At 73.7% G+C, this 57086-nt stretch carries 52 protein-coding genes, 1 tRNA gene and 1 rRNA gene (1 of these 54 running past the window's edge); 30 read left to right on the top strand and 24 right to left on the bottom strand.

Features of this window, described 5'->3' with window-relative positions; all coding sequences use genetic code 11:
* The 4 genes from VM95_RS04955 to VM95_RS04940 all read right to left on the bottom strand — a co-directional run.
* Nucleotides 1-153 carry the 5' end (the start) of a hypothetical protein gene (locus tag VM95_RS04955; protein ID WP_244178634.1) on the bottom strand. It extends 486 nt beyond the left edge of the window, so 153 of the gene's 639 nt are visible here — the first part of the coding sequence; the start codon lies at nucleotides 151-153; its stop codon lies beyond the left edge, outside the window.
* A 216-nt stretch (nucleotides 154-369) separates the two neighbouring features.
* Nucleotides 370-699, bottom strand: coding sequence for a hypothetical protein (locus tag VM95_RS04950; protein WP_045692849.1), 330 nt, complete (start codon nucleotides 697-699; stop codon nucleotides 370-372).
* A gap of 79 nt (nucleotides 700-778) precedes the next feature.
* Nucleotides 779-1153 (bottom strand): Mpo1-like protein, encoded by a 375-nt coding sequence (locus VM95_RS04945; RefSeq protein ID WP_045692848.1) that lies wholly within the window; start codon nucleotides 1151-1153, stop codon nucleotides 779-781.
* A gap of 89 nt (nucleotides 1154-1242) precedes the next feature.
* Nucleotides 1243-2028 carry a maleylpyruvate isomerase family mycothiol-dependent enzyme gene (locus VM95_RS04940; RefSeq protein ID WP_045692785.1) on the bottom strand — a complete coding sequence of 262 codons (786 nt, stop codon included), beginning with the start codon at nucleotides 2026-2028 and terminating at the stop codon, nucleotides 1243-1245.
* Nucleotides 2029-2191: 163 nt separating this feature from the next.
* Here VM95_RS04940 and VM95_RS04935 point away from each other — a divergent pair, with 163 nt between their 5' ends.
* The 5 genes from VM95_RS04935 (at nucleotide 2192) to VM95_RS04915 (ending at nucleotide 5822) form a co-directional block, all read left to right on the top strand.
* Nucleotides 2192-2710: a hypothetical protein gene (locus tag VM95_RS04935; RefSeq protein ID WP_045692784.1), complete on the top strand. Its 519-nt coding sequence runs from the start codon at nucleotides 2192-2194 to the stop codon at nucleotides 2708-2710.
* A 307-nt stretch (nucleotides 2711-3017) separates the two neighbouring features.
* Nucleotides 3018-3353, top strand: a complete 336-nt coding sequence (locus VM95_RS04930; RefSeq protein WP_045692783.1) for a hypothetical protein — start codon at nucleotides 3018-3020, stop codon at nucleotides 3351-3353.
* Nucleotides 3354-3431: 78 nt separating this feature from the next.
* Nucleotides 3432-4994: a hypothetical protein gene (locus tag VM95_RS04925; RefSeq protein ID WP_045692782.1), complete on the top strand. Its 1563-nt coding sequence runs from the start codon at nucleotides 3432-3434 to the stop codon at nucleotides 4992-4994.
* Between the two features lie 7 nt (nucleotides 4995-5001).
* Nucleotides 5002-5427: a protease inhibitor I42 family protein gene (locus VM95_RS04920; protein WP_078859613.1), complete on the top strand. Its 426-nt coding sequence runs from the start codon at nucleotides 5002-5004 to the stop codon at nucleotides 5425-5427.
* Nucleotides 5424-5822 (top strand): hypothetical protein, encoded by a 399-nt coding sequence (locus VM95_RS04915; protein ID WP_045692781.1) that lies wholly within the window; start codon nucleotides 5424-5426, stop codon nucleotides 5820-5822. The genes VM95_RS04920 and VM95_RS04915 overlap by 4 nt, the downstream gene beginning before the upstream one ends.
* A 12-nt stretch (nucleotides 5823-5834) precedes the next feature.
* Here VM95_RS04915 and VM95_RS04910 read toward each other — a convergent pair whose 3' ends face one another.
* From VM95_RS04910 to VM95_RS04895, 4 genes are all read right to left on the bottom strand, one after another.
* Nucleotides 5835-6092, bottom strand: a complete 258-nt coding sequence (locus VM95_RS04910) for a hypothetical protein (protein ID WP_045692780.1) — start codon at nucleotides 6090-6092, stop codon at nucleotides 5835-5837.
* A 36-nt stretch (nucleotides 6093-6128) separates the two neighbouring features.
* Nucleotides 6129-6653 carry a hypothetical protein gene (locus VM95_RS04905; protein WP_045692779.1) on the bottom strand — a complete coding sequence of 175 codons (525 nt, stop codon included), beginning with the start codon at nucleotides 6651-6653 and terminating at the stop codon, nucleotides 6129-6131.
* A 21-nt stretch (nucleotides 6654-6674) separates the two neighbouring features.
* Nucleotides 6675-8057, bottom strand: coding sequence for an SMI1/KNR4 family protein (locus tag VM95_RS04900; protein WP_045692778.1), 1383 nt, complete (start codon nucleotides 8055-8057; stop codon nucleotides 6675-6677).
* A 117-nt stretch (nucleotides 8058-8174) separates the two neighbouring features.
* Nucleotides 8175-8975, bottom strand: a complete 801-nt coding sequence (locus tag VM95_RS04895) for an SDR family oxidoreductase (protein WP_045692777.1) — start codon at nucleotides 8973-8975, stop codon at nucleotides 8175-8177.
* Between the two features lie 133 nt (nucleotides 8976-9108).
* Between VM95_RS04895 and sigJ the strand changes: the two genes are divergently transcribed.
* Nucleotides 9109-10023 carry an RNA polymerase sigma factor SigJ gene (gene sigJ / locus VM95_RS04890; protein ID WP_045692776.1) on the top strand — a complete coding sequence of 305 codons (915 nt, stop codon included), beginning with the start codon at nucleotides 9109-9111 and terminating at the stop codon, nucleotides 10021-10023.
* Nucleotides 10024-10170: 147 nt separating this feature from the next.
* Here the strand turns inward: sigJ and VM95_RS04885 are convergent, their stop codons facing one another.
* Nucleotides 10171-10746, bottom strand: coding sequence for a nucleosidase (locus VM95_RS04885; RefSeq protein WP_045692775.1), 576 nt, complete (start codon nucleotides 10744-10746; stop codon nucleotides 10171-10173).
* 310 nt (nucleotides 10747-11056) lie between these two features.
* Between VM95_RS04885 and VM95_RS04880 the strand changes: the two genes are divergently transcribed.
* The 10 genes from VM95_RS04880 to VM95_RS04835 all read left to right on the top strand — a co-directional run bounded on the left by VM95_RS04880 (nucleotide 11057) and on the right by VM95_RS04835 (nucleotide 24469).
* Entirely contained in the window at nucleotides 11057-12535 is a 1479-nt protein-coding gene (locus tag VM95_RS04880; RefSeq protein WP_052707146.1) for a hypothetical protein, read from the top strand.
* Nucleotides 12536-12551: 16 nt separating this feature from the next.
* On the top strand, nucleotides 12552-13556 hold the full coding sequence (locus VM95_RS04875; RefSeq protein ID WP_157881993.1) for a glutamate ABC transporter substrate-binding protein: 1005 nt from the start codon (nucleotides 12552-12554) through the stop codon (nucleotides 13554-13556).
* Between the two features lie 216 nt (nucleotides 13557-13772).
* Nucleotides 13773-15140, top strand: a complete 1368-nt coding sequence (locus tag VM95_RS04870; protein WP_063773453.1) for a hypothetical protein — start codon at nucleotides 13773-13775, stop codon at nucleotides 15138-15140.
* A gap of 5 nt (nucleotides 15141-15145) precedes the next feature.
* Nucleotides 15146-17704, top strand: a complete 2559-nt coding sequence (locus VM95_RS04865) for a serine/threonine-protein kinase (protein ID WP_045692773.1) — start codon at nucleotides 15146-15148, stop codon at nucleotides 17702-17704.
* A gap of 3 nt (nucleotides 17705-17707) precedes the next feature.
* Entirely contained in the window at nucleotides 17708-19006 is a 1299-nt protein-coding gene (locus tag VM95_RS45425; RefSeq protein WP_063773452.1) for a protein phosphatase 2C domain-containing protein, read from the top strand.
* 130 nt (nucleotides 19007-19136) lie between these two features.
* Complete coding sequence (locus VM95_RS04855; RefSeq protein WP_045692844.1) at nucleotides 19137-20492, top strand: vWA domain-containing protein; 1356 nt, start codon at nucleotides 19137-19139, stop codon at nucleotides 20490-20492.
* An 82-nt stretch (nucleotides 20493-20574) separates the two neighbouring features.
* A complete protein-coding gene (locus VM95_RS04850) occupies nucleotides 20575-21762 on the top strand; it encodes an FHA domain-containing protein (protein ID WP_045692772.1) in 1188 nt (395 codons plus the stop codon).
* Between the two features lie 158 nt (nucleotides 21763-21920).
* Complete coding sequence (locus VM95_RS04845) at nucleotides 21921-22838, top strand: ABC transporter ATP-binding protein (protein WP_045692771.1); 918 nt, start codon at nucleotides 21921-21923, stop codon at nucleotides 22836-22838.
* On the top strand, nucleotides 22835-23977 hold the full coding sequence (locus VM95_RS04840; protein WP_078859611.1) for an ABC transporter permease: 1143 nt from the start codon (nucleotides 22835-22837) through the stop codon (nucleotides 23975-23977). The genes VM95_RS04845 and VM95_RS04840 overlap by 4 nt, the downstream gene beginning before the upstream one ends.
* Nucleotides 23978-24064: 87 nt before the next feature.
* Nucleotides 24065-24469, top strand: a complete 405-nt coding sequence (locus VM95_RS04835) for a globin (protein ID WP_045692842.1) — start codon at nucleotides 24065-24067, stop codon at nucleotides 24467-24469.
* Nucleotides 24470-24520: 51 nt separating this feature from the next.
* On the opposite strand, the gene VM95_RS04830 is transcribed toward VM95_RS04835, so the two are convergent.
* From VM95_RS04830 to VM95_RS44060, 5 genes are all read right to left on the bottom strand, one after another.
* Nucleotides 24521-25222 carry a DUF8010 domain-containing protein gene (locus tag VM95_RS04830; protein WP_045692770.1) on the bottom strand — a complete coding sequence of 234 codons (702 nt, stop codon included), beginning with the start codon at nucleotides 25220-25222 and terminating at the stop codon, nucleotides 24521-24523.
* A gap of 56 nt (nucleotides 25223-25278) precedes the next feature.
* Nucleotides 25279-25722: an acyl-CoA thioesterase gene (locus tag VM95_RS04825; protein WP_045692769.1), complete on the bottom strand. Its 444-nt coding sequence runs from the start codon at nucleotides 25720-25722 to the stop codon at nucleotides 25279-25281.
* A 109-nt stretch (nucleotides 25723-25831) separates the two neighbouring features.
* Complete coding sequence (gene ettA / locus VM95_RS04820) at nucleotides 25832-27496, bottom strand: energy-dependent translational throttle protein EttA (protein WP_045692768.1); 1665 nt, start codon at nucleotides 27494-27496, stop codon at nucleotides 25832-25834.
* A 268-nt stretch (nucleotides 27497-27764) separates the two neighbouring features.
* Nucleotides 27765-29177 carry a Cys-Gln thioester bond-forming surface protein gene (locus VM95_RS04815; RefSeq protein ID WP_052707145.1) on the bottom strand — a complete coding sequence of 471 codons (1413 nt, stop codon included), beginning with the start codon at nucleotides 29175-29177 and terminating at the stop codon, nucleotides 27765-27767.
* Nucleotides 29178-29532: 355 nt separating this feature from the next.
* Nucleotides 29533-30207 carry a single-stranded DNA-binding protein gene (locus tag VM95_RS44060; protein ID WP_052707144.1) on the bottom strand — a complete coding sequence of 225 codons (675 nt, stop codon included), beginning with the start codon at nucleotides 30205-30207 and terminating at the stop codon, nucleotides 29533-29535.
* A 659-nt stretch (nucleotides 30208-30866) separates the two neighbouring features.
* Between VM95_RS44060 and VM95_RS04805 the strand changes: the two genes are divergently transcribed.
* Nucleotides 30867-30942, top strand: a tRNA-Arg gene (locus tag VM95_RS04805).
* A gap of 193 nt (nucleotides 30943-31135) precedes the next feature.
* Here VM95_RS04805 and VM95_RS04800 read toward each other — a convergent pair.
* Nucleotides 31136-31747: a TetR/AcrR family transcriptional regulator gene (locus VM95_RS04800; RefSeq protein WP_045692766.1), complete on the bottom strand. Its 612-nt coding sequence runs from the start codon at nucleotides 31745-31747 to the stop codon at nucleotides 31136-31138.
* Between the two features lie 112 nt (nucleotides 31748-31859).
* On the opposite strand from VM95_RS04800, the gene VM95_RS04795 reads away from it, so the two are divergent.
* On the top strand, nucleotides 31860-32417 hold the full coding sequence (locus tag VM95_RS04795; RefSeq protein ID WP_045692765.1) for a GNAT family N-acetyltransferase: 558 nt from the start codon (nucleotides 31860-31862) through the stop codon (nucleotides 32415-32417).
* 82 nt (nucleotides 32418-32499) lie between these two features.
* On the opposite strand, the gene VM95_RS04790 is transcribed toward VM95_RS04795, so the two are convergent.
* Nucleotides 32500-34068 (bottom strand): MFS transporter, encoded by a 1569-nt coding sequence (locus tag VM95_RS04790; RefSeq protein ID WP_425265283.1) that lies wholly within the window; start codon nucleotides 34066-34068, stop codon nucleotides 32500-32502.
* Between the two features lie 168 nt (nucleotides 34069-34236).
* Between VM95_RS04790 and VM95_RS04785 the strand changes: the two genes are divergently transcribed.
* From VM95_RS04785 to VM95_RS04775, 3 genes are all read left to right on the top strand, one after another.
* Nucleotides 34237-34962 (top strand): TetR/AcrR family transcriptional regulator, encoded by a 726-nt coding sequence (locus tag VM95_RS04785; RefSeq protein ID WP_045692764.1) that lies wholly within the window; start codon nucleotides 34237-34239, stop codon nucleotides 34960-34962.
* Nucleotides 34963-34997: 35 nt separating this feature from the next.
* Nucleotides 34998-35816 (top strand): enoyl-CoA hydratase/isomerase family protein, encoded by an 819-nt coding sequence (locus VM95_RS04780; protein WP_078859607.1) that lies wholly within the window; start codon nucleotides 34998-35000, stop codon nucleotides 35814-35816.
* Between the two features lie 157 nt (nucleotides 35817-35973).
* Entirely contained in the window at nucleotides 35974-36591 is a 618-nt protein-coding gene (locus VM95_RS04775; RefSeq protein ID WP_045692763.1) for a phosphatase PAP2 family protein, read from the top strand.
* A 15-nt stretch (nucleotides 36592-36606) separates the two neighbouring features.
* Here the strand turns inward: VM95_RS04775 and VM95_RS04770 are convergent, their stop codons facing one another.
* A complete protein-coding gene (locus tag VM95_RS04770; RefSeq protein WP_045692762.1) occupies nucleotides 36607-37830 on the bottom strand; it encodes an acyl-CoA dehydrogenase family protein in 1224 nt (407 codons plus the stop codon).
* A 144-nt stretch (nucleotides 37831-37974) separates the two neighbouring features.
* Here VM95_RS04770 and VM95_RS04765 point away from each other — a divergent pair, with 144 nt between their 5' ends.
* Both VM95_RS04765 and VM95_RS04760 read left to right on the top strand, forming a co-directional pair.
* Complete coding sequence (locus VM95_RS04765; RefSeq protein WP_045692761.1) at nucleotides 37975-38613, top strand: TetR/AcrR family transcriptional regulator; 639 nt, start codon at nucleotides 37975-37977, stop codon at nucleotides 38611-38613.
* A 139-nt stretch (nucleotides 38614-38752) separates the two neighbouring features.
* On the top strand, nucleotides 38753-40204 hold the full coding sequence (locus VM95_RS04760; RefSeq protein ID WP_045692760.1) for a cellulase family glycosylhydrolase: 1452 nt from the start codon (nucleotides 38753-38755) through the stop codon (nucleotides 40202-40204).
* A 3-nt stretch (nucleotides 40205-40207) separates the two neighbouring features.
* On the opposite strand, the gene VM95_RS04755 is transcribed toward VM95_RS04760, so the two are convergent.
* Entirely contained in the window at nucleotides 40208-42232 is a 2025-nt protein-coding gene (locus tag VM95_RS04755; protein WP_078859618.1) for a M3 family metallopeptidase, read from the bottom strand.
* A gap of 237 nt (nucleotides 42233-42469) precedes the next feature.
* On the opposite strand from VM95_RS04755, the gene VM95_RS04750 reads away from it, so the two are divergent.
* On the top strand, nucleotides 42470-44182 hold the full coding sequence (locus tag VM95_RS04750; RefSeq protein WP_045692758.1) for a bifunctional 3'-5' exonuclease/DNA polymerase: 1713 nt from the start codon (nucleotides 42470-42472) through the stop codon (nucleotides 44180-44182).
* Here VM95_RS04750 and dhaM read toward each other — a convergent pair whose 3' ends face one another.
* Entirely contained in the window at nucleotides 44183-44578 is a 396-nt protein-coding gene (gene dhaM / locus VM95_RS04745; RefSeq protein ID WP_045692757.1) for a dihydroxyacetone kinase phosphoryl donor subunit DhaM, read from the bottom strand.
* A gap of 132 nt (nucleotides 44579-44710) precedes the next feature.
* Here dhaM and dhaK point away from each other — a divergent pair, with 132 nt between their 5' ends.
* The gene (gene dhaK, locus VM95_RS04740) at nucleotides 44711-45706 is read left to right on the top strand and encodes a dihydroxyacetone kinase subunit DhaK (protein ID WP_045692756.1); all 996 of its coding nucleotides are present in this window, start codon (nucleotides 44711-44713) and stop codon (nucleotides 45704-45706) included.
* Nucleotides 45707-45718: 12 nt separating this feature from the next.
* Entirely contained in the window at nucleotides 45719-46360 is a 642-nt protein-coding gene (dhaL, locus tag VM95_RS04735; RefSeq protein ID WP_045692755.1) for a dihydroxyacetone kinase subunit DhaL, read from the top strand.
* A 104-nt stretch (nucleotides 46361-46464) separates the two neighbouring features.
* On the opposite strand, the gene VM95_RS04730 is transcribed toward dhaL, so the two are convergent.
* A complete protein-coding gene (locus tag VM95_RS04730) occupies nucleotides 46465-47634 on the bottom strand; it encodes a PP2C family protein-serine/threonine phosphatase (RefSeq protein WP_244178633.1) in 1170 nt (389 codons plus the stop codon).
* 137 nt (nucleotides 47635-47771) lie between these two features.
* Between VM95_RS04730 and VM95_RS04725 the strand changes: the two genes are divergently transcribed.
* Both VM95_RS04725 and VM95_RS04720 read left to right on the top strand, forming a co-directional pair.
* Entirely contained in the window at nucleotides 47772-47990 is a 219-nt protein-coding gene (locus tag VM95_RS04725) for a heavy-metal-associated domain-containing protein (RefSeq protein ID WP_045692754.1), read from the top strand.
* Nucleotides 47991-48062: 72 nt separating this feature from the next.
* Entirely contained in the window at nucleotides 48063-50327 is a 2265-nt protein-coding gene (locus tag VM95_RS04720) for a heavy metal translocating P-type ATPase (protein WP_045692753.1), read from the top strand.
* Nucleotides 50328-50408: 81 nt separating this feature from the next.
* Here the strand turns inward: VM95_RS04720 and VM95_RS04715 are convergent, their stop codons facing one another.
* The 3 genes from VM95_RS04715 to recD2 form a co-directional block, all read right to left on the bottom strand.
* A complete protein-coding gene (locus VM95_RS04715; protein ID WP_045692752.1) occupies nucleotides 50409-51128 on the bottom strand; it encodes an SDR family NAD(P)-dependent oxidoreductase in 720 nt (239 codons plus the stop codon).
* Between the two features lie 533 nt (nucleotides 51129-51661).
* A complete protein-coding gene (locus tag VM95_RS04710) occupies nucleotides 51662-52951 on the bottom strand; it encodes a citrate synthase (RefSeq protein ID WP_045692751.1) in 1290 nt (429 codons plus the stop codon).
* A gap of 225 nt (nucleotides 52952-53176) precedes the next feature.
* Entirely contained in the window at nucleotides 53177-55411 is a 2235-nt protein-coding gene (gene recD2 / locus VM95_RS04705) for an SF1B family DNA helicase RecD2 (protein WP_045692750.1), read from the bottom strand.
* Nucleotides 55412-55603: 192 nt separating this feature from the next.
* On the opposite strand from recD2, the gene VM95_RS04700 reads away from it, so the two are divergent.
* Entirely contained in the window at nucleotides 55604-56398 is a 795-nt protein-coding gene (locus VM95_RS04700) for a VOC family protein (protein ID WP_045692749.1), read from the top strand.
* Nucleotides 56399-56474: 76 nt separating this feature from the next.
* The gene (locus VM95_RS04695) at nucleotides 56475-56927 is read left to right on the top strand and encodes a GNAT family N-acetyltransferase (protein WP_045692748.1); all 453 of its coding nucleotides are present in this window, start codon (nucleotides 56475-56477) and stop codon (nucleotides 56925-56927) included.
* Nucleotides 56928-57006: 79 nt separating this feature from the next.
* On the opposite strand, the gene rrf is transcribed toward VM95_RS04695, so the two are convergent.
* Nucleotides 57007-57086 (bottom strand): 5S ribosomal RNA (gene rrf / locus VM95_RS04690); the annotation flags it as partial.

Genomic DNA, 57086 nt, shown 5'->3' with positions numbered 1-57086 from the left:
AGGGGCGGCAGCGGGCGCGGCACTCGCCGGGCCGGCGGCCGTGCCGGTGAGGACGGCCGCCAGCACGGCGACCACCCCCGCCACGGCGGCGAGCCGGCCCCGGAGGGCCGCCCACGACGAACGGTCCAGCAGTCGGTGATGTCTTCTGATCACGTCACACCAGTCCTATCGGCAGGTCCGTGCGGCACCGCACGACGGCCGTACGGCGCCGGATTGTGGAGCTGCCGTGACCCTAGCGGGGGTCGGCCCGGCCGAATTGTTCACGGCATGGACACATCACCATCTTGTCCGGAAGTACGCGCGGGATGCCCACAATCCCGCCCTTGACGAGAAGGCGAGAAGCGGAGAAGCGGAGAAGACGAGAACCGCCTACATCCCCGGCCAGGCGCCCAGCTCCTCCACCTCGTGCCGGTTCCACAGGCAGTCGGGCAGCGCGTACCGCCGGGCCTCGTGAATCAGCTGGTACGCCCGCAGCACATCGGGGTGCCGGTACCGCTCGGTCGTCCCCAACGGCAGCGTCAGCCGCCACGCCGTGTTGTACCGGTCGAACGCGCCCTCGACCTCCTGCCGGGCCCTCACCAGCCGGGCGAGCGCGACCGCCCGCTCGGCCGGATCGTCCGCGACCAGCCCGAAGGCCCAGCCCAACCGCTCGTCCCACGCACGGGCGTCGTCGTCGCCCGCCACCGCATCCTCGATCACGCGGGAGACCATCCCCGGCACCGCCCGTCCGCTCCATCGACCGTCCGACGCCCCGTGGAGCCGGGAGCCGCACGGACCGTCAGTCCGAAGGGGCGCCGGCGGCCCCGCCGTGCTCCGCGAGCCAGGTACGGGCGATCCCGCCCAGTTCGGCGTCGCGGCCGGCGAGCATCATGCCGATCATCTTCGCGTCCCCGCGCAGGGACCAGCCCGGGTGCCCGAAGGTGGCCGGGTTGTTCCCCTCGATGAGGAAGTGCGCCGGCCAGGCCGTGCCGTAACCGATCAGCGGCAGCGCGGCCAGGTACCGCTTCCGGCCGCGCGCCAGGCCGTAGGCGCCCACCGCGAGCCCGGTGAGGGTGCCCGCCAGGTGCACCCACCGGGTGGCGGCCTTGGAGTGCATCGCGACGTAGTAGGGCCAGAACTCCTCGAAGGACGCGAAGCGCCCGCTCTCAACCATGCCAGGACGGTAGCGCCACGCCGGCGCCACGCCCATGGCCGGCGCCCCGCCCATGGCCGCGGCGCCGGCAAGGATCCGAACGAAAGGGCCTAGATGCCCGGGTCCCAGGCGAACAGCTGGTCGAAGATGCGGCGGTCGCCGTCGAGCTCCAGGGAGTCCACCGCGGTTCGGCCGTAGAACCACAGGACCAGCTCACTGGCCGTGCCCCGGGCGGAGGCGTCGGCCGGGGCGGCGCCCTCCTCGCCCGCGGCGATGCGGGCGATCCGGGCGCCGTCCGCGGAGAGCGTGACGCGCCAGGAACGGCCCTCGGAGACGTGGTACTCGACGACGGCGGGCTCGTGCGGCCAGGGGGACGACGTCGCGCAGCAGGTGACCAGGAAGTCCTCGGCGCCGTCGAGCGCCACCTCCTCCGGCAGCGGCTGCGCGGCGCCCAGGGCGACCTGGGCGTCGTAGGTGTGCACCGCGATCTCCTGGAGCTGGTGCCGGGCGACGGCGCCGGAGGTCCGCGGCGACTGCGACTTCCCCCACCACGTCCAGCATTCGGCGTCCGGGCCGGATTCCCGCAGGGTGTCCAGCAGTTCCTGGGTCGACGCGGCCAGCCAGGCCAGCAGCGCCTCCCGCTCCTGCGGCTCCTGCGCCGCGGCACGCGCCGCGACGGCCTCGGCCGGCGGGGCGTCGGCCGGCCCGGCCGCGACGATGGCCGCCCAGAAGGGGCGCCCCGAGCCCAGGTGCCGGGCCAGGTCGCGCAGCGTCCACTCGGGGCAGGTCGGCACCCGGACGTCGAGGTCGGGCGCGGCGGCGATCGCGGCCCGGAAGGCCGTCGACCGCTCGTCGATCAGTCGCAGCAGGTCAGGGAGTTCAGGAGTCTTGAGCACTGCGGATGTCTATCACCGCACTTCGGTGGCCGGAAAGCGAATTTCCGGGCGGCGAGGCCGGACCCGGCGGCCGCCCGCCGCCGAAACCGCCGGCCCGCACCGCCGCCCGACGCCGGATAGTCTGCCAACAACCCATCACCAACCGACCGTTGAGGGGAATCCGTTGATCCGCAGCACCAGCCGCCCGCGCGACTTCCACGTCCCCACCCACCGGGAGACCGCCGACGAGTGGGGCGGGCGGATCGCCGTCCCGCGCACCCTCCCGCCCGACTGGTTCCTCCTCCTCGGGCGGATGAGCAGCGACGGCTACCTGTGCCACCTCGACCTCAGCTACCACCTGGACCGCGAGCTCACGGCGATCGTCCAGACCTCCCGGCCCGTCCCGGAGCACTTCCGGGTCAAGTCCCACACCACCCCGCGGACCCAGCTCGCCACCTACCTGACCACCTCCGACCGCCTCCCCTACCGCGCCGCGATCGCCCCGCTCGCCACCACCACCAGCCGGGGCGAGGTGCACCTCGACGGGGTCCCGGTGCCCGTCGAGATCCACCACGCCCACGGCTGTCGCAGCGCGCTGCTCCCCCACGTCCCCGGCCAGCCCGGCTACCTGATCGTCACCGCGCCGGACGAACACTGGACGACCGTCACCGACCTCGTCCTCCAGGCCCCGGACGCCTTCTGAGCGGTCCGGCAGCGCCCGGCCCTCACCGAACCTCCGGAAAAAACACGGGAGTTCCCCACCCGACTTCACTCCAAGGTGGGGTTTGGCTCAACACCCCACCGCCCGGGTGCCGAGAAGCCAACGGGGTGGCGGCGCTGAGGGCCGCCACCCCGCTCCACCCCGTCCCGGCCTCGGAGCCAACGGTGCGTCATGAATCGGTAACAGCAGGATCGTTCCGACGCTCCGCCCGCGAACCGGTCCGTAGAGTGCACGGGGCCGTCGGACAGGACGGCCCAGCAGCGGACACACCCGGGGGTGGGGGAACGCCATGGCGGAGGGCTCGGGCTACACGATCGAGGCCGGCGGGGTCGAGAAGCAGGCCAAGGCACTCGACAAGGCGGCCGGCGACCAGGGCAAGCTCCACCGGTCCACCGTCGACCCCGTCTGCTACGGCGACAACGTGTTCGGCGGCGAGGACGCCGACCCGGCGTACCGGAACTTCAGCACCGCCTGGCACGACGAGACCGACGTGCTCGCGAGCGCCCTGAAGGAACTCGCCGACAAGGTGCGCGGCTCCGCCGGCCACTACCGGAAGGCCGAGAACACCGCGACGACCGGCCTCCACCAGGCGGCCACGGGCGGCGACCCCCGCCCCTTCGGCTGAGCGCCGAGCAGCAGAGCAGCAAGCACTGAGAGCCGAGCGCCGAGAGCCGGAACCGACCAGGGGGGCTGACGAACCACCATGACGAAGCCGTCCACGTCCCAGCGCCGCAAGGCCCTGCAGGACGCACTGAAGGACCTCCGCGAAGCGGACTCCAAGAACGACGTCATCGACGCGATCAAGGACGCCCTCGCCGTCCACGCGCCGGTCGGCGACCCGGCCGCCATCGAGGCCACCGGCAACCGCTACAAGACCATGGCCACCGAGTCGGAGCACCTCCACCGGGACGTCACGACGATCGCCGAGACCGGCCTGCCGGACGTCTGGACCGGAACCACCGGCGCGAAGGCCGCCGAGGTGATCGGTGCCACCGGCCGCGCCATCGACCGGCAGAGCACCGCCTTCATCAAGGCCTGGCTGACCCTGCACAACCTCGCCGACGCCCTGCGCGCCGCCCAGGCGGCGGACGGCCCGGCGCGCTCCGGCGCCCAGCAGGTGCTCAGCCAACTCGGCGGCAAGGAAGGGTGGTTCGACGAGTGGTTCGAGGACGATGACGACGAGGCCAAGCGCAAGAAGGCGCAGCAGGCCGCCATCCCGCACGTCGAGGGGATGCTGACCGCCGCCGCGAAGGCCGACGACGCGGCCCGCGCGGCCGCCCGCGACCTCAACAGGCTGGCGGACGAGGCCCGGGCGGGCAAACTGCGCGCCAAGGGCGTCAGTTCCGCGGACAAGGTGGTCCTCGCCGAGACCTCCGGCCCGGACGGCCCCACCGAACTGAACGACCTGCTCACCGCCAACGACCTCAAGCGGTCCGGCGAGTACCTGGACAGGATGAACCCCACCGACCTCGCCGCCTTCGACCGGATGCTCGCCGACTCCTCGACCCCGCAGGAGCGCGCCTACCTGATGAAGGCCCTGGCGGCCGGCCACAGCCTGGACGAGATCCGCGCCTTCGACGGCAAGATCCACGGCAAGGACCCGGAGTGGCTGCGGACGCACCTGACGCCCGTGTACACAAAGAGCGACAACCGGGACAGCGGCGGGCAGGAGAACGACGGCACCAACAAGATCAGGTACGGCGTGAAGTTCGGCACCACCATGTGGCAGCAGACCGGGCCGACCTGCGTCGCCTCCACCACCGTCACGGCCCGGGCGATGGCCGACCCGCTCTACGCACTGGACCTGACCGGTGGCCCGACCGGCCAGGACAACGACCCGGCCGCCTTCCAACGGCGCCTGTTGGACGAGCAGAACCGCGTCCACGAGGAGGGTCACGGAAACGCCAAGGGGATGGACGAGGACGGCACCGGGGACGTGCTGGCCAAGGAGGTCAGCCCCCACACCGGGGCCACCTACGAGTACAAGAGCCTGTCGGACGAGAACGCCCGGCGCGCGATCCTGCCGGAGATCGAGAAGGCGGTCGCCGACGGCAAGCCGGTGCCGGTGTCGATCGAAGGCCACGTCGGCGACGAACGCAAGGGCCACGAGGTGCTGATCGTCGGCCAGGAAGGCGACATGCTGCAGGTCTACAACCCCTGGGGCTACACCACCTGGATCAGCGAGGCCGACTTCGCCAACGGCCACATGGACCACGTGGCGGACAACCGGACGCCCGTCGTCGACGCCGTCCACCTGCCGAAGTGAGCCACCGGTGACCCCTCTGACGAGAACACCGCTGCGGGCGGTGGCCCTGATCGCGGTCCTCGCGGCCTGCCTGGCGGCCTCCGCCTCGAACCAGCCGGACCGCGGCCGGATCCTCGGTCCGGACGAACGCTCGGTGACCCTCACGCCCGGCGATCGCTTCTCGATCGCCGTCGAGGACAACGCCTCGATCGGCGACGACTGGAGCATCGTGGACCCGAGAGCGGACACCGCCGTGGTGGCCGCGGTCGACCAGGTCACCGACTACCCGCCGGGCTACGAGAAGTACATCGGCGGTGGCGGCACCGCCTACTACATCTTCGAGGCCAAGGGCCGGGGCACCACGACCATCACCCTCCACAACTGCTTCCGCATCTGCGACGACCCGGAGATCGGCAAGGACGTGTACAACACCTACACCGTGACGGTCCGATGAGCACCCCCGACCGTTTCCGCCCCAAGACGGACGACGAGCTCCGCCGACTCGACGTCCCCGTCCTGCTCCGCTACGGCCTGGCCTTCGGCGGCCACCACCGGGCGGCCCTGTTCGGCGACGGCGCGGTCGCCGCCGCGCTGGAGGCCGACGCGCTCGGGGTGCTGCCCCGCTCGCTGTCCTTCCTCGCCGAGGTGGTGCGCAGTGGCGGTACCCGCTACGCGGCCGAACTCCCCGAGCCCCTGCCCGGGCCGGACGCGGCCCGGCTCGCCCACGCCTGGCTGACCTCGGCGGCCACCACCGTCACCACCGTCGACGGCGACCGGCTGCTGGCGAGCTGGCTGAAGGCGGTCGCCGAGGTCCTGGGCCTGCGTCGGACCGTCCGGGGCGCGCCCTGACCGCGAGCGGCGTCAGTAGTGGTACGCCGCGCGCTTGCGCAGCAGCACCAGCGCCACGAACCCGAGCAGCACGACGGCGATCCCCCAGAACATCTCCAGCCCGATCAGCACCCCGCCCAGCATCTCCACCGCCGCCGCGGCCGACTGCTGCCGCACCTCCACCGGCGTCCGCCGGCTCTCGGACGGCCGCACCAACTGGCGCCCGGTGCCCACCTGGACGAGGTTGATCAGCATCAGCGCACCCGCCGCGACGGCGATGAATATCCACATCCCGCCGAGCGTAGTGACCCGCCCCGCCCGGAGCCGCTACCGGGGGCTGAACAGCGGTTCGTACGCGTTGCCCTCCTCCGCGTTGAGCAGCACGTACCGCCCGCCCAGGCCGATCGCGACCTCCCCCAGCCGGGCCAACGCCTCGGCCACGGACGGGACTTCGAGCCCGAGCGCGGCGGCGGCCGCGTCCCGGTCGGCGTACAGGTCGGGCTCGTCCTCCAGGTAGTCCTCCGCCGCCTCCGCGGCCTCGGCCTCCGTCAGCCGGGTGCAGTCCCGCCACCACGGCACGGCCAGCAGCAGCCGGACCAGCTCCGGCAGGCCGACCGCCAGCAGCGCCGAGCCGCCCTCGGAGTCGGCGTACAGGACGGGCCGCTCCTCGCCGCCGTCCCCGCAGAAGAAGAAGGTGCCGCCCGCACCGTCCTTGGCGAACTCCTCCAGCACCTCGCCGGAGGCGAGCACGACGGCCTCGCCGTGCGGGTAGTGGTCGAGGTTCAGGTCCCCGGGCCAGAGCAGGAAGTCGAGGGCGGCGTCGTTGGCGCGGATGCGATCGATGAGCGACATGGCCGACACCCTAGGGTGCCGCTACGACACCGGTCCGAGCTCGCCCTCGACGACCGTCTCGGTGATCTGCGGTCGGTCCCACAGGGCGAGGATCTCGTTGGCCAGTCGGATGACCGCGCAGGGGTCCGGCTCGCCGTACGCGACGACGGCGGCGGCCGACAGGCTGCGCGGGACGGCCCCGGCGTCGAGCAGGACGCGCCAGTCCCGCGGAGTCAGCTCCAGGAACTCCAGCCCGGTCAGCCCGCCGATCTCCCGGGGGTCGGCGAGCATGCCGTGGCCGGCGGACAACGTCCGCAGCCCGGGCAGGCCGACGAGCGGGGCGAGGCTGAACGGTTCGGGGCTGCCGCCGAGGGTCAGCACCTCCAGGTCGGGGTGGGCGACGGCCTCGACGCTCATCGACTGCCGGCCGTAGATCCTGGCCAGCACGGGCGACTTGTCCACGTTCCGGCCGGAGTACCAGTCCCGCCCCGGGCCCAGCACCGCCTCGGTCAGGGACTCGGCGAACAGATCACCGCCGACGCTGTCCTCGTGGCCGAGCACGATGAGCTGCCCGAGGTGGCCGCGCGGGCCGGGGGTCAGGTCGACGGCGACCAGGTCCCCGCCGCCGGTGTCGCCGATGACGATCCAGCCGGGCGACCAGACCAGGTCCTGCACGGCGGCGTCGGGCGCGGTGACGCACACCTGTGTCGCCGCGTGCTCCCAGCGGAACCGCGAGCGTGAACGGTTCTCGGTGAAGATCCAGTTCAGGGAGCTCAGCTCGAAACCGAGGACACCGCCGACCCGTTCCGAGGCCTCGGCGAGCAGCGCGAAGTCCTCCCCGCTCTCCAGGTCGTCGTACCAGTCCGCCCTCGTCACCCGGTAGAGCACCTTCAGCTCCTCCGGCAGCGCCACCCCCAACCGGGCCTCGGCGGCGGCGATCTCCTCCTCGGTGGCGCCGGTCTCGTCCGGCAGCCGCTCGCGCAGCGTCCGCTCCAGCAGCTCCAGGTCCACGGACGGGGCGAGCCGCGCCCCGGGCGCCGGGTCGGGCAGGCGGCGCCACGGCGCCGGCACGGCGTCCTCGACCAGGGTCAGCGCGCCGGGGTGGGCGTTGCCGAGGCCGGGATCGACGGCGGGGCCGTGGTCGAGCAGGCGCAGCACCGTCCTCCCGCTCGGCGGGATCTCGACGGTGAACGCGGCCTCGACCATCGCGGCCTCGACGAGGGCCGCCCGGACCCGGTCGACCGCGTCCCGCTCCGCCCGGTCGTCCGGCTCCGCCCCCGCCGGGCGCCGCAGCGGCACGCTCCAGCCGTGCTGCCCGATCCGCCCCGACACCCGCCCGCCCGGCGCGGCGAGGCGCTCCGCGTGGGACGCCCGCAGGAGCCGGAGCAGCGGCTCCCAGGTGGTGAAGTCGTTCAGCGTGGACAACGGGGGCCTCCGGCGCGGGCGGTGATCGGGACGGTGGCCATTGTCGCCACCGCCACCGACAGCCCGTCACCCGACAGCAGCCCGTCACCCGACAGCGCGTCCGCCCGGCCACGCCCCTCACGCCGCCAGCCGCTCCGCCAGGAACTCCTCCCAGGTGCGCCGCCCGTGCTCGGCGTCGGCCGGGGCGAGGTTGGTGCCCGCCCGGTACGCGCGGCCGACCTTGCCCGGCAGCCGGAAGTGCAGCTGCCGCCGGGTGCGGCCGTGCGCGGCGAGGTAGCCCTTCGCCAGCTCGCCCATCTCGTACACCTCCGGGCCGGCCAGGTCGGCCACCGTCCCGGCGGGCTCGCCGAGCGCCAGCTCGACCAGCCGGGCGGCGACGTCGCGCACGTCGACGGGCTGCCAGCGGACCCCGCCGGGCGCCGGGACGAGCGGCAGCTTCGCCATCTTCTCGACGACGGTGAGCGCCAGGTCGTGGAACTGGGCGGCGCGCAGCACGGTGTACGGCAGGCCCGAGCCGGCGACGGCCTGCTCGGCGGCGTGCTTGGCCCGGAAGTAGCCGAGCGGCACGGCGTCCGCGCCGATCACCGAGATGTACACCAGGTGCCGCACCCCGGCCCGGCGCGCGGCGTCGACGAGCCGCCGGGTGGCGACGTCGTCGCCCTTGGGGCCGCCGGCCAGGTGCAGCACGGTGTGGACGCCGGCGAGCGCCGCGTCCAGGTCCGCGGCGGCCTGCGCCGCGTCGCCGAGCAGGTCGCCGCGCAGGTACGTCACGCCGTCCTCGCCCGCCCGCTCCTGCCGGCTGAGGACCCGCACGGGCAGCCCGGCGGCCCGCAGCAGCGGGACGACGTGCCGGCCGAGGTTGCCGGTGCCGCCGGTGACCAGGACCGGGGTCTTCGCCGTGTTCGCCGTGTTCGCCATGATCGTCTCCGAATCGCTCGTGCCGGGCGGGAACCTTCGGGATCCAGGTCCCCGGGAGGTTGATCTCCGCGCCGCGGCCGTTGTTGGGTGGCTTCTGCTGCTCTGACCCGAGGCGACGAAGGAATGTGACACGGTGGACGAGAAATCTTCCGAGGAGTCCTCGCGGACCGCGCTCTTCGAGGAGCACCGCCCGCACCTGCGGGCCGTCGCGTACCGGATGCTCGGCTCGATCAGCGAGGCCGAGGACGCCGTCCAGGACGCCTGGCTGCGCTACGACCGCAGCGACACCACCGAGGTGGCGAACCCGGGCGGCTGGCTGACCACCGTGGTCTCCCGGGTCTGCCTCAACCTGCTGCGCGACCGCGCCCAGCGCCGCGAGGAGCCCCTGGAGACCGGGACCGGCCCGGAGCGCATCCCGGATCCGCTGCTGCGGCGCGAGGGCGTGGTCGACCCGGAGCAGGAGGTGCTGCTCGCGGACTCGGTCGGCCTGGCGCTGATGGTGGTGATGGAGTCGCTGTCGCCGGCCGAGCGGGTGGCCTTCGTGCTGCACGACCTGTTCGCGGTGCCGTTCGAGGAGATCGCCCCGCTGATCGAGAAGACGGCCGCCGCGACCCGCCAACTGGCCAGCCGGGCCCGGCGCAAGGTGCAGGGCCAGACGCCGGCGCCGGATCCGGACCTGGGCCGCCAGCGGATCGCCGTGGACGCGTTCTTCGCCGCCTCCCGCAGCGGCGACCTGGACGCGCTGGTCGCCGTCCTCGACCCGGACGTGGTGCTGCGCTCGGACGGCGGCACGCTGCGCGCCCGGCACACGCTGGTGCTCACCGGCGCGGCCACGGTGGCCGGCCAGGCGGCCATGTGGGGCACCCTGGCGCCGTTCGCCCGCCCGGCGCTGGTCAACGGCACGGCCGGCGCGGTGGTCATCGGCGCCAACGGCCGGGCGCTGTCGATCATGGCGTTCACCGTCGTGGACGACGCGATCGTGGCGATCGACGTGATCGCCGACCCGGAGCGGCTGGCGGCGTTCGACCTCTCGGCCTTCCGCGACTGACGGTCGCGCGATCAGCCCCGTGGCGACGGAAGGGCGGCCGGAACCCCGGCCGCCCTTCCCGCTCCCCGAGTTCCCCGAGTTCCCGAACTCCCCGAACTCCCCGAGCTCAGCGCCCGGCCGCACCCCCCGGGGGCGGCCGACGACCCGTCACCAGCCCTGGGTCCGCACCCAGTCCGCCAGGTGCCGGGCGCAGTCGTCCACCGACTCCCGCCAGCTGTGCCCGGCGCCCTCCCCGGCCTCGTCGCTGACGTGCTTGACCAGCCGCACCGGCAGCCCGGCCCGGTGGGCGACGGTGGCGACGGCGTAGCCCTCCATGTCGACCAGGTCGGCGTGCTCGGCCAGGCGCTCGCGGGCGGCGGCGTCGGAGACGAACAGGTCCCCGGTGGCGAGCACCGGGCCCTCACCCTTGCCGACCACCAGCGGGGCGCCGTACTGGCGGCCGGTGAGCGCGTACAGCGCGGGGGTGTCGATGTCGTGCTGGATCACCTGGACGACGTGGTGGGTGCCCTCCCAGCCGGGGCGCAGCGCGCCCGCCGTGCCGAGGTTGATCACCTCGGAGGGCTTCTCGCCGCCGGCGAGCACGGTGGCCAGCGCGGCGGCGGCGTTGACCTTCCCTATCCCGGTGAGCAGGACGGGCAGTCGGTCGTCGAGGTGGGCCGCCTCCTCGCGGACGGCGACGACGAGCAGCGGGCGGTCGGGGGTGATCGTTCCAAGCAGGCGCATGGGGTCATGGTACGGAGCGGGGGCCCCGCCGCCCGGGAGCACACGGACCGGTCCCGCCCGCCCGCCGTCCACCGGCCCGCCGCCACAACCGGACCCCGGCGCTCCGCCGGATCCGGGGAACCGCGTAGGGTGCAGCCCGCGTCGGACGGATCGCCGCACGAGAGCCGAACACGAGCACGGCGCGCGAACCGTGCACGACACATGCTCAAGATCCACGCAAGTCGGGTGTGGCCGGGGGGAGTCACGGCCATACTGCTGGCAACGGCCGGGCCCCGCAGGACGGGACCGGCACCAGGGGAGGATGAGGCGGGTGGCGACACCAGTAGGCAACGGCCCAGCGGGCGCCGCGGTCCCGGCACGGCCGAGCAGCCCGCCGGCCGCGCCGGGGACGGCCCCGGCCGCACCGGGCGGCGGCCCCCGCGTCCCCGCCCAGCGCTCCCGCCCGGGCACCGCGGCCGCCGGCCTGATGGCCCGCCTGGCGCGCAGCACCAGCACCGCCCCCGGCCGGCTGCGGCTGGCCGGCGTGCTGCTCACGGTGCTGACGGTCGCCTTCGGCGCGCTCACCGCCTGGCAGTTGGAGACCCGGGCGCAGGCCGCCGACCGGGTGGTCTCCTACAGCCAGCCGCTGAGCCGGGACGCGGCCGAGATCCAGCGCAGCCTGGCCGACGCCGCCACCACCTCGGCGAGCGGCTTCCTGCTGGCCGGCGCCGAGCCCGATGCCGTCCGCAAGCGCTACGAACTGGACCTCGCGACGGCCGCCCGGCTGATCTCCGAGGCCGCCGCCCGGACCACCGCGACCTCCCCGGCGCAGGGCTCGCTCTCCACGCTGAACCAGCAACTGCCCGTCTACGCGGGCCTGGTGGAGTCGGCCCGGGCCGACAACCGGCAGGGCATCCCGCTCGGCGGCGCCTACCTGCGGTACGCCTCCGAGCAGATCCAGACCGTGCTGCTGCCGACCGCCGCGCAGCTGGCCGCCGCCGAGGACAAGGAGCTGGCGCGGGACTACGCGGACGCCAAGTCCGTGCCGTGGGCGGCGTTCGGCCTGGCGGTGCTCACCCTGGCGGCGCTGGCCTGGGTGCAGGTGCTGCTGTGCCGGCGCACCAACCGGGTGTTCAACATCGGCCTGCTGGCCGCCACCGCCGCCGTCCTGGCGGGCTCGCTCTGGCTCGCCGTCACCGGGCTGACCACCGGTTCGGCACTGGACCGCAGCGACCGGCAGGGCGCGACGCCGCTGCGGGCGCTCAACGCGGCCCGGGTGGACGTGCTGTCCGCCCGGCTGGCGGAGAACCTGCACCTGGTCGCGCGCGGTTCGACCGGCAAGTACCGGGACCAGTGGACCGCCGCCACCGACAACCTGGGCACCACCGAGAACCTGGCCGCGGCCGGGGCCGACCAGCTCGCCGCGGCCAAGGGCTCGCTCCCGGAGGCCCTGCGGCTCGCCCCGGGCGCCGCCGCGGAGTCCGTCCGGGACGCCGCCAAGGACTACGACACCTGGCGCCTGCGGCACACCGGGGCCGGGAAGTTGGAGCAGGACAACGCCGACTACCAGGGCGCCCTGAACGCCACCGTGTCGGCCACCGACACCACCGGCACCGCCGACGCCGCCTTCAGCCTCACCGACCAGGCGCTGGCCAAGGCCGCCGACGCCGAGCAGCAGCAGTTCGACTCCGCCGCCGAGGGCACCGGCCGGGACCTCCGCACCGCCGCCGGCGCGGCCGCGGTGCTGGGCCTGCTGGCCGCGGTCGCCGCGCTGCGCGGCCTGGGCCGCCGACTGGCCGAGTACCGGTAACAGGGGGATGGGACAGATGCGAACGAGGACCGTACCGACCAGGGGCGCCGCGGCGCTGGCAGTGCTGGCGGCCTGCGCGACGGTGCTCGGCGGGGGCGGCCCCTCGGGTGCCGCGCCGGCCGCCGCGAACGACGCACCGCCGGCCGTCCGGCAGACCGCCGTCCAGCAGACCGCCGCCCAGCAGACCGGAGAGAAGTCCGGGGAGCAGTCCGACACCTGCGACCCCTACTCCAGCGTGCCGCCGAGCACGGCGGACGGCCCGGCGGTGAACCTCATCAAGGCCAAGCGCAGCCTGGTGATCGGGGTGGACCAGAACAGCTTCCGCTGGGGCGCGCGCAACCCGAACACCGGTCAGATCGAGGGCTTCGACATCGACCTGGCCCGGGCGCTCGGCGCCGCCATCATCGGCGACCCGGACAAGGTGGTGCTCAAGCCGGTGGCCACCGCCGACCGCGTCGACGCCGTCCAGAAGGGGCGGGTCGACCTGATCGTGCGCACCATGACGATCAACTGCGACCGGATGAAGCAGGTCGCCTTCTCCAAGCCGTACTTCAGCATCAGCCAGCGGGTGCTGGTCCCGAAGACCTCCCCGGCGAAGAACCTGGACGAGGCGATCGGCGGCCGGAACGTCTGCGTCGCCAAGGGGTCGACGGCCGCCGACGTCTTCGACCCGAACAAGGGCGGCGCCAAGAAGGACTCCAAGGCCCGCCTGACGGTCGTGGAGAACCAGCTGGACTGCCTGGTCCTGATGCAGCTCGGCAAGGTGGACGCCACCATGACCGACAACGGCCTGGCGGCCGGCCAGGCCGCCCAGGACCAGACGGTGCGGATCGTGGACGGCGACGTCCAGCCGGAGGTGATCGGCATCGCCATGCTCAAGACCAGCCCCGACCTGACCGCCCGGGTCAACCAGGTGCTGGCCGACTACCACGCGAGCGGCGAGTGGGGGCGCAGCTACGACCGCTGGCTCAAGCCGTACATGCTCAACGACGCCGACCACTACTGGCCCGCCCCGCACTGACCGGCCCGGCCGGCGGGCGCGCCGGCGGCACGTCAGCGGCGCGTTGACGCGCGCTTGACGCCCCGCGCCCGCGCCACCGGAACGGCCACCGGCTAGGGTTCGGGACGATCACCGCGGGCAGGTGCCGGTGGTGGACACGGGGGTTGTCGTGGGATCACCCGCCATCGAGCAGGTCGGCGGGACGCTCGCACGCGAGGAAGAAGGAAGGACACCGCGGTGGCGGCATCGGCTGGCCCGGTACTGAACCGGGAGGAGGTGGACCGCGCGCTCGCCCGCCTCGGCGCGGAGCGGGACGCGGTCGAGTCGGCGCTGCTCGCGCTGCAGGACCACCCGGGCCTGCGGCTGCTGGACGGCGCCGACCTGTCCGGGCGGACGCTGGAGCGCTGGTCCGTGGCCGGGAAGGGCCTGCCGCTGCTGTGGGCGCTGTTCGACCGCTACTCGGAGGCGCTGGCCTCCGCACGCGCCGTCCGGGCCCGCAGGGCCAAGCCCGGCGCGAGCGAACTCGCCGAGCTGAGCGAGCTGTTGACCGGCGACGCGGTGACCGTCCCGGGCGGCGCGCTGCCGGACGGCCCGCAACTGCTCGGCGCACCCGCCAAGCTGGTCGAGCGGGTCAGCCTGGACGCGCTGATGGCCCGGATGAACTCCTGGTACGCCACCGTCCTGGAGGTGGTCAGCGCCGCCGACGCCGTCTGGTCGGCGCTGCCCGCCCGGATCGACCTGCTGCTCGCCGAGCTCCAGCGGGTGCAGACCCTGGCCGCCTCGCTCGGCGTCCTGGCCGGCAGCCACCCGCTCGGCGACGACCTGACGGCCCTGGCCGCCGACCTCACCGGGCTGCGCACCGAGGTCCGCGAGGACCCGCTGGCGCTGTGGCGCCCGGCCCGGGTGCCCGCCCAGCGCGGCACCGTGCCGGAGGGCACCGCCTTCGCCACCCCCACCGGCGTGGTGGACACCGAGCGCTTCGACCGCGCCGGGCGGGCGCTGGACGGCATCCGGCTGGAGCTGGAGGACGTGCTGCGGCTGCGCGACGACGCCGAGGAGCGGCTGCAGGGCGTCGGCGACCTGCTGCAGCGGGCCGACGCCACCCTGGCCGAGGCCCGGCGGGCCCGCGGCGAGGTGCTGGCGAAGATAGCCGCCAGCGACGTCCCGGCCGTGCCCGGCCCGGCCTCGGCGCTGCGCGAGCGGATCGTGGCGGCGCTGGACCTGCGCCAGAGCGGCCAGTGGGGCCGGCTGGCACCGCTGCTGGAGGCCCTGGAGGACGCCGCCGCCAAGGAGTTGGCCCGGGCCCGGCAGTCGCTCACCGAGGTGACCCAGCCGCTGGCCGTCCGGGCGGAGCTGCGCGGCCGGCTGGACGCCTACAAGGCGATGGCGGCCCGGCTGCGGGTCGCCGAGGACCCGGAAGTGCTCGAACGGTACGAGAAGGCGCGCTGGCTGCTGTGGAGCGCGCCGTGCGACCTGCGGGCGGCCGCCGCCGCGGTGGCCCGCTTCCAGCAGTCGCTGCGGCCGGCCCAGGCCGAGGCCGTGCAGGAGACGCCACACGACGCGGCCGGCCCGGCGCCGGTCGACGGACAGGTTCAGGGGGGCTGAGGTTGATGGGCGGGACGTGCGTACGGCCGGAGTGCTCCGGCAACGGCATGATCGACGCGGACGGCTACTGCGACGAGTGCGGGCTGGCCCCGGCGGGCGGCGGGACCACCACCGGCCCGGTCACCGGCAGCACCGGCAGCACCGCGCCCCCGTCTGCCGCGACGGCCGGCCCCGGCTCGCCCTGCCCCCGGGACTGCTCGGGCAGCATCGACGCGGACGGCTACTGCGACGAGTGCGGCCTGACCGCGCCCGGCGCCGGCACCGGCCCGGTCACCGGCAGCACCCAGCCGTACGTGCCCTCCGCCCGGGTCGCCCCGGACTCCGGCCGCAGCGGCTCGGTCCGCTCGATGTCGGCCCGCACCGGCTCCGCCCGCTCCATGTCCGGCCGCTCCCGCTCGCACCGCTCGACCCGCACCGGCAGCAGCCGCTCGGTCTCGGTGCGCTCCACCCGGGGCAGCGGCACCGCGGGCACCCGCAACCCGCTGGGCGCCGGCCTGGTCACCGTGCCGACGGTGGCGACGGCCGACCCGGCGCAGGCGGTGCTCGTCAACCCCGAGGTGCCCGAGCGCAAGCGGTTCTGCTCCAAGTGCGAGTCCCCGGTGGGGCGGGAGAAGAACGGCCGCCCCGGCCGCCCGGACGGCTTCTGCACCAAGTGCGGCACGCCGTACTCCTTCACGCCCAAGCTGCGCCGCGGCGACCTGGTCGGCGGCCAGTACGAGGTGGTCGGCTGCCTGGCGCACGGCGGCCTGGGCTGGATCTACCTGGCGGTGGACCGCCGGGTCAACGACAAGTGGGTGGTCCTCAAGGGCCTGCTGGACACCGGGGACGAGGACGCGCTGGCCGCGGCCGTCGCCGAGCGGCGCTTCCTGGCCGAGGTCGACCACCCGAGCATCGTGCGGATCATCAACTTCGCCGAGCACCCGGACCTGCGCACCGGCTCCACCGACGGCTACATCGTCATGGAGTACGTCGGCGGCAAGTCGCTCAAGGACATCGCCAACGAGCGCCGCACCCCGGACGGGCGGCGCGAGCCGCTGCCCGTCGAGCAGGCCATCGCGTACGCGCTGGAGGCGCTGCCCGCGCTCGGCTACCTGCACGGCCGCGGCCTGGTCTACTGCGACTTCAAGATCGACAACGTGATCCAGAGCGGCGACGCGCTCAAGATCATCGACATGGGCGCCGTCCGCCGCCTCGACGACGACGGGCCGATCTACGGCACCATCGGCTACCAGGCCCCGGAGATCGCCACCGACGGCCCCTCCCCCGCCTCCGACCTCTACACCGTGGCCCGCACCCTCGCGGTGCTCACCTTCGACTTCCAGGGCTACAGCACCACCTACCGGGACTCGCTGCCCGGCCCGGAGGACGTCGAGGTCTTCGCCCGGTACGAGTCGTACTACCGCTTCCTGGTCCGCGCCACCGACCCCGACCCGGCCCGCCGCTTCGCCTCCGCCGAGGAGATGGCCGACCAGCTCACCGGGGTGCTGCGCGAGGTCCTGGCCCTCCAGGACGGCCGGGCCCGGCCCGCGCTCTCCACCCTCTTCGGCCCCGAACTGCGCGTCTTCGACACCGAGTTGGTGCTGCCCACCGAGCAGCGCGGGCAGCTCCGGCTGGCCCCGCTCGACCCGGCCGCCGCCGCCCTCGCGCTGCCCGTCCCCCGGGTCGACCCGACCGACCCGAACGCCGGCTTCCTCGCCACCCTGCTCGCCACCGACCCCGAGGAGGCGCTCGCCGCCCTCGCCGGCGCCCCCGCCGCCTCGGTCGAGAGCCGGCTGCGCGAACTGCGCGCCCTGCTCGAACTCGGCCGCCACGGCACGGCGACGGCCGAGCTCGCCGAGCTGGAGGCGGAGCACCCGGAGGACTGGCGGGTGGTCTGGTACCGCGGCCTGGCCTCGCTGGTCGGGGCGGCAGCCGAGGGCGCGAGCGGGCAGGCCGCCACTTCCCTGCGGGCCGCCGCCGAGGCCTTCGACGCCGTCTACGACGCCTTCCCCGGCGAGGCCGCGCCCAAGCTCGCCCTGGCCATCTGCGCCGAACTGCTCGGCGACGGCGGCGACGCGGCCGAGTTCTACCGGCTCGTGTGGACCACCGACCCGGCCTACCTGAGCGCCGCCTTCGGCCTCGCCCGGGTCCGCCTCGCCGAGGACGACCGGCCCGCCGCCGTGCGGGTGCTGGAGTCCGTCCCGGCCACCTCCAGCCAGTACACCGCCGCCCGGATCGCCGCCGTCCGCGCCCGCCTGCGCGAACGCCCGGCCACCGACGACCTGGCCGCCGACCTCACCGCCGGCTCCGCCCAGCTGACGGCCCTGCGCCTGGACGACCGGCTCCGCGAGGAGCTGTCGGTCGAGGTGCTGAGCGCCGCCCTCGGCTGGGTCGACGCCACCCCCGAGAACCGCCGGAAGGAGGCCGCCGCCACCGTCGTGCTCGGGCGGCCCGCCGAGGACCGGGAACTGCGCTTCGCCCTGGAACAGTCCTACCGGGTACTCGCCCGGTTGGCCGACCGGGCCGAGACCAGGATCGAGATGGTGGAGCGGGCCAACCGTGCCCGTCCCAGGACGTGGGTGTAGCCGATGCCGCAGCAGACCGAGTGCCCGAGCTGTGCCGAGTCGATGGACCCGGACGACGCCTTCTGCAACCGCTGCGGCGCCGCCCGGGACGGCGGCTCCGCGCCGGGCGCGATGCCCGCCAGCTGGGCCGCCGCCCATGCCGAGGCCGTCCCCGCCCAGCGCGGGCCGGTCTGCGTCCACTGCGGGCAGCCCAGCGTCGCCCCGGACGGCTACTGCGAGGCCTGCGGGGGCGCCCAGCCGCGCCCGCGCGACCACATGGAGAAGGCGCTCGCGGGCGTCGCCGGGGTCAGCGACCGCGGTGTGCGCCACCACCGCAACGAGGACTCCTTCACCGTCGCCGCCACCTCGCTGCCCGGCGGCGAGCCGGTCGTGGTGGCCGTGGTCTGCGACGGCGTCTCCTCCTCCGACCGCCCCGACGAGGCCTCCGAGACCGCCGTCGACGCCGCCTCCGAATCGCTGCTCACCTCCCTGGAGGCCGGCCGCGACCACGAGGACGCGATGCGCCGGGCCATCGCCGACGCCGCGAAGGCCGTCGCCGACCTCGCCGCCGACGGCACCGGGCCCACCCGGCCCGAGGTCAACGCCCCCGCCTGCACCTACGTCAGCGCGATCGCCGCCGGCGGCCGGGTCACCATCGGCTGGGTCGGCGACACCCGGGCCTACTGGATCCCGGACGACCGCGCCGCCGCCGAGCCGTTCCGGCTCACCCAGGACGACTCCTGGGCGGCCCGGATGGTCGAGGCCGGGCTGATGGGCGAGGCCGAGGCCTACGCCGACCCCCGCGCCCACGCCATCACCGGCTGGCTCGGCGCCGACGCCGACGAGGTCGTGCCGCACACCCTCGAGTTCACCCCGCACGTGCCCGGGGTGCTGCTGATCTGCACCGACGGCCTGTGGAACTACGCCGAGGCGGCCACCGACCTGGCCTACTTCGTCCGGCCCGACGCCCGCGCCGAGCCGCTCGCGGCGGCGCAGACCCTGGTCAAGTTCGCGGTCGCCGCCGGCGGCCACGACAACATCACCGTCGCCGTGCTGCCGATCGACCCGCCGCCGGTCGCGATCGAGGAGGTCGAGCAGACGCCCACCGCGCTGGACCTGCCGATCATCAGCCGCCCGGCCGCGCCCGCCGCGCCCGCCGGCCCGGGTGCGCGGGCCGAGGGCGACGAGGACGACGAGGACTACGAGCCGACCCTCCCGGACCTCCCGGTGATCGGCTCCCCCGCCGCCCCACTGCCCCCGGCACCGCCCGCGCCCGCCGCACCGCCCGTACCGCCCCGGCCCCCGCACCCGCCGACCGCCTGAGCACGCCACGCCCGGACGGCCCGGGGGCCTGACGGCACGAATGGCCCCCGGCCCGGTGGACCGCCGCCCGGCGGGCCGCCCCACCGACCCGATCACACCCACCACGCATCCGACGGGAGCCGACCGCCCCATGGCCACACTGGCGAAGCCGAACCTGCCCAAGTTCGACGTGGAGATCTTCCAGAACGAGTGCCTCGCCGAAGGCGCCCGCGAGGTCAACGCCATCGTCACCGTCACCGCCACCGGCGGCGGCACCTCCGGCGGCCGCCCGCTCGGCCGCTTCGACGCCGTGCCGCCGGGTGCCGACGCCGCCGCGGCCGTGGTGATCCTGGTCGACTGCTCCGGCTCGATGGACTACCCCAAGACCAAGATCAACGGCGCCCGCGAGGCCACCGCCGCCGCCATCGACGCGGTGCGCGACGGCACCGCCTTCGCCGTCGTCGCCGGCACCCACGAGGCCCGCGACATCTACCCGGGCGACGGCACCCTGGCGATCGCCTCCGCCGCCACCCGCGACCAGGCCAAGGAGTCGCTGCGCCGGCTCACCGCCGCCGGCGGCACCGCCATGGGCACCTGGCTGACCAAGGCCGACCAGCTCTTCCTGACCCGCCGCGAGATCGCCATCCGGCACGCCATCCTGCTCACCGACGGCAACAACGAGCACGAGTCGGCCGAGGACCTGGCCCGCACCGTCGAGCGGGTCACCGGCCACTTCACCGCCGACTGCCGCGGCGTCGGCACCGACTGGCGGATCGACGAGCTGCGCAAGATCTCCTCCGCGCTGCTCGGCACCACCGACATCGTCGCCGAACCCTCCGGCCTGGCCGAGGACTTCCGCTCGATGATGGCCGGCGCGATGGGCAAGCAGGTCGCCGACGTCGCGCTGCGGATCTGGACCCCGGCCAACGCCACCGTCAAGTTCGTCAAGCAGGTCGCCCCCTCGGTCGAGGACCTGACCGCCCGCCGCACCGAGGCCGGGCCCCGGGCCGGCGACTACCCCACCGGCTCCTGGGGCGACGAGAGCCGCGACTACCACGTCTGCGTCGAGGTCCCGGCCGCCTCGATCGGCAACGAGATGCTCGCCGCCCGGATCAGCCTGGTGCTGCCCCCGCAGGTCGGCGGCGGCACCCCCGAGGTGCTCTCCCAGGGCCTGGTCAAGGCCGTCTGGACGGACGACCTGGCCGCCTCCACCCGGATCAGCCCGCAGGTCGCCCACTACACCGGGCAGGCCGTGCTGGCCTCCTCCATCCAGGAGGGCCTGGAGGCCCACCGGGCCGGGGACGTCGACACCGCGACGGCCAAGCTGGGCGCCGCCGTCCGGATCGCGCACGAGACCGGCAACGAGGGCACGTACAAGCTGCTCCAGAAGGTGGTCGACGTCGTCGACCCCAAGGAGGGTACGGTTCGGTTCCGTAAGAACGTGAGCGAGGCCGACTCGATGACCCTTGAGACCCGGTCGACCAAGACAGTGCGTGTGAAGAAGTGACCGCTGAAGACGTGGCCGGGCCGACGGCCCGGCGCGACGCCGCCCCGATCCGGCTCGACGCGCTCGAAGTGAGGGGGACCTGATGCCGATCTGCCCGAGGGGCCACGAGTCGCAGGCCGAGGACTGGTGCGACTTCTGCGGCTTTCCCATGACGCCGCCGCCACCGGCCCCGCCCGGGGCCCACGGCGGCCACCCCGCGCCCGGCGCGCCCTACGGCGCCCCGGTGCCCCCGCCGATGCCGCCGCCGTCGGCCTACCCTCCGCCGCAGCCCGGCGCGGTGCCGCCGCCCGGGGCCGTACCGCCGCCCCCGGCGGGCCACGGCTTCCCGGACCTCACCGAGGGCCTGGCCCTGTGCCCGATCTGCCGCAGCCCGCAGACCGGCCGGTTCTGCGAGGAGTGCGGCTACGACTACGAGCTGTCCACGCCCTCGCGCCGCCAGCCGCCGCCCACCGGCATGCCCGCGCCCGCGCCCGCGCCCGGGCCGGCCCAGCCGCCGCCGCTGAACATCCCGGAGGCGTACGGCGGCACGGCGCAGCCGCAGCCCGTCCAACACCAGCAGCCCGTCCCGCACCCGCAGCCCGTCCAGCAGCCGCCGGCGGCCCCGCCGCAGCCGGACGCCGCGCAGCACCCGCACATCTACGGCTACCCGCCGCCGGAGGGCGCCTTCCCGGACGCCGTGCTGGGCTCGGACTCCGGCCCGGTCTACGCCGGACAGCCGGCCGGGCCGCCCGCCGGACAGCCCGCGCCCAACCGCGACTACGGCACGTCCTTCCACCTCGCCCCGCCGCAGCCCCAGCCCCAGCCCCAGCCCCAGCCGCAGCCGCAGGGCCAGCCGGAGCCCGCGCCGACCGAGCCCCTGCGGGCCAACTGGATCGCCGTGGTCGCCGCCGACCGCGACTACTTCACCGAGATGATGACCCGTAGCGGCCCCGAGGCGGCCGGCCTGTTCTTCCCGCCGTACTGCCCCGAGCGGCGCATCCCGCTGACCGGCCGCGGCCAGCTGCGGATCGGGCGGCGCAGCCAGCACCGCGGCACCGTGCCCGAGATCGACCTGTCGGTGCCCCCGGAGGACCCGGGCGCCTCGCACCAGCACGCGCTGCTCGCCGAACAGGCGGACGGCAGCTGGGTCCTGGTGGACCAGGACTCGACCAACGGCACCACCGTCAACGGCGGCGCCGAGCCGATCGCCCCGCACACCGCGGTGCCCCTGAACGACGGCGACCGGATCCACATCGGCGCCTGGACGACCATCACGGTGCACCGCGCCTGACCGCCCTCTTGAGGGCCAGTCAGCGACAACTCCGGCCGGGCCGGGCGGAATTCACTTTCCGCCCGGCCCGGCCGCTTTCGCCCCCACCCTCAAGGAATCCCCAAATCCCCAGTCCCCGATGTGCACAAACGCGCTCGGGAGCCCTATTCTCAGGGCACATGACTGCAGCTATATCCGCTGACGGCATCCGTCAGCGGTACGGGGATGTGCAGGCTGTCGACGGGGTGTCACTGACCGTCGAGGCCGGCGAATTTTACGGAATCCTGGGCCCGAACGGCGCCGGGAAGACCACCACGATGGAAATCCTGGAGGGGGTCCGCAAGCCCGACGAGGGCCGGATCGAGCTCCTGGGGATGGCGCCCTGGCCGCGCAATCCGAAGCTGCTGCCGCGCATCGGCGTGCAGTTCCAGGCCTCCGCGTTCTTCCGCAAGTTGACGGCCCGGGAGACCATCCGCACCTTCGCGTCGTTCTACGGGGTCGGCCCCAAGCGGGCCGACGCGATGCTGGAGCGGGTCGGCCTCGCCGACAAGTCCGAGACGCTCACCGACCAGATGTCCGGCGGCCAGGCCCAGCGCCTGTCGATCGCCTGCGCCCTCGCCCACGACCCGGAGCTCGTCTTCCTCGACGAGCCCACCACCGGCCTCGACCCGCAGGCCCGCCGCAACCTCTGGGACCTCCTGCGCGACATCAACGCCGAGGGCCGCACCGTCGTCCTGACGACCCACTACCTGGACGAGGCCGAGGTGCTCTGCGACCGGGTCTCGATCATGGACCACGGGAAGATCCTGCACACCGGCGCCCCGGCGGCGCTGATCCGCGAGATCGACGACACCGTCCGGATCAGCGTGGCCTCCGGCCAGCTGTCGCTCGAGCGGGCCCGCGAGCTGCTGACCGCGGCCGGCGCCGACCTCGCCACCCTGGAGGACGACACCGTCACGCTGTCCGTCTCCACCCGGCTCCCGGCCCCGGTGCTCAGCGTGCTGGCCGAGCAGAACGCGCTGCGCGGCCTCGAGGTGCGCGGTGCCACCCTGGAGGACGTCTTCCTCCAGCTCACCGGACGGGAGTTCCGCGCATGACCGCCACCACCCCCACCACGCCGAAGGCACCCGCCCCGCGCGGCACCTCGGCCGACGCCGGCGGGCGGGAGCGGGTCAGCGCGTTCTGGAGCCTGTCCCGCGCGATGCTGCTCGGCATGAAGCGCGACCGCACCGCGACGTTCTTCATCCTGCTCTTCCCGCTGGTCTTCCTGGTGTTCTTCGGCGGCGTCAGCAAGGGCGACCACAGCCCGCACGCCAAGGTGGCGCAGGTCGGCGCGGTGAAGCTGTTCGACTCGATCCAGGGCCCGGACCGGGCCGGCCTGGACAAGGTCCTCACCATCACCCACACCGACGACGAGGCCGCCACGCTGGAGAAGGTCCGCAAGGGCGACTTCGACGCGCTGATCAAGCAGGGCGCGGACGGCAAGGTCGAGCTGCGCTTCACCGCGGCCGACCAGGTCCGCGCCGGCGCCCTCCAGGGCATCCTCAACTCGGTGGTCCAGGAGGCCAACCAGGCGGCCACCGGCCAGAAGCCGGCCTACGTGCTGGACTCCCAGCAGGTCGAGGACAAGTCGCTCAAGCCGATCCAGTTCCTCACCCCGGGCCTGCTCGGCTGGGCCGTCGCCACCGGCGCGGTCTTCGGTGCCGCGCTGACGCTGGTCAACTGGCGCAAGAGCAAGGTGCTGCGCCGCCTGCGGCTCGCCCCGATCAGCGCCGGCACGGTGGTCAGCTCCCGGATCCTGGTCTCCCTGGTGACGGCGCTCCTGCAGACCACCGTCTTCGTGGTGGTCGCGACGAGCTTCTTCGGGCTCAAGCTCACCGGCAACTGGTGGCTGATCATCCCGCTGGTCGCCTGCGCGACCCTCGCCTTCATGTCGATCGGCCTGCTGGCCGGCTCGGTCGCCAAGACCGAGGAGGCGGCGAGCGGCATCTCGCAGGTCATCGTCCTGCCGATGTCCTTCCTCTCGGGCTCCTTCTTCCCGATGGACGGCGCTCCGGGCTGGCTGAAGACCGTCTCCGAGTTCATGCCGCTGCACTACCTGGTCAGCAGCGCGCAGTCGGTCCTCACCCGCGGCGGCGGCGTCATGGACGCCCTCCCCACCATGGGCGGCCTGCTGCTCTTCGCGGCCGTGCTGACCGGCATCTCCTGGAAGCTGTTCAAGTGGGAGGACGCGTAGCCGTCACCCGCTGAATCCGCGAGCGCGCGGGGTCGTACGCCTTTGGTCCTGGTGTACGGCCCCGCCGGCGTCTGCGACCATGGTCGGGTGAAAGAGATCCGGCGTGGCACGTTCAGCGAGGAGACCTTCTTCGACCAGGTCGGTGGCGAGCCGACCTTCCGGCGGCTGGCCCGGCGCTTCTACGAGGGCGTCGCCGGGGACGAGCTGCTGCGGCCGATGTACCCCGAGGAGGACCTCGGCCCGGCCGAGGAGCGGATGGCGCTGTTCCTGATGCAGTACTGGGGCGGCCCGAACACCTACAGCGAGCGGCGCGGGCACCCGCGGCTGCGGATGCGGCACGTGCCGTTCAAGGTGGACAAGGCCGCGCACGACGCGTGGCTCACCCACATGCGCGCGGCCGTGGCGAGCCTGGAGCTGTCCGCCGAGCACGAGCAGCAGCTGCTGGACTACCTCGCCTACGCGGCCGCCTCGATGATCAACACCCCGGGCTGAGCCCCGGCCGGCCGTGGCACAGGCCGATCCTCGACCGCCCGAGCGGCCGGACTACCTGAGCGGGCTGAGCCCGAGCCCCGCGCCCGGCGCGGCCGCGGTGCGCAGCACCACCGATCCGGCCGGGGCGCTCAGCCGCAGCCAGCCGCCCGCCCGGTGCGCGGTGAGCGGGGCGCCGGGCTTCAGGAAGCCGATCACGTAGGCGGCGTGCACCGCCCGCAGCGGCAGCTCCGGCAGCACGCCGACCGGGCGGGACCAGATCTCGTCGGCCAGCCCGTCCAGCACCGCGCGGGTGCGGTGGTGGGCCGGGACGGCCTCGCTGCGCTCGCGGAACTCCCGGACGCCGGCCATCAGTTCGGGGTACACCTCGGCCACCGGCGGGGCGCCGACCGGCCGCCAGCCGGTGCGCGGCGGCAGCAGGCCGGCCCAGGCCGGGCCGGTCACCGGGGCGGGCAGCGCGACGGCGCCGGTCTCCGCGTCCACGCCGTCCAGCAGTTGCCCGGCCGAGACGGTGAGGTCCACCGGCTCGTCGAGGCCGCCGAGCCGCGCGGTGCGGATCGCCAGCGCGCCGGAGCCGCCCAGCGGCAGCCGTCCGAACACCGCCAGCACGCCGTCGCGGCCCTCCTCCGATGCCTGGCCGACCGCCTGCAGCCGCACGACCGCCGCCTTGTCGAAGCGCAGCAGGCGCAGCAGGAAGGCGGAGAGGTCGGCGGCCTCCCGGGTGTCGGTGAGGGCGAGGCGGGCGGTGACGGTCAACGCGGCTCAGCTCGAATCGTCGTGGGGGTGTTTCGCGTGGTGCGGGGCGTACGTCTTCAGACTGCCGCGACGGCGGGCTCCGCGTCCATGAACCGGGACAGGAACTCCCGCTCCACCGGCGTGATCCGGCGCGGCCGGCCCTCGGCCAGGTCGTAGGGGACGACCACGGTGGAGGCGCGGACGTACACCGTCTCGCTGCCGTCCTCGTGGGTGTCCTTGATCTCGTAGGTGACGGTCAGCGAGGCGCTGCCGATGTGCGTCACCCGGGTCTCGATGGTGACCGGCTCGGGCCGGTGCACCAGCGGACGCTTGTAGTCGATCTCGTGGCGGGCCACCACCGAGCCGCCCGCGAACTCCCCGGCACCGGCCTCGGCGGCCTGGGTGAACATGAAGTCGATGCGGGCCTCCTCCAGGTAGCGCAGGAAGACCACGTTGTTGACGTGCCCGAAGGCGTCCATGTCGGACCAGCGCAGCGGGCAGGCGTAGATGTGGCGGGCCACGGATGTTCTCCTCGGTGTCCGTTCGCCCGCCGCCGTACGTCGGTGACGGGCCGCGGCCCGGCAGGCCGCCCCGGAGGGCAGTCTGCCGGGCCGTTGTGACAGCTGGATGTCAGCCTCGGGTCAGCTTCTTGTAGGTGGCCCGGTGCGGGCGGGCGGCGTCGGCGCCCAGCCGCTCGATCTTGTTCTTCTCGTACGACTCGAAGTTGCCCTCGAACCAGAACCACTTGCTCTCGCCCTCGTAGGCGAGGATGTGGGTGGCCACTCGGTCCAGGAACCAGCGGTCGTGGGAGATGACCACGGCGCAGCCGGGGAACTCCAGCAGGGCGTTCTCCAGCGAGGAGAGCGTCTCGACGTCGAGGTCGTTGGTGGGCTCGTCGAGGAGCAGCAGGTTGCCGCCCTGCTTGAGGGTGAGCGCCAGGTTCAGGCGGTTGCGCTCACCGCCGGAGAGCACGCCGGCCGGCTTCTGCTGGTCCGGGCCCTTGAAGCCGAAGGCCGACACGTAGGCGCGGGACGGCATCTCGACCTGGCCGACGTTGATCCAGTCCAGACCGTCCGACACGACCTCCCAGAGGGTCTTCTTCGGGTCGATGTTGGCGCGGCTCTGGTCGACGTAGCTGATCTTGACGGTCTCGCCGACCTTGACCTTGCCGGAGTCCGGGGTCTCCAGGTCCTGGAGCATCTTGAACAGCGTGGTCTTGCCGGCGCCGTTCGGGCCGATGATGCCGACGATGCCGTTGCGCGGCAGGGTGAAGCTGAGGTCGTCGATCAGGACCTTCTCGCCGAAGGCCTTGTTGAGGTTCTCGACCTCGATGACGACGTTGCCCAGGCGCGGGCCCGGCGGGATCTGGATCTCCTCGAAGTCCAGCTTCCGCATCTTGTCGGCCTCGGCCGCCATCTCCTCGTAACGGGCGAGGCGGGCCTTGGACTTGGCCTGGCGGCCCTTGGCGTTGGAGCGGACCCACTCCAGCTCTTCCTTGAGCCGCTTGGCGCGCTTGGCGTCCTTCTGGCCCTCGACCTTGAGACGGGACTGCTTGGTCTCGAGGTAGGTGGAGTAGTTGCCCTCGTACGGGTAGGCGCGGCCGCGGTCGAGCTCCAGGATCCACTCGGCCACGTGGTCGAGGAAGTACCGGTCGTGGGTGACGGCCACGACGGTGCCCTTGTACTTGGCCAGGTGCTGCTCCAGCCAGTTCACCGACTCGGCGTCGAGGTGGTTGGTGGGCTCGTCGAGCAGCAGCAGGTCGGGGGCCTCCAGCAGCAGCTTGCAGAGCGCGACGCGGCGCTTCTCGCCACCGGAGAGCTTGGTGACCGCCCAGTCGCCGGGCGGGCAGCCCAGGGCGTCCATGGCCTGCTCCAGCTGGGCGTCCAGGTCCCAGGCCTCGGCGTGGTCCAGCTCCTCCTGGAGCTTGCCCATCTCCTCGAGGAGGGCGTCCGAGTAGTCGGTCGCCATCAGCTCGGCGATCTCGTTGAAGCGGTCGAGCTTCCCCTTGATCTCCTTGACGCCGTCCTGCACGTTCTCCAGGACGGTCTTCGTCTCGTCGAGCGGCGGCTCCTGGAGCAGCATGCCGACGGTGAAGCCGGGCGAGAGGAAGGCGTCGCCGTTGGAGGGGTGCTCCAGGCCGGCCATCATCTTGAGCACGGTGGACTTACCGGCACCGTTGGGGCCCACGACGCCGATCTTCGCTCCGGGGAGGAAGCTGAGCGTCACGTCGTCAAGGATGACCTTGTCTCCGTGAGCCTTGCGCACCTTGCGCATCGTGTAGATGTATTCCGCCACGTGAGATCGCTCCGGCGTCGTCGGGAGTAATTCGGCTTGCAGCCTTCCATTGTGCCGCACCCGGCCGGGAGCCCCGAACCGCCGGGGTGCCCCTCGGGGGTATCCCGGCCCGTGGGTTGAGGAGCGCCGCGCCGACGCCCCCACGGCAACGCGAACGGCCCGGCTCCCCGCAGCGGATGCGGGGAGCCGGGCCGTCGTTCCGCCTCAGGGGTCCGAGGAGGTCAGTGCCTCCGGGCCGGGCTCAGGCGGTTCAGGCGCTTCAGGCGCTTCAGGCGGTGGTGCGACCGTGGCGGCCACGGCGGCGCAGGAAGAAGACCGAGGCGCCACCGGCGACGACCAGGGCACCGGCGACACCGGCGATGATCGGGGTGTTGCTGCTGGCACCGGTCTGGGCCAGGCCACCGGTGCCGGGGGCGGCGCTGGTGGTCGACGGGGCCGGGTGGGCGGCCGCGGTGGACGGACCGGCGGTCGGGGTGCCGGTCGCGGCCGGGGTGGTCGGGGCGCCGGTCGGCGTCACGCCGGTCTTGCAGTCGAGGGTGCCGGTGAAGGTCTTGGTGTAGCCGTTCGGGCCGGCCACCGCGATCTCGTAGTGGGCCTTCTCGGCGACCTTGACCAGCACGTTCTCGCTCTTGCCCGGCTGGACGGTCACCTGCTGCTTGCCGACCGTGACGGTCGCGGGCTGGTCACCGGTGTTGTTGACGGTGACGCGCACGCCGCCGTTGGCGCACTCGACCTTGGCGCTGCTGTCGACCAGCGCGCCGGTGCCCTGCTTCCAGGTGGCCTTGGCCTCGGCCGCGACGCTGACCTTGATGGAGTCGGCCAGGATCATGGTCTGGCTGTGGTTGCCCGCGTCGTCCAGGTCGCTCATGAAGACCCGGCCGCTGAGCACGCTGGTGTCGGCGCTGGCGCTGAGCGCGGCCTTGCCGTCCGGGGTGCCGGCCGGCACGTCCAGGAACAGCTGGGTGTCCTTGCCGATCGGGCCGGTCAGGGCGCCGCTGACGGCCTTGCCGTCCTTGTCGAGCACCTTGATCTTGTCGGCCGCGTCGCCGGAGACGGCCAGCTTCACCGCGTTGGCGCTGGAGTTCAGCACGAACGGGCCGAGCTTGCCGCCGGCCTTGCCGGTGACGGAGTCCGGGGTGAGCGTCAGCGAGGGCTTCGGCTCGGCCGCGACGCCCTTGTTGGCGTCGCCGGTCAGGTAGTCGCGCAGCTTCTTGGCGTGCTCGTTGCGCGGGGTCGCGGTCTTGCCGTCCGAGAACTTCCAGATCGCGGTCTGGGTGCCGGCGGCGGCGTCCTCCTCGGACAGGTCCGCGTCGCCGATGGCGTCCCGCAGCTTGGCCAGCTGGACGTGCGGGTACGAGTTGTCCAGGATCCAGCGGATCTGGGGGGCGTTCGCGTTGCTGTTGAGGGAGCTGGCCGACCAGTCCGCCTCGTGGTACTTCGCACCACTGTTCAGGTAGACCGGGTTGTCGAAGTCGATGCAGTAGGTGCGCAGCTCCTCGCCCGACGCCGTCTTGAGGGTGAACAGGCCGGCGTCGACCGCACCCTTGCCCTCGACGTCGACCTTCTCGCCGAACATCTTGTTCTGCACCACCGCGGTGACGCCCGCGCCGGGGCCGTCCGCCGCGACCGCCGCACCGGCCGCGAGCAGGCCACCACCCAGCGCAACGCTGGTCGTGAGCATGACAGTGGTTATGCGGGTCAGACTCCGCTTCTGCCTCTGGACCATCAGGAATCCCTCCGGGACGGGCTCGGCCCGAGGGGCGGCCCGCCGACTTTCCATGCCGCACGCGCCCCCTGTGGCGCTGTCGCGGGGTTTGAAACCAGACGAATCCTATTGAGCCTCAGAGGCCCCGAAACCCCCATGCGAAATCCGGACGATTCCGTATCTGGATCGTTATCAATCCCCCCAGAATCCACACAAGCTGACACCATGCCAGAAACTCGGCACCGCTTTCCTTGATCGGTCCGGAATGCGCGTGCGGACGCAATGGCCTTCTCGATCAACATATTTGTCGACAGGGCGGGTCGTCGACCCGTCAGCTCCGCCTCCCTTCCGCCCCACCTCCCCGCTCCCTCTCGGACACCGCGCCGGGCTCCGCCGCCGGCTTCCCGGCCGCCCCGGACGCCACCCCCGACGCCGCCGCGGATGCCGCCCCTGCCGCCGTCACGGATGCCGCCACCGACCCTGCCGGCACCGCCGGTTCGGCCCCCGCCGCACCCGTCGACGGCGCCGCCGCCGCGCCCCTGCGGCCCTCCAGGGCGTTCACGATCCACCCGGGCACCGCTTCGCCACCGGCCCCCGATCCGGCCGCCCCGCCCGGCGCGAGCGCGCCCGGCGGATGCCCGCGCACCCCGACCGCCCAACGGAAGGCCGCGGTACCGCGGGTGAGGTCGTGTCCGACCGACCGGGCGTCGATCTCCGCCCGACTGCGCCGCACCTCACCCTGCGTCCACTCCCGCACCTTCAGCCGGCCACTCACCAGCACCGGATCCCCCCGCGACAGCGAGCCGATCAGGTTCACCGCGAGCGCCCGCCAGGCCGTCACTGTGAGCCACTGCGTCTCGCCGTCGACCCAGCACTCGCGCTCCCGGTCGTACCGCCGCTCGGTGCAGCCGAGCCGGAAACTGGCCATCGGCACGCCACTGCCGGTTTCCCCGTAGCTCACTTCGCTCGCGACATTGCCGAGCAGCGTCACATGCGTCTCGTTCACAGCGCACTCTCCGTTCTCGCCGATGCACCGTACGGAATCGAGCGGTGCGAGAGGAGAGTGCGTCGCGGGGGGAATTCCGGCGATGGACTTCCGAAATCCTGTGGACAACTCGTAGGCCACTCGGCACATTCCGATAGTCACTGTCACTCGCAGGGGTGAATTTCAGCCTTTGGCCGCCGCCCGGACCCCCGACTCCTCGCGGCCATGACAACAAACCACCTGCTCCGCGACCCGGCCGGCGCCTCCCGGAACGTGCCCGGGAACGCCCCCGAACGGCCGTCCGCGCACGTCAATCGACCGCGGCAACCCGAATACGACCCCCCACCCGCACCGGTGGCGACGCATTCTCCGTGTCGAATCCATAACGGGTGGGGCGGCAGCCCCGTAACGACTGCACAACGTCCGGCCCGGAACATCGCCAGACCGCTGCACGCACGGCCTTCACCTGCGATTATCGGACCGCTCCACCGAACCGACACACCAACGGCGGTGCTGTCACACCCGGCCCGGCAACTGGACACCCTTATCCTGTCCCCGACAGGGCGAGGGCCCACCAACCCCCACCCCCACACCCCTCAGGCACGGGGCCGGACGCGCGCGCACCAGCGCTCGCCATCCGAACCCGGCCACGGTCACGCCCACCCGGCGCGATCCGTCCCGCCCCCATAGCTCAGCGGATAGAGCACCCGCCTTCTAAGCGGTAGGTCGCAGGTTCGAATCCTGCTGGGGGCGCCACCCGAGAATTCCCGCAGGTAGCCCCGCGGATGGATACTCTCCGTAGCCAATTCGGCTCTCCCGGTCATCTCCCGGACCAATCGCTTCAGCACCCTCCGACCATGCGTCGGCCGTGCGCCCGGCGCACCCGAATCGTCACTGTGCGTATCGATTCCGTCGTGAGAGCGGCCCGGCCGCACCGCCCGGGAACCGGTCAGCGGGCCAGCGTCGCCAGGTGCCCGTCCAGCAGCGCGACCTGCCGCTCGGCCGGGAACTCCCCGGGCGCGAACAGTGCCTGCACGACCAGGCCGAGCGCGAAGGCCTGCGCCCCGGCGGCGAGGTCCGCGGGATCGGCGTCCGCCGGGAGCTCGCCGAGCCGCTGGGCCTCCACCACGTGCGCCGTCAGCGCCTCCCGCGAGCGCCCGTAGCGGCCCGCGTGCGCCAGCGCGAGGTCCGGGTCGGCCAGCGCGACGTCCCAGGAGCCGACCCAGATCCGGTTGCCGGCCACGGCGGCGCCGTCCAGCGGCAGCACGTCCAGCAGCGCCGCGCGCAGCCGGGCCAGGCCGGCCGGCGGCGGGGGGCTGCCGTCCGCCGGGGCGGCGCGCCGGGGCCGGGTGGCCGAGCGGCGGTCCAGCTCCTCCAGCGCGTGGCTGAGCAGGGCCTTCTTGTTCGGGAAGTAGTGCGTCAGCAGCCCGGTGGAGGCCCCGAGTTCGGCGGCCACGGCGCGCAGCGTGAGGCCTTCGAAGCCCCGGGTGGACAGCACCCGCCACACCCCCTCGGAGACTTCCGAGCGGCGGGCGTCATGGTCTCCACGGGCTGGCGTCATGGGGGCTATCGTACATACCAAACGTTTGTTATGAATGGTTCCGAGCACCGCGCGGTCCCCGACCGCCGGATGGCTCCCCCGACCGTTCCGCCCCACCGGAGAGGCCCCGCCCGTGTTTGCCGTACCGCTCGCCGAGAACGCCGAACTGCGCCCCCTGGAGCCGTGGCAGGCCCCCGAGTTCCTCGCCCACATCGAGCGCGGCCGCGCCCACATCGACCCGTGGATCCCGTGGGCGAGCTTCTCCACCGACCTGGAGTCGGCCCGCTCCACCCTGCAGCGCTACGCGGACCGGCAGAACTCCGACTCCGGCCGGATCTACGGCATCTGGCGGGACGGCACGCTGGTCGGCGGCGTGATGTTCGTGCACTTCGACGCCAAGAGCGGCACCTGTGAGATCGGCGCCTGGACCGAGCCGGCCGGGGAGGGCGGCGGGCTGGTCACCGCCGCCGTCCGCCTGCTGCTGGACTACGCCTTCACCACCCGCGGCCTGCACCGGGCCGAGTGGTGGTGCTCGGCCGCCAACGCCCGCAGCCGGGCCGTCGCCGAGCGGGTCGGCATGACCCGGGACGGCGTGCTGCGCGAGTGGTTCCTGCACAACGGGGTGCGCCACGACAAGGAGGTCTGGGGGATCCTCGCCCCCGAGTGGGCCGCCGCCACCGCCCGGGACTGAGCAGGTGCGGCGGGGCCCGGTGGACCTTCCCCGTCCACCGGGCCCCGCCGCACGCTCCACCGCCCTCTCCCCCGGCGGCCGCTCAGGCCGCCCGCGCGCCGACCGCCGGCGCCGGCCGCACCGCCGCCGCCGGTTCCGCGCTCGCCACGGGCCCGTCCCCGTCCAGCAGCGCGCCGCCGACCGCCCGCAGCCGCCACACCAGCAGCACCACCAGCACCAGCACCCCGCCCGCGGCCAGGAACACCGTGTCCACCGCCTCGGTGAAGCTGCGCACCGCGTGCTCGTGCGCCTCCCCGGTGAGGGTGCGCACCGCGCCGAGCGGCAGCCCCGGTTCACCGGCCGCGAAGACCCGGGCCAGCACGCTGCCGAACAGCGCCGCGCCGAGCGCGTTGCCGAGGTTCTGGAAGAACCGGATGCCGGTGGTCGCGACGCCCAACTGGTGCTGGGGCGCGGCGTCCTGCACCACCGTGATCAGCTGGCCGATCAGCTGGCCCAACCCGGCGCCCAGCAGGGCGAGTTCGGCGAGCACCGCGACCAGCGGGGTGTCCGGCCCGCTGAGGCCGAGCAGCAGCATGGCGAGCGCCGCGCAGGCCGCGCCGGCCAGCAGGAAGACCCCCAGCGAGTGGCCCCGGGCGAGCAGCTTGCCGACCAGCAGGCCGGAGACGGTCATCCCGACCGCCATCGGGATCAGGTACAGGCTGGCCGTGGTCGGGGCGACGCCGCGGGCGACCTGCAGGTAGAGCATCACCTGGACGATCGAGCCGATCATGCCCATCCCGGTCAGGCCCTGGATCGCGAAGCCCAGCCGCACCGCGGGGATCCGGAACAGCGACAGCGGCAGCACCGGCTGGGCGGCGACGGCCTGGCGCCAGAGGAAGAGGCCGAACAGGGCCAGCGTGCCGGCGGCCAGCCCGAGGATCACCGGCGACGTCCAGCCGTAGTCCTTGCCGCCCCACTCGGTGACCAGCAGCAGGCCGACCGCGAAGGCGGCGGCCAGGGCCGCGCCGAGGAAGTCCAGGCCGCCGCGGCCGGCCGCCGTCGGCAGCTTGATCACCAGGGCGACGCCGACCAGCACCAGCACGCCGAGCGGCAGGTTGACGTAGAAGATCCAGCGCCAGCTGAGGTGGTCGGTGAGCAGCGCGCCGACCAGCGGGCCGACCGCCATGCCGATGCCGGCGATGATCCCGCCCATCGCGCTGCCCTTGCCCTTGCTGCCGGGGCCGGGCCCCTTGAACTGGGCGATGACGACCATGGTGACGCTCATCAGCCCGCCGCCGCCGATGCCCTGCAGAGCACGGAAGGCGATCAGCTGCTCCATCGACTGCGCCGCCCCGCAGAGCCCGGAGCCGAGCAGGAAGGTGGCGACCGCGCCCATCAGCACGCGCTTGGCGCCGTACATGTCGCAGAGCTTGCCGTAGAGCGGCAGCAGCGCGGTGGCGGCGAGGGCGAACGCGCTGATCAGCCAGGGCAGCCGGTCGACGCCGTGAACGGGGTCGAGGTCGCGGACGATCGGCACGGTGGCCGCCGACACGATGTTCATGTCCAGCACCGCCAGCACGATCGTGATCAGGCAGAGCAGCATGCCCAGCCTGCGCCGGACGGGTGTCATCAGCTCGGTCGCGCCGGGCTGTCCGAGGACGGCGGTCGTCATCTCAAGTCCCCCCATGGTCGGTGGAGTTCGCGCCGGGCCGGAGCGGCCGGCGGCACGTCCTCACCATGGCACGCCTTTTTGGACCGGGTCAACTCTTCTTCCCGACCAATCTTTGAGCCGAGCACATGCTTCTTCCCGGTCAACCTTTGAGCCTGGTACAGTCCCGGCATGGCGAAGCAATCCGGACTGGACCTCGGCCCCGACCGCATCCCCGACCTCGACGCGCTCCCGCTGCGTGAGCGCAAGAAGATCCAGACCGGCCTGCGGATCTTCCGCACCGCCATCCGGCTGTTCACCGAGCGGGACTTCGACCAGGTCTCGGTCGCCGAGATCGCGGCCGCCGCCGAGGTGTCCAAGATGACCGTCTTCAACTACTTCCCCAGCAAGGAAGACCTGGTCATGGGCCCGATGGAGCAGCACCTCGACGAGCCGGCCCGGGTGGTGCGCGAGCGCGCGCCGGGCACCTCGGCGGTGGTCGCGCTGCGCGAGCACTTCACGGCCGCGCTGGAGCGCTTCGACCCGGCCTCGGGGCTGAACGACGACGGGACCGTGCTCGACGTGGTCCGGCTGATCCACCGCACCCCGGCACTCGCCCTGCGCGCCACCCACGGCTACGACCGCGTCGCGTCGTCCCTGCTGGCCGCCGAACTGCTCGCCCAGGACCCGGCGCACGACGAGCTGACCGCCCGCGTCGCCACCGCCCAGCTGCTGTCCGCCCGGGTGGCGCTGATCACCGGGAACCACCGGCGGATGCTGGCCGGCGAGCGCGCCGCGGACGCCCTGCCCGCCGCGCTCGACGAGGCCCGCCGCGCCTTCGCCCTGCTCGAACACGGCCTCGGCGACTACTGCGCCGCCGTGGCCGCACCCGCGTCGGACGGCGCCGGCGCCGCCTGAGAGAGTGGGCGCACACGACCCTCCGGAGGTGCGCCATGGACCGGCCAGACCAGCCGCTGCTCGTACGGGACCGCTCCGCCGTGCCCGCCCGGGCGGAGGGCCTGAACGCCTACGTCGGCGCGGACGGCGTCGCGGTGCTGGAGTTCGCCCGCCCGCACCGCCGCAACGCGGTGACCCTGGCGATCTGGCGGGCGCTGCCCGAGGTGCTGAAGCAGCTCGCCGCGCACGAGGGCGTGCGCGCCCTGCTGCTGACCGGCGCCGGGAACACCTTCAGCGCGGGCGCGGACATCACCGAACTCGCCGACGTGTACGGCGATCCGGAGCACGCGGACGCCTACCACGCGATCAACGTCGCCGCCGAGGAGGCGCTGGCCGCCTTCCCGCACCCGACGATCGCCGTGGTGCACGGCGCCTGCGTGGGCGGCGGCTGCCAGTTGGCCGTCGCCTGCGACCTGCGGTTCGTCGCCGAGGACGCCCGGCTGGGGATCACCCCGGCCAAGCTCGGCGTGGTCTACCCGGCGGTGCCGACCCTGCGGTTGGCCCGGCTGATCGGCCCGGCCCGGGCCAAGTACCTGCTGTTCTCCGGGGAGTTGGTGCGCGGCCGGGACGCGCTGCCGCTGGGCCTGGCCGAACGCGTCCTGCCGGCCGCCGAACTGGACGCCGCCGCGCTGGAGTTCGCCCGGCTGCTGACCGCCCGCTCGACGCAGACCATCGGCGCGGTGAAGGCCGCGCTCGCCGTCCCGGCCGAGCGGGCGGCCGAGGCGCTGGCCCCGTGGGAGCGCCGCTCCCGCGAGGACGGCGACGTGCGCGAGGGCCTGGCCGCCTTCCTGGAGGGCCGCCCACCCCGGTTCTGAACCGCCACCGATGCCCGACCGCGGCTCCGAACCGCCGACTCCGAGCCGCGGCGGTGCCCGACCGCGGCTCCGAGCCGCCGCCGATTCTGAAACTCCGCCCCAGGAAAATACGATCGTCCGACAAGGATCGATCCACACCGCCTGGAGCACACCGCCGATGACCACCGAGCCCACGACGGCCGAGTCCCGGACCGCCGCCACCCCCCGGACGGTCTGGGCCCGGCGGATCACCGACGGCGTCGAGCCGAAGAACGTGATCATCGCGGTCTGCCTGCTGATGGGCGCCGTCCGCTACGGCTGGGCGGGCCTGGCCTGGGCCGCCTTCGCCGCGCTGTTCGCGGCCGTCGTTCCGACCCTGTTCATCCAGCGCGGCATCCGCAAGGGCACCCTCGAGGACCGCCACGTCGGCCACCGGCAGCGCCGGCTGACCGTCATCCCGTTCATCATGGGCTCGGTCGCCGTCAGCTTCACGGTGATGATCCTGGCCCACGCCCCCGCCGACCTGACGGCGATGGTGGCGGCGATGTTCGCCTCGCTGATCCCGATCCTGGTGATCACCGTCTGGTGGAAGGTCTCGGTGCACACCGCCGTCGCCGGCGGCGCGGTGGTCTGCCTGGGCATCGCGCTCGGCCCGCTGTGGCTGCTGCTCTACCCGGGCGTCGCGCTGATCGGCTGGTCCCGCGTGGTGCTGCGGGACCACACCACCGCGCAGACGATCGTCGGCGCGGCGGTGGGCGCGCTCACCGCCGGGCTCACCTTCTGGCTGGCCCGCTAGCACTCACGGGGGCGTTCAGCGGATCGGCTTCCCCGAGATCGCCCGGGCGATGACCAGCCGCTGGATCTCGCTGGTCCCCTCGAACACGGTGTAGATCGCGCTGTCCCGGTGCATCCGCTCCACCGGGTACTCCCGGGTGAAGCCGTTGCCGCCGAGGAGCTGCATCGCCTGGGTGGTGACGAACCTGGCAGTCTCGCCCGCGTACAGCTTGGACATCGAGCCCTCGGCGGCGGTGAACGGCTGGTTGTTGGCCGCCATCCAGGACGCCCGCCACACCAGCAGCCGGGCCGCGTCGATCCGGGTCTTCATGTCGGCGAGCTGGAAGGCCACGCCCTGGTTCTCGATGATCGCCCGGCCGAACTGCTCCCGGGTGGTCGCGTAGTCCAGCGCCACCTCGTACGCGGCCCGGGCGACGCCGACCGCCTGCGCGCCGACCGCCGGGCGGGAGGCCTCGAAGGTGGCCATCGCCGCGTTGCCGCGGCCGCTGCGGCGCACGCCCTCGCGGGCCCGCGCCAGCCGCTCGTCCAGCTTCTCCTTGCCGCCGAGCAGGCAGCTGCCGGGCAGCCGGACGCCGTCCAGCACCACCTCGGCGGTGTGCGAGGCGCGGATGCCGTGCTTCTTGAACTTCTGGCCCTGGCTCAGCCCGGGGGTGCCCGGCGGCACCACGAAGGAGGCGTGCCCGCGCGCGCCCAGCTCCGGGTCGACGGAGGCGACCACCACGTGCACGTCGGCGATGCCGCCGTTGGTGACCCAGGTCTTGGTGCCGTTCAGCACCCACTCGTCCTTGGCCCCGTCGTACACCGCCCGGGTGCGCATCGAGGCGACGTCGGAGCCCGCGTCCGGTTCGGAGGCGCAGAAGGCGCCCAGCTTGACGTCGTCCGGCGTGCCGAACATCTGCGGGGTCCAGGTGCCGATCTGCTCGTCGGTGCCGTTGGCGAGCACCGCGACGGCGCCCAATGTGGTGCCGACGATGGCCAGGCCGATGCCCGCGTCGCCCCAGAACAGCTCCTCCATGGCGATCGGGATGCCGACGCCGGAGGGGTCGAAGTACTGCTGGGCGTAGAACTCCAGCGAGTAGACGCCCAGTTTGGCGGCCTCCTGGATGATCGGCCAGGGGGTCTCCTCGCGCTCGTCCCACTCGGCCGCGGCCGGGCGGACCACGTCGGCGGCGAAGCCGTGCAGCCAGTCGCGTACGGCGAGCTGGTCCGCGCCCGGGTCCAGCGAGAACGTGCTGCTCATGGTGCTTGCCTCCGAGGAAGGGGTACGGCCGACCAGGGTGTTACCTCCGGTAACATCGTCGGAGTCTGCTACTTGTTGGTAACCGGTGTCAACGCCCAGGCCGGTGTCAACCCCCGGACCGACCCCGACTCCCAGGAGAAGCGCATGTCCCGAGAGCCCAGACGCGAGCAACTGCTCAACGCCGCCGACCGGGTCATCCAGCGCGACGGGCCGGGCGCCAGCATGAACGCCATCGCCGCCGAGGCCGGCATCACCAAGCCGATCCTCTACCGGCACTTCGGCGACCGGAACGGCCTGATCAGCGCGCTCACCGAGCGCCACACCGGCGGCCTGCTCGCCGCCGTCCGGGCCGCCCTCGCCGAACCGCTGGAGCGCCGCGACCGGGTCGAGCACGTCCTGGACACCTACCTGGCCGGCATCGAGGCCCGCCCCCAGGTCTACCGGCTGCTCACCCACCCCGAACCGGGCGACCCCACCGGCGCGGGCAACGCGCTCGCCCCCGCGCTCAAGCAGATCGCCGAGGAGATCACCCGGGCCGTCCAGGGCCAGATCGACCTCGGCGCCGACCGCGACCTGCTCGCCGAGGCCTGGGGCCGGGGCATCACCGGCATGGTGCTGGCCGCCGGGGACTGGTGGCTGGAGAGCCGGCCCTGCTCGCGCACCCGCATGGTGCAGGCGCTGGCCGACCTGCTCTGGGGGCGCCTGGCCGCCGCCGCCGACCTGCCCACCGCCGTCCTGCCCACCATCCCGGTCGAGCCCGAGGCCGAGCCGGACGCCGGCTGAACCCCGCTGCCGGACTCCCCTGCCGAACTCCCCTACCGAACTTCCGCTGCCCAACTCCCCGTAGGCGCACGCCCCTTGTGCCGCGACCGGCGCCGGGGGCATCATCGGGCCCCCGTCCCCCGCCGTGCGAGGTCCCCCGATGCGCCTGCGCCGCACCGCCGTCGCCCTGCTGCTCGCCGCCACCGCTACGCTGACCGCCACCCCGGCCTCCGCCCACGGCGAGGCCCACGGCGGCGCCCCCGACCGCTTCCCCACCGGGACGGCCACCGCCCCGGACGGCCGCACCGCCCTCACCGACGCCCGGGGCCGGCACCTCCGGTTGCGCGGCTTCAACCTCGACAAGTACGCCGAGGCCACCGAGGCCGACCTCGCCTCCATCGCCGCACAGGGCTTCACCCTCGTCCGGCTGCCCGTCTCCTGGACCAGGCTGGAGCCCGAGCGCGGCCGCCTCGACCCCGCCGAACTGCACCGGCTGCAAGGCCTCCTCGACCGGGCCGACCGCGCGGGCCTGCTCGTCCTGGTCGACCTCCACCAGGACGTCTACGGGCCGAAGTTCGGCGGCGGCACGAACGGCATCCCGGTCTGGGCCACCCGCGACGACGGACTGCCCTTCACCCCCGACCCGGACGACTGGTTCGCGGGCTACTTCCAGCCCGCCGTCCAGGCCGCCTTCCGCCACCTCTACGACGACACCGACCTGCGCGCCTGGCAGGCCGACTTCTACACCCGGCTCGCCCGCGAACTGCGCGGCCACCGCTCGCTGCTGGGCTACGACCTGTTCAACGAGCCGTTCGGCCCGGTGGACGGCGACCCGACCGACCCGGCCGTGCTCGCCGCCGCCTCCGCCGCCCTGGAGAGCGGCCGGCTCGCCGACATGTACCGCCGGCTGATCGCCGCCGTCCGCCGGGCCGACACCCGCGCCTGGCTGTTCGTCGAACCGACCGTCCTGGTCGGCCAGGGCGTACCGACGCGGCTGCCCGGCTTCACCGACCCGCGCCCCGGCGCGCCCCGGCTCGGCTACGCCCCGCACTTCTACGACACCGCCGTGGAGAACGGCGCCGACTGGGACGGGGCGGACGGCTTCGTCGAGCAGTACACGGCCGCGATCACCGCCTACCCGGCCGCCCACCGGCTGCCCGTCCTGGTCGGCGAGTGGGGCCCGCCGAACTCCCGCACACCCGGCAACCGGGAGCTGGTCCGCCGCCAGGTCGCCGCGATGGACGGCTTCGCCGAGGGCTGGACGATGTGGTACTGGTGCCGGGGCGACGGCGGCTACTGCGCGCTGGACCGGGCCGGGAACCCCGCCCCCGGCGACGAGCCCGCCTTCGGCCCGTACCCGGCGGCCGTCGCCGGCACCGGCGTGCGCACGGACGGCTCCACCGTCCGCTGGAGCGCCGACGGCACCGGGCGCGACAGCGAACTCGTCCTGCCGCCTTCCGCGTTCCCACGCGGCGCCCGGGCCGCCGTCACCCCGGCCGACGCCCGGGTCGAGGTCGACCAGCCCGCGCCCGGGCGGGCGGGAACGGTGCTGATCCGGCTCCCGCACGCCCGCCCGGGCACCCCGGTCACGGTGACGCTCACCCCCGGATGAGGATCATGCGAGCCCCCGCCTGGCCAGCAGCGGCGCGGTGTCCGGCGCCCGGCCGACCATCGCGCGGAAGGACTCCAGCGGGTCCCGGCTGAACCCGCGCGCCAGCAGCTCGCGCCGGAACAGCTCGCCGCTCTCCCGCACCGACCGGCCGTTGGTCTCGAACCACCGCACGGTGTCGGCGTCCAGCACCTCGGACCAGATGTACGCGTAGTACGCCGCGCTGTAGCCGCTGGAGAAGACGTGCTGGAAGTACGCCGTCCGGTAGCGCGGCGGGATCGCCGGCACCGCCAGCCCGACGTCGGCGAGCGCCCGCGCCTCGAACTCCTCGGCGTCCGCGACCTCCTGGCCCTGCGACACGGTGTGCCAGGCCCAGTCCAGCAGCGTGGCCGCCAGGTACTCCACCGTCCGGAAGCCCTGCCCGAAGCCCTCGGCCGCCGCCATCCGCTCGACCAGCTCGGCCGGCAGCGGCTCCCCGGTCTCGTGGTGGCGCGCGTAGTTGGCCAGCACCTCGGGCCGGACCATCCACATCTCGTTGACCTGCGACGGGAACTCGACGAAGTCCCGGGGCACCGAGGTGCCCGCGAACAGCGGGTACTCGACGTCCGAGAACAGCCCGTGCAGCGCGTGCCCGAACTCGTGGAACAGCGTGCGCACCTCGTCCCAGGTCAGCAGCACCGGCTCGCCGGGCGCCGGGCGCGGGATGTTGAGGTTGTTCAGCACCACCGGCCGCCGCCCGGTCATCCGGGACTGGGTGACCAGCGAGTCCATCCACGCCCCGCCGCGCTTGGACGCCCGGGCGTGGAAGTCGCCGATGAACAGGCCCAGCGCGGTGCCGTCCTCCTCGAACACCTCGAAGACCCGGGCGTCCGGGTGGTGCGCGGTGAGGTCCGGCCGCTCGGTGAACTCCAGGCCGTACGCGAGCTTCGCGGCGAAGAACACGCCGTCGCGCAGCACCCGCTCCAGCTCGAAGTACGGGCGCAGCACCGCCGCGTCCACCTGGTAGGAGGCCTGCCGGACCTTCTCCGAGTAGTACGCCCAGTCGTGCGCGGCGATCTCCTCGACCCCGTCCGCGGCCGCCACGCCGGCCAGCTCCTCGGCCTCCCGGCGGGCGTTCGCCACGGCCGGCTCCACCAGGCGGCGCAGCAGCCCGTCCACGGCCTCGACGGTGCCGGCCGTCTCGTCCGCCACCACGTACGCGGCGTGGCTCGGGTGGCCCAGCAGCGCGGCCCGCTCGGCGCGCAGCGCGGCCATCCGGATCGCCAGCGGGCCGTTGGTGTCGCCGGCCCGGCCGAGCGAGGCGGCGAGCAGCCGCTCGCGCACCGACCGGTCGGTCAGCTGGGCGAGTTCGGGCTGGGTGGAGGTGTTCTTCAGGCTCAGCACGTACTTGCCGTCGTGCCCGAGCACCCGGGCGTTCTCGGCGGCGCCGGCGATCGCGCCCTCGGACAGCCCGGCCAGCTCCTCGGCGGAGTCGAGCACGAGGGCGGCGGCGCGGGTGGCGGCGTTCACGTTCTGCTGGAAGGTCGTGCCGAGCACGGCGAGTTCGGCGTTCAGCTCGCGCAGCCGGGCCTGCTCGGCCTCGCCCAGCCGGGCGCCGGAGCGGACGAAGTCGTCGTAGCGGCGCTGCAGCAGCCGCTGCGACTCCGCGTCCAGGCCGAGGTCGGCGCGGGCCTCGTACAGCGCCTCGATCCGCTCGAACAGCCGGCGGTCGAGGTGGATCGCGTCGTGGTGGGCGGCCAGCAGCGGGCTGACCTTCGCGTCCACCTCGTCCAGCAGGTCGGTGGTGTCGGAGCACGCCTGGTTGTCGAACACCACGCGCACCCGCCGCAGCAGTTCGCCGGAACGCTCCAGCGCCAGCAGGGTGTTGTCGAAGGTCGGCACGCTCCGGGTGTCGGTGATCGCCTCGATCTCGGCCAACTGCTCGGCCATCCCGCGCTCGAAGGCGGGCAGGTAGTGCTCCTCGCGGATCTCGGCGAAGGGCGGCAGTTCGTAGGCCAGCCGGCTGGCCTCGAAGAACGGGTTCTCGGTCATTTCGCCGACCATACGCGCCGTCACCCACCCTGCCCATACGTTTTGGACGCGCGGCGCCGCGGACGCCCGGGGCCGGGGCTTGCCGGGATTGTCGTACCCACCCGCTAACGTCGACGCCGCGCGCCGGCACGACCCCGCGCACCCGCACCGCACACCCGCAGCACACCCCGCCGCACCCCCGCAGCACCGCACACCCGCAGCACCGCACCCCGCCCACCGGAGAGGAGGCGCCCGCCCGTGGCCCCCAGAACCGCCCTCGCGCCCGACCCGCACGGCCCCGGCGGCCGCCTCCAGCCGCTGGACGACGCCGGCACGCCGCTCGGCCCGCCCGAGGCCGTCCCCGACCTCGCCGCCGCCGTCGCCGCCCGGGAGGCCGCCGACCGCCCGCGCTGGGTCTGGGCCGCCGCCGACAGCGCGTACGCCCCGCTGCTGCCCCGGCTGCCCGACCGGCTCGCCCGCTGCCACGACCTGCGGCTGGTCGAGCCCCTGCTGCTGGCGCACGAGGGCCGCTTCGGCGCGCCCCGCTCGCTCGGCGCCGCGTGGTCCCGGCTGCGCGGCCTGCCCGTGCCGGACGACCTGCCCGAGCCCGGCCTGGCCGACGCCGACGACGGGCAGGACACCCTGTTCGCCCCCGACCGGCTGCAACTGCCGCCCGGCGCCGACCCGCTGACGGCCGTGGTCGCCGTGCACGCCGAGCAGCAGCGCCGGATCGCCGCGATCGCCGACCCGGCCGCCCGGCAGCGGTTCCGGCTGCTCGCGGCCGCCGAGTCGGCCGGCGCGCTGGTCGCCGCCGAGATCGCGCACGACGGCCTGCCCTGGCGCACCGACGTCCACGACCGGCTGCTCACCGAGCTGCTCGGCCCGCGCCCGACCGTCCCCGGCGCCCAGCCGAGGCGGCTCGCCGAGCTCGCCGTCGAGCTCCAGCACGCCCTCGGCGCCAAGCCGTTCAACCCCGACTCGCACACCCAGGTGCTGCGCGCCTTCGCCGAGGCCGGCATCCAGCTCGGCTCCACCCGCTCCTGGGAGCTCAAGGGCATCGACCACCCGGCCGCCGCGCTGCTGATCCGCTACAAGGAGCTCGCCCGGATCCACGTCGCGCACGGCTGGGCCTGGCAGGACGCCTGGGCCCGCGGCGGCCGCTTCCGGCCCGAGTACGTGGTCGGCGGCGTGGTCTCAGGCCGCTGGGCCAGCCGCGGCGGCGGCGCCCTGCAGATCCCGCGCATCCTGCGCCGCGCCGTCGTCGCCGACCCGGGCTGGCTGCTGGTCGTCGCCGACGCCGCCCAACTGGAGCCGCGCGTCCTCGCCGCGCTCTCCCAGGACGCCGGGCTGGCCCGCACCGCCGCCGGCGGCGACCTGTACGAGGCGCTGGCCGTCACCGCCTTCCAGGGCGACCGCGACAAGGCCAAGCTCGGCCTGCTCGGCGCCATGTACGGGCAGACCAGCGGCGACATCGGCCCGCTGCTGAACACCCTGCGCCGCCGCTACCCGGCCGCGATGGGCTACGTCGAGGCCGCCGCCCGCACCGGCGAGGACGGCGGCACGGTCGCCTCCCGGCTCGGCCGGGTCTGCCCGCCCGCCACCGCCGCCTTCCTCGACCTCACCGAGGCCGACACGTCGGGCGAGGCCGGCGGCCGCACCGCCCGCGCCCGGGGGCGCTTCACCCGCAACTACGTCATCCAGGCCAGCGCCGCCGACTGGGCGCTCGCCCTGCTCGCCGCGCTGCGCCGCCGCCTCCACGACCTGCCCGCGGCCGGCCCGGCGGACCGCCCGCACCTGGTGTTCTTCCAGCACGACGAGGTGATGGTGCACACCCCGGCCAACCTCGCCGACGAGGTCGCCGCCGCCGTCGCCGAGGCCGCCGAGGAGGCCCGGCGGCTGGTCTTCGGCGACACCCCGGTGCGGTTCCCGCTCAGCACGGCGGTGGTGGATTGCTACGCGGACGCGAAGTAGCTACGGCAGCTTGCGGAAGGTCCGCGCGTCCTCGGCCGCCGCGACCACCTCGGCCAGGCCCGCCCCGGTCGAGGCGGTGACGGCGGCCGCCACCGCGCCCTCCACGAACGGCGCGTCCACCAGCCGCACGCCCGGCCGCGGCTCGTCCTCCAGCACCGTCACGGCGGTCAGCACCGAGCTGCCCAGGTCCGGCAGCACGACCACGCCCGCCCCGCCGTCCGCCTCCGCGATCGCACCGGCGATCAGCTCGTAGCTGGTGCCGAGCCCGCCGTCCTCCGTCCCCGCCGCGACCACCACCCGCACGCCGTCCGAGGCGAGTTCGCCGAGCAGCTCGCGCAGCCCGGCCGCCAGCGCGGCACTGTGCGACACCAGAACAATCCCCACGTGTTCGCTCATGCCGGCGACCCTACGGCCGAACGCGCTGCTCCGGGAGAGTGACCGGAAACCCGCGTGTCGCACCCCGTGCCCAGCACCCCCGTCTGGCGTAGCGTCGGGTCCAGCAGCCGTCTGCCGAGGGAGCGAAGCGTCGTGAAGAAGCTGATCAACACCCCGGAGAGCGTCCTGGAGGACGCGCTGGCCGGAGTGGCCGCCGCCCACCCCGAGTTGACGGTGGACATCCCCAACCGGGTGATCACCCGCGCCGCCCGCCCGGCCGGTCCCAAGGTCGCGCTGATCTCCGGCGGCGGCTCCGGCCACGAGCCGCTGCACGGCGGCTTCGTCGGCACCGGCATGCTCGACGCCGCCTGCCCCGGCGAGGTGTTCACCTCACCCGTCCCGGACCAGATGCTGGCCGCCGCCAAGGCCGTCGAGAACGGCGCCGGGGTCGTCTTCATCGTGAAGAACTACACCGGCGACGTGATGAACTTCGAGCTGGCCGCCGAACTCGCCGCCGAGGAGGGCCTGGAGGTCCGCACCGTCCTGGTCAACGACGACGTCGCGGTCGAGGACTCCACCTGGACGGCCGGCCGCCGCGGCACCGGCGCCACCGTCCTGGTCGAGAAGACGGCCGGCGCGCTGGCCGAACGCGGCGCCGGCCTGGACGAGGTGGCCGCCCTGGGCGAACGGGTCAACGCCGCCTCCCGCTCCTTCGCGATCGCCCTCGGCGCGGCCACCGTCCCGGCCGCCGGCAAACCCGGCTTCGACCTGCCCGAGGACGAGATCGAGGTCGGCGTCGGCATCCACGGCGAGCCCGGCCGCCGCCGCGAGAAGCTGCGCCCGGCCCGCGACCTCGCCGCCGAGGTCGTCGAGACCGTCCTCGCCGATCACCACCTCACCCCGGGCGACGAGGTGATCGCCCTGCTCAACGGCCTCGGCGCGACGCCGCTGCTGGAGCTGTACGTGGTCTACGGCGAGGTCGCCGCCCGGCTCGCCGCCCACGGCATCACCGTCGCCCGCAGCCTGGTCGGCAACTACGTGACCAGCCTCGACATGGCCGGCTTCTCCCTCACGCTCACCAAGGCCGACACCCAACTGCTCGAACTCTGGGACGCCCCGGCCGACACCCCCGCCCTCAAGCGGGCCTGAGGAGGACCCGGCATGGACTTCGACCCGCAGCTGTTCGACTCCTCGCTCGCCGAAGCCTGGATCCGCGCGATCGCCGCCGCCGTCGAGAAGGAACGGGCCCGGCTCACCGAGCTCGACTCCGCGATCGGCGACGGCGACCACGGCAGCAACCTCCAGCGCGGCTTCGCCGCCGTCCTCACCGCCCTGGAGGGCCTCCGACCGACCGACCCCGGCGCCGTCCTCACCAAGGCCGGCACCACCCTCGTCTCCAAGGTCGGCGGCGCCTCCGGCCCGCTCTACGGCAAGGCCTTCCGCGCCATCGGCGCCGCCCTCCCCGGGCCCGCCGGCCCGGCCGCCCTCGCCGACGCCCTGGCCGCCGGCCTGGACGCCGTCCGCGCCCTCGGCAAGGCCGAACCCGGGGACAAGACCATCGTCGACGCCTGGACCCCGGCCGTTGCCGCCCTGCGCGACGCGGCCGCCGCCGGCGCCACCCTCCCCGAAGCCGCCGCGGCCGCGGCCGACGCCGCCGACCGGGGCGCCCGCGACACCGTCCCCCTCCAGGCCCGGAAGGGCCGCGCCTCCTACCTCGGCGAACGCAGCATCGGCCACCAGGACCCGGGCGCCACCTCCACCGCCCTCCTCTTCCGCGCCCTCGCCGACGTCACCGCCGCCTGAGGCCCTCCTTCCGGCGTTCCCCGGGCCCCGAAAGGGGCGCGGGGAACGCCGCGAGGCGGAAACCCCCGCCCGCACCCGGCCTCCCACCTCGCTCCCCCTCGATCTCAATCCGACCGCGTGATCAACAACAGCAACGCGTCGTCCTTCAGCGCCCCACCCGTGTGCGCCAGCAGATCCGCGTACACCCGCCCCACCGCCGTCTCCAGCTCCCCCGCCGACCGCGCCGCCCCCCGGACCAGCGGTCCGACCCGCTCGGCGAGCGGGTAGAACTCCCCGCTCTTGCGGTGCCGCGCCTCGATCACCCCGTCCGTGCAGAGCACCAGCACGTCGTCCGCCCCGAACGGCTGCCCCCAACTGCTCGGCTCCCCCACCGTGAGCCGCCCGAGCCCCAGCGGCACCCACGGGTCCGGCGCGTCCAGCACGTGCGCCCGCCCGTCCCCGTCGACGCGGATCGGCGGCACGTGCCCGTACTGCAGCAGTTCGATCTCCCCGGGCGCCCGGAACTCCGCGAACAGCGCGGTGGTGAACTCCCCGTCCGGCACGTGCCGTTCGACGCTGGCCTCGATCCGCGCCGCGACGCCCCGCAGCCCGGCCTCGTCGTACGCGGCCTCGCGGAACGCGCCCAGCACCACGGCGGCGGTCTGCACGGCCGCGAGCCCCTTGCCCCGGACGTCCCCGACCGCGACCCGGGTCCCGTGCGGCGTCTCCAGCACCGAGTAGAGGTCGCCGCCGATCCGTGAGGCGTCCGCCGCCGACACGTACCGGACGGCCAGGCGCAGCGGTCCGACGACCGGCCCGGGCAACCGCAGCAGGGCCCGCTGGGCGGCTTCGGCGACGGAGCTGACCGCGGCGAAGGCGGCCGCCCGCCGCATCCGGATCCTGGCGACCCAGGCCGAGAAGAGCGTGAGGACGACGTAGCTGACGATCGCACCGTAGAGGAAGCGCTCGTCGTTGATGTTGTCGACGCCGTCGTACACGCTGAGCCCGTAGACGGCGAAGATCCCGAGCGAGCAGATGCCGAGCAGTTCACCGGGCTTGAGGGTGAGCGCGGCGATCGCCGGGACGACGGTCATCAGCGGTGCGAGGTAACGGTCCTTTCCGGTGAGGAAGTCCGCGAGTGCGACGAGCAGGACGGCGACCAGCGCCGGGGTGGCGCGCCGCCAGAACGGCACGTCCTGGAGGTCGGCGGCCAGCAGGGCGTCGTGCTGTCGGCCCGGCGGAAGCCCGGCGGCGGTGAGCGTCGAGGGGGACTGGGCGCGGCGGATCGGGAACACATATCGAACATAAGGGACGATCTCGACGCCCACCCATCCGCCCACCCCGCGCGGCCATACCCCGTGGGGGTATGGTGTCACCGAGGTCGGAGACGACAGTTCACCGAGACCACCGCTACCGCCCCCAGGAGGCCCCGATGTCCAGCACCATCACCTACACCGTGTCCGGCATGAGCTGCGGCCACTGCGAGAAGGCGATCAGCTCCGAGCTCTCCGCCCTGGACGGCGTCACCGGCGTCTCGGCCGACTCCGCCGCCGGCACCGTGACGGTCTCCTCGCTCGCCCCGCTCACGGACGAGCAGATCGCCGCCGCGATCGACGAGGCCGGCTACGAGCTGGTCGGCCGCAGCGCCTGAGCCCCGAGGTGCGGCCGGGCCCGGTCCGAACCACCGGCCCGGCCGCACACCCTCAGCAAGGAGCACACCCGCATGACCACCTCAGCCCCCGACGTCGAGGCCGGCGGCCTGGTCGAGCTGTCGATCGGGGGGATGACCTGCGCCTCCTGCGCCGCCCGGATCGAGAAGAAGCTCAATCGGATGGACGGCGTCGAGGCGACCGTCAACTTCGCCACCGAGAAGGCCCGGGTGGAGTACGGCCCCGGCGTCACGGTCGAGGACCTGATCGCCACGGTGGAGCGGACCGGCTACACCGCCGAACCCCCGCCGCCCCCGGCCGAGCCCGCACCGGAGACCGCCGTCGCCGAGGAGCCCGGCCCCCTGCCCGACCCCCTGCGCGAGCGGCTGCTGACCAGCGCCGCGCTGAGCCTCCCGGTGGTCCTGCTCTCCATGGTCCCGGCCCTGCAGTTCGACAACTGGCAGTGGCTGGCCTTCGCGCTCACCGGCCCGGTCGTCGTCCACGGCGGCCTGCCGTTCCACCGGGCCGCCTGGACCAACCTCAAGCACGGCGCCGCGACCATGGACACCCTGGTCTCGCTCGGCACCCTGGCCGCCTTCGGCTGGTCCTGCTGGGCGCTGTTCCTCGGCCACGCCGGCCGGCCGGGGACGCACCACGGCTCCCCCCTCTCGATCGGCGCCACCGACCCCTCCTCCAGCCTCTACCTGGAGACGGCCGCCGCCGTCACCGTGCTGATCCTGCTCGGCCGGTTCCTGGAGGCCCGCTCCAAACGCCGGGCCGGCGCCGCCCTGCACGCCCTGCTGGACCTCGGCGCCAGGGACGTGGCGGTGCTGCGCGGCGGCCGCGAGGTCCGCGTGCCGGTGGCCGGGCTCGCCGTGGGGATGCGCTTCGTGGTGCGGCCGGGCGAGAAGATCGCCACCGACGGCACCGTGGTCGAGGGCGGCTCCGCGATCGACGCCTCGATGCTGACCGGCGAGTCCGTGCCGGTCGAGGTCGGGGTCGGCGACGCCGTCACCGGCGCCACCGTCAACGCCGGCGGCCGGTTGGTCGTCGAGGCGACCCGGGTCGGCGCGGACACCCGGCTGGCCCGGATGGCCAAGCTCGTCGAGGACGCGCAGAACGGCAAGGCCGCCGCCCAGCGCCTCGCCGACCGGATCTCCGCCGTCTTCGTCCCGGTGGTCATCCTGATCGCGCTGACCACCCTGGTGGCCTGGCTGCTGGTCTCCGACAGCCCGACCGAGGCGTTCACCGCCGCCGTCGCCGTGCTGATCATCGCCTGCCCGTGCGCCCTCGGCCTGGCCACCCCGACCGCCCTCATGGTCGGCACCGGCCGCGGCGCCCAGCTCGGCATCCTGATCAAGGGCCCGGAGGTACTGGAGACCACCCGAGCCGTCGACACCGTCGTCCTGGACAAGACCGGCACCGTCACCACCGGCCGGATGACCCTGCTCGCCGTGCACACCGCCGAGGGCGTCACCGAGGCCGAGGCGCTGCGCCTGGCCGGCGCCCTGGAGCACGCCTCCGAGCACCCGATCGGCGCCGCGATCGCCGCGGCGGCCGCGGACCGGACCGGGGCGCTGCCGCCGGTCGACCGGTTCCGGAACCTCCCCGGCCGGGGCGTGCAGGGGGTCGTCGAGGGCCGCGAGGTGGTCGCCGGACGCGAGGCCCTGCTCGCCGACCGCGCCCAGCACCTGCCGCCCGCCCTGGCCCGCGCGGCGGCCGCCGCCGAGGCGGCCGGGCGCACCGCGATCACGGTCGGCTGGGACGGCGAGGCCCGCGCCGTCCTGGAGGTCGCCGACGCGGTCCGGCCGACCAGCGTCGAGGCGATCGCCGGGCTGCGCGCGCTGGGCCTGACCCCGGTGCTGCTGACCGGCGACAACCGGGCGGTGGCCGAGGCCGTGGCCGCCGAGGTCGGCATCGAGCCGCAGCACGTGATCGCCGAGGTGCTGCCCGAGGACAAGGTCGCGACGGTCGAGCGGCTGCAGGCCGAGGGCAGGGTCGTCGCGATGGTCGGCGACGGCGTCAACGACGCGGCCGCGCTCGCCCGGGCCGACCTGGGCCTGGCGATGGGCACCGGTACGGACGCCGCCATCGAGGCCGGCGACCTCACCCTGGTCCGCGGCGACCTGCGCGCCGCCGCGGATGCCATCCGGCTCTCCCGCCGCACCCTGGGCACCATCAGGGGCAACCTGTGCTGGGCCTTCGGCTACAACGCGGCGGCGATCCCGCTGGCGGCGGCCGGACTGCTCAACCCGATGATCGCGGGCGCCGCGATGGCCTTCTCCTCGGTCTTCGTGCTCACCAACAGCCTCCGGCTGCGCCGCTTCCAGCCGTCCTGAGCGGCCGCCCCGAGCACGCGCGAAGGGCCCCGGACCGGTCGACCGGTCCGGGGCCCTTCCGCAGGCCCGTGGAAGCGCGCCTCAACGCCCCAGCAGCTCGCCGCCGTTGCAGTGCAGGATCTCGCCGGTGATGAACCCGGCCTCGGGCGAGGCGAGGAAGTGCACAGCGGCCGCGACCTCCCCGGTCTCGCCGATCCGGCCGAGCAGCGTGCGCGCCGCCCGGCGGGCCACCTCGGCCTCGTCCAGCCGGGGCCCGAAGAACTCGGTGCCGCTGACCGTCCCCGGCGCGACGATGTTGGCGGTGATGCCCGAGGTGCCCAACTGGGCGGCCAGGAAGTGGTTCCAGGCGTGCAGCGAGGCCTTCGCGGCACCGTACGAGCCGGCCCCGCGCAGCGCGGCGATGGAGCTGATGGTGACGACCCGGCCGGAGCCCACGGTGAGCCGGTCGCGGATCGACTCGGTGAGCAGCACCACGGTCAGCACGTTGCGCTCGAAGTCTCCGCGCCAGCGGGCGAGCAGGGCGTGCGGCCCGCCGCCGATCACGGTCTCCCGGCTGCCGGCGTTGTTCACCAGCACGTCGATCCGCTCGGGCAGTTCACGCAGCGCGTCCTCGACGGCGTCCGGGTCGGCGAGGTCGCAGACCAGCGGGGTGACGCCCGGGCCGAGGTCGGCCGCGGCCTTCTCCAGGACCGCCCGGCGGCGGCCCACGATCACGACCTGTTCGCCGGCCTCGGCGAACCGTCGCGCGACTTCGTACCCGATTCCCGTACCACCGCCGGTGACGACGACGTTCCTGGCCATCTGCGCACTCCCTCCCCAGTTCCGCCGACGCGCTACGAGGGTGCGCGACGGTCCGTACCGGAATGCCACGATTCCTATCACGCTCGGTTGCCGTGACTGCGGGGAGGGTGACGTCGGGCGCGGGGGAAGGTGTGGTATGGGCCCGGTACGACGCGCACACGGAGCGTGGCGAGAGGCAGCTCACACCCCCCGGGCGTAACTTCTCGCACCCTGATACGTCTTAGGTTGGTAGTGCGGCAGTTTTCCGGCGGGCCGGGACGACGAACGGCAACGCGTCCCGATCGGTTCCACCGGCTGCCGCCGACGGGGCTCCGGCGGGCCCCGGGACGGTCGTCGTTCTCGACGGCCTTCGCGCACGGCACCGGGCTGCCGGCGGGCCGGGGACGCTTTGAGCGGCCGTCCCCGGCTGCGGCCGGCCCCGGAGTCGTGCGCCGTACGGCCGCGTCCCCGCGTGGGCCCTTTGGCCCCACTCGCGCGGGAACGCACAGGGGCCCGGCCACGCGTTCTGCGGCCGGGCCCCTGCGGTTTTCAGGTCAGCGCTGGTCGAGCGCGACGTAGTCGCGGATCGCGACGCCGGTGTAGATCTGGCGCGGGCGGCCGATCCGGCTGGTCGGGTCGTTGATCATCTCGTGCCAGTGGGCGATCCAGCCCGGCAGCCGGCCGAGGGCGAACAGCACGGTGAACATGCTGGTCGGGAAGCCCATGGCGCGGTAGATCAGGCCGGTGTAGAAGTCCACGTTCGGGTACAGCTTGCGCGAGATGAAGAAGTCGTCCTTGAGGGCGTGCTCCTCCAGCTTGAGCGCGATCTCCAGCAGCTCGTCGTTCTTGCCGAGCTGGCCGAGGACCTCGTGCGCGAGCTGCTTGACCTGCGCGGCGCGCGGGTCGAAGGCCTTGTAGACGCGGTGGCCGAAGCCCATCAGCTTGACGCCGGCTTCCTTGTTCTTCACCTTCGTGATGAACGCGTCGACATCGCCGCCGTCCTTCTTGATGCTCTCCAGCATCTCCAGGACGGCCTGGTTGGCGCCACCGTGCAGCGGGCCCCACAGGGCCGAGATGCCGGCCGAGATGGACGCGAACAGGTTGGCGTGGCTGGAGCCGACCAGGCGCACGGTGGAGGTCGAGCAGTTCTGCTCGTGGTCCGCGTGCAGGATGAGCAGCTTGTCCAGCGCGTTGACGACGACCGGGTTGAGCTCGTAGTCCTCGGCGGGGACGGCGAAGGTCATCCGCAGGAAGTTCTCGACGTAGCTCAGGTCGTTGCGCGGGTAGACGAAGGGCTGGCCCATCGCCTTCTTGTACGCGTACGCGGCGATCGTCGGCAGCTTGGCCAGCAGGCGGACGGTCGACAGGTGGCGCTGGTCCGCGTCGAACGGGTTGTGGCTCTCCGGGTAGAACGTGGAGAGCGCGCCGACCACCGAGGACAGCATGGCCATCGGGTGGGCGTCCCGCGGGAAGCCCTGGAAGAAGCGCTTGACGTCCTCGTGCAGCAGGGTGTGCTGGGTGATCTCGCGGTTGAACTGCTCCAGCTGGCCCGCGTCGGGCAGCTCGCCGTTGATCAGGAGGTACGCGGTCTCGATGAAGCCGCCCTGCGAGGCGAGCTGCTCGATCGGGTAGCCGCGGTACCGCAGGATGCCGTTGTCGCCGTCCACGAAGGTGATCGCGGACTTGTAGGCGGCGGTGTTGCCGAAGCCGTTGTCCAGGGTGACCAGGCCGGTCTGCGGGAGCAGCTTCGAGATGTCGAAGCCGGCGTTGCCCGCAGTGCTCTCGACGACGGGGTACTCGTACTCGCCGTCCTGGTACCGCAGTACTACCGAGTTGTCGCTCACGTCTTCCTCACCGACGAAATGAATCCTCTTCCAAGGTGCCCTGACTGTCTCTACCATCCCCCATCCGGAGGACAGTCGCGCACCCGGGGTGGCCCGATAGGGCCCGCCCCTACAAAACCTATTGCCGTTGCCGGTACGAACCGGACAAGATCGGCACCACCCTAGGCTCTGCCGTAAATCTCTTCACGTCAAGAGAACATTAGAGGCAACGATCCGGTTGGATAATCATCCAGTCGCCAGCCTATGATCGAGGGCCGCATGCCTCCGACCAGCACTGACGGCCCGCACGGCCTGCGCGATCGCCTTCCGTGACCCGACCAGCACGACGAGTTTCCTGGCCCTGGTCACGGCGGTGTAGAGCAGATTCCGCTGGAGCATCGTCCAAGCGGACATCGTGACCGGAATCACCACGACCGGGTACTCGCTGCCCTGCGAGCGGTGGATGGTCACCGCGTACGCGTGCGCCAGCTCGTCCAGCTCGTCGAAGTCGTACCCCACCTCCTCGTCCTCGTCGGTCAGCACCGTCAGGCGCTGGTCGTCCGCGCTGAGGGCGGTCACCACACCCACTGTGCCGTTGAAGACGCCGTTGCGCCCCTTGTCGTAGTTGTTGCGGACCTGGGTGACCTTGTCCCCCACCCGGAACGTACGGCCGCCGAAACGGCGTTCGGCCAGCCCCTCCCGGGCCGGCGTCACCGCCGCCTGCAACAGCGTGTTCAGGTTCCCCGCCCCGGCCGGGCCCCGGTGCATCGGCGCCAGCACCTGCACGTCCCGGCGCGGGTCGAAGCCGAACTTCTGCGGGATCCGCCGCGCCACCACGTCCACCGTCAGCCCGGCCGCCCGCTCGGCGTCGTCCTCCGCGAACAGGAAGAAGTCCGCCAGACCGTCCGTCAGCGGCGGCTTCCCCTCGTTGATCCGGTGCGCGTTCGTCACCACCCCCGACTGCTGGGCCTGCCGGAAGATCCGGGTCAGCCGCACCGAGGGGATCGGCCCGCCCTCCGCCAGCAGGTCCCGCAGCACCTCGCCGGCCCCCACCGAGGGCAGCTGGTCCACGTCCCCCACGAACAGCAGGTGGGCACCCGGCGGCACCGCCTTGACCAGCTTGTTCGCCAGGATCAGGTCCAGCATCGAGGCCTCGTCCACCACCACCAGGTCGGCGTCCAGCGGCCGGTCCCGGTCGTACGCGGCGTCCCCGCCCGGCTTCAGCTCCAGCAGCCGGTGCACCGTCGAGGCCTCCGCCCCGGTCAGCTCCGCCAGCCGCTTCGCCGCCCGCCCGGTCGGCGCCGCCAGCACCACCTTCGCCCGCTTCGCCAGAGCCAGCGTCACGATCGACTTCACCGTGAACGACTTGCCGCAGCCCGGCCCCCCGGTCAGCACCGCGACCTTCTCGGTCAACGCCAGCCGCACCGACTGCTCCTGTTCCGGCGCCAGCTGGGCCCCGGTCCGCTTCGCCAGCCACTCCAGCGCCACCGGCCAGTCCACGGTCCCGAACCACGGCATCCGGTCGGTGTCCGAACGCAGCAGCCGCAGCAGCTGGTTGGCCAGCGAGATCTCCGCCCGGTGGAACGGCACCAGGTAGACCGCCGTGATCGGCTCGCCGCCCTCCCCCGGCACCGACTCGCGCACCACGCCCTCCGCCGCCACCAGTTCGGCCAGGCAGTCGATCACCAGCCCGACGTCCACCTGCAGCAACTTCACGCCGTCCGCGATCAGCCGCTCCTCCGGCAGGTAGCAGTGCCCCTGGTCGCTGCTCTGCGAGAGCGCGTACTGCAGCCCGGCCTTCACCCGCTCCGGGCTGTCGTGCGGGATCCCCACCGCCTGCGCGATCCGGTCCGCCGTCAGGAAGCCGATGCCCCACACGTCCGAGGCCAGCTTGTACGGCTCGTTCCTCACCACCCCGATCGAGGCGTCGCCGTACTGCTTGTAGATCCGCACGGCCAACGAGGTCGACACCCCGACCCCCTGCAGGAAGACCATCACCTCCTTGATGGCCTTCTGCTCCTCCCAGGCCGCCGCGATCTTCTTCGTCCGCTTCGGCCCCAGACCCGGCACCTCGATCAGCCGGCCCGGCTCGTTCTCGATCACCTCCAGCGTGTCCACCCCGAACCGCTCCACGATCCGCTCGGCGAACCGCGGCCCGATCCCCTTGATCAGCCCCGAGCCCAGGTACCGCTGGATGCCCTGCACGGTGGCCGGCAGCACCGTCGTGTAGTTCTCCACCGTGAACTGCCGCCCGTACTGCGGGTGCGAGCCCCACCGCCCGTGCAGCCGCAGCGACTCCCCGACCTGCGCCCCCAGCAGCGCCCCCACCACCGTCAGCAGGTCGTTCCCGCCCCGGCCGGTGTCCACCCGGGCCACCGTGTAGCCGGTCTCCTCGTTGGCGTACGTGATCCGCTCCAGCACGCCCTCGACCTGCGCGAGCTGGAGCGGAGCCTGCTGCCCCGACTGCGCCTTCCTGCTCACCGGAGCCCCCTTCGACCGGTTCGGGTGGACCTATCCGGTACGCACCGTACCGCTCCGCGCCGACAGCGCCCGAAGCCGCCGGAACGGCCCGCGGACCCGCCGTGCACCACCCCCACCGAGGTGCCAGGCTGAGGAGGACGAGGGGGCCGTCGACCGCGCCCGCCCGGGCCCGTCCGAGGAAGCAGCACCGCCATGCTCACCACCGCCTACCGCCCCGGCGCCCCCGTCTGGCTGGAGCTGAGCAGCCCCGACACCCGGGCCTCCGCCGACTTCTACACCGCCCTGTTCGGCTGGACCTTCGACTCGGCCGGCCCCGAGGCCGGCGGCTACGGCTTCTTCAAGCTCGACGGCCGGACGGTCGCCGCCCTCGGCCCGCTCCCTGAGGAGGGCACCCTGCCGAGCTGGACGGTGTACTTCGCCACCCTCGACGCCGACCGCACCACCGGACTCGTCGACCAGGCCGGCGGCCGCGTCCGGTTCACCCCCTTCGACGTCTTCACCGCGGGCCGGATGGCCGGCTACACCGACCCCACCGGCGCCGACTTCGCCGTCTGGCAGCCGCACGACACCCGCGGCCTGGGCGTCGTCACCCAACCCGGCAGCCTCTGCTGGACGGAGTGCCACAGCATCGACGCCGAACGCGCCAAGTCCTTCTACCGGGCGGTCTTCGGCTGGCAGGAGCGGGACGTCCCGATCGGCGAAGCGCTCCTCTACACCGTCCTCACCCCGGCCGGCGGCGGCACCGACGACGCCCACGGCGGCCTCGTGCAGCTCGACCCCCGGCACACCGCGCGCGGCACCTCCTCGCACTGGCTGCCCTACTTCGAGGTCCCCGACGCCGACGCGGCCCTCGCCACCGCCGAGAAGCTCGGCGCCACCGTCAGCCTCCCCGCCACGGACGTCCACGGCGTCGGCCGGCTCGCCCGGCTCCTCGACCGGCACCGCGCGCCCTTCGCCGTCATCACCAGTACCGGGAGCGGGGAGTGACGGGCCGTTCGTCCCCGAGAAGGGGCTGGAAGGCCCCCTGAACGAGCGACGGGCGGGCGACTAGACTCCCGATGCCATGAGCGACCTCACGATCCGCCAGGCCACCGTCGCCGACCTGCCCGCCATAGTGGCCATGCTCGCCGACGACCCTCTGGGCGCCACCCGCGAGACCCCCGGCGACCCCGCCCCCTACCGGGCCGCCTTCGCGCGCATCGACGCCGACCCGAACCAGCACCTGGTCGTCGCCGAACGCGCCGGCCGCGTCGTCGGCACCCTGCAGCTCACCCTGATCCCCGGCCTCTCCCGCAAGGGCGCCAGCCGCACCCTCATCGAGGCCGTCCGCATCCACGCCGACGAGCGCGGCAGCGGCCTCGGCACCGAACTGATCCAGTGGGCCGTCCGCTGCTCCCGCAACCTCGGCGCCGCGATCGTCCAGCTCACCTCCGACGCGACCCGCGCCGACGCGCACCGCTTCTACGAGCGCCTCGGTTTCGAGCCGTCGCACGTCGGCTTCAAGCTGATGCTCTGACAACCACCCGCCGGCACCCGCGTGCCGGAAACGCGAAAAGGCCCACCCGGAAACCCGGGCGGGCCTTTTCTGAAGAATTGTTCGGCGGCGTCCTACTCTCCCACAGGGTCCCCCCTGCAGTACCATCGGCGCTGTGAGGCTTAGCTTCCGGGTTCGGAA

The organism is Streptomyces rubellomurinus (genome assembly GCF_000961885.1).
Taxonomy (GTDB): domain Bacteria; phylum Actinomycetota; class Actinomycetes; order Streptomycetales; family Streptomycetaceae; genus Kitasatospora; species Kitasatospora rubellomurina.
This window is presented reverse-complemented; position numbering and strand designations above follow the sequence as displayed.

Coding starts and splice junctions, on each gene's coding strand:
- VM95_RS04945 (WP_045692848.1), bottom strand. CDS start 1,153: ATGGTTGAGAGCGGGCGCTTCGCGTCCTTCGAGGAGTTCTGGCCCTAC.
- VM95_RS04930 (WP_045692783.1), top strand. CDS start 3,018: ATGGCGGAGGGCTCGGGCTACACGATCGAGGCCGGCGGGGTCGAGAAG.
- VM95_RS04925 (WP_045692782.1), top strand. CDS start 3,432: ATGACGAAGCCGTCCACGTCCCAGCGCCGCAAGGCCCTGCAGGACGCA.
- VM95_RS04915 (WP_045692781.1), top strand. CDS start 5,424: ATGAGCACCCCCGACCGTTTCCGCCCCAAGACGGACGACGAGCTCCGC.
- VM95_RS04910 (WP_045692780.1), bottom strand. CDS start 6,092: ATGTGGATATTCATCGCCGTCGCGGCGGGTGCGCTGATGCTGATCAAC.
- VM95_RS04905 (WP_045692779.1), bottom strand. CDS start 6,653: ATGTCGCTCATCGATCGCATCCGCGCCAACGACGCCGCCCTCGACTTC.
- VM95_RS04895 (WP_045692777.1), bottom strand. CDS start 8,975: ATGGCGAACACGGCGAACACGGCGAAGACCCCGGTCCTGGTCACCGGC.
- VM95_RS04885 (WP_045692775.1), bottom strand. CDS start 10,746: ATGCGCCTGCTTGGAACGATCACCCCCGACCGCCCGCTGCTCGTCGTC.
- VM95_RS04875 (WP_157881993.1), top strand. CDS start 12,552: ATGCGAACGAGGACCGTACCGACCAGGGGCGCCGCGGCGCTGGCAGTG.
- VM95_RS04865 (WP_045692773.1), top strand. CDS start 15,146: ATGGGCGGGACGTGCGTACGGCCGGAGTGCTCCGGCAACGGCATGATC.
- VM95_RS45425 (WP_063773452.1), top strand. CDS start 17,708: ATGCCGCAGCAGACCGAGTGCCCGAGCTGTGCCGAGTCGATGGACCCG.
- VM95_RS04855 (WP_045692844.1), top strand. CDS start 19,137: ATGGCCACACTGGCGAAGCCGAACCTGCCCAAGTTCGACGTGGAGATC.
- VM95_RS04850 (WP_045692772.1), top strand. CDS start 20,575: ATGCCGATCTGCCCGAGGGGCCACGAGTCGCAGGCCGAGGACTGGTGC.
- VM95_RS04845 (WP_045692771.1), top strand. CDS start 21,921: ATGACTGCAGCTATATCCGCTGACGGCATCCGTCAGCGGTACGGGGAT.
- VM95_RS04840 (WP_078859611.1), top strand. CDS start 22,835: ATGACCGCCACCACCCCCACCACGCCGAAGGCACCCGCCCCGCGCGGC.
- VM95_RS04815 (WP_052707145.1), bottom strand. CDS start 29,177: ATGCTCACGACCAGCGTTGCGCTGGGTGGTGGCCTGCTCGCGGCCGGT.
- VM95_RS04800 (WP_045692766.1), bottom strand. CDS start 31,747: ATGACGCCAGCCCGTGGAGACCATGACGCCCGCCGCTCGGAAGTCTCC.
- VM95_RS04790 (WP_425265283.1), bottom strand. CDS start 34,068: ATGACGACCGCCGTCCTCGGACAGCCCGGCGCGACCGAGCTGATGACA.
- VM95_RS04785 (WP_045692764.1), top strand. CDS start 34,237: ATGGCGAAGCAATCCGGACTGGACCTCGGCCCCGACCGCATCCCCGAC.
- VM95_RS04780 (WP_078859607.1), top strand. CDS start 34,998: ATGGACCGGCCAGACCAGCCGCTGCTCGTACGGGACCGCTCCGCCGTG.
- VM95_RS04775 (WP_045692763.1), top strand. CDS start 35,974: ATGACCACCGAGCCCACGACGGCCGAGTCCCGGACCGCCGCCACCCCC.
- VM95_RS04770 (WP_045692762.1), bottom strand. CDS start 37,830: ATGAGCAGCACGTTCTCGCTGGACCCGGGCGCGGACCAGCTCGCCGTA.
- VM95_RS04765 (WP_045692761.1), top strand. CDS start 37,975: ATGTCCCGAGAGCCCAGACGCGAGCAACTGCTCAACGCCGCCGACCGG.
- VM95_RS04760 (WP_045692760.1), top strand. CDS start 38,753: ATGCGCCTGCGCCGCACCGCCGTCGCCCTGCTGCTCGCCGCCACCGCT.
- VM95_RS04755 (WP_078859618.1), bottom strand. CDS start 42,232: ATGACCGAGAACCCGTTCTTCGAGGCCAGCCGGCTGGCCTACGAACTG.
- dhaM (WP_045692757.1), bottom strand. CDS start 44,578: ATGAGCGAACACGTGGGGATTGTTCTGGTGTCGCACAGTGCCGCGCTG.
- dhaL (WP_045692755.1), top strand. CDS start 45,719: ATGGACTTCGACCCGCAGCTGTTCGACTCCTCGCTCGCCGAAGCCTGG.
- VM95_RS04725 (WP_045692754.1), top strand. CDS start 47,772: ATGTCCAGCACCATCACCTACACCGTGTCCGGCATGAGCTGCGGCCAC.
- VM95_RS04720 (WP_045692753.1), top strand. CDS start 48,063: ATGACCACCTCAGCCCCCGACGTCGAGGCCGGCGGCCTGGTCGAGCTG.
- VM95_RS04715 (WP_045692752.1), bottom strand. CDS start 51,128: ATGGCCAGGAACGTCGTCGTCACCGGCGGTGGTACGGGAATCGGGTAC.
- VM95_RS04700 (WP_045692749.1), top strand. CDS start 55,604: ATGCTCACCACCGCCTACCGCCCCGGCGCCCCCGTCTGGCTGGAGCTG.
- VM95_RS04695 (WP_045692748.1), top strand. CDS start 56,475: ATGAGCGACCTCACGATCCGCCAGGCCACCGTCGCCGACCTGCCCGCC.